Source organism: Dietzia sp. NPDC055340 (assembly GCF_053645335.1).
Genome location: NZ_JBSHML010000023.1, coordinates 1 through 57671 on the forward strand (window position 1 = coordinate 1; position 57671 = coordinate 57671).

Below are 57671 nucleotides of genomic sequence, written 5' to 3' on the forward strand. Positions count from 1 at the left end.
GTCCACCCGGGTGGACTGCCGGCTCTCGTCACGCGTGGATCGCCGATCGCGCGGGGCCGTGGTGGTCACCGGCCCCGGCGATCACTGACCGTTGGCGGCCTTGAACTCGCGGCGGCGCCGGTGCAGGATCGGCTCGGTGTAGCCCGAGGGCTGCGTTGTGCCCTCGAGGACGAGCTCACGGGCGGCCTGCCAGGCGATGGACTCCTCGACGTTCGGAGCCATGTTCCGGTACGCGTCGTCGCCGGCATTCTGGCCGTCGACGATCTCGGCCATGCGGCGCAGGGAGTCCTCGACGAACTCGGCGGAGACGATCCCGTGGCGGATCCAGTTGGCCAGCAACTGCGAGGAGATGCGCAGCGTGGCGCGGTCCTCCATGAGATTGACATCGTGGATGTCCGGAACCTTGGAGACGCCGATGCCCTGCTCGACCCAGCGCACCACGTAGCCGAGGATCGTCTGGCAGGAGTTGTCGACCTCCTCCTTCTTCTCCGCGTCGGTCCAGTCCGTGCTGGGCGCCAGCGGCACCGTGAGGATCTCGTCCACCGAGGCGCGCGGGCCGCCGGCCAGGAGCTCCTCCTGGCGCGTCATCACGTTCACGCGGTGGTAGTGCGTGGCGTGCAGGGTCGCACCCGTCGGCGACGGGACCCAGGCGGTGTTGGCCCCGGCCTCGGGCTGGCCGATCTTCTCGGCGAGCATCTCGGCCATGAGGTCGGTCTTGGCCCACATCCCCTTACCGATCTGGGCGCGACCGCGGAGACCGCACGCCAGGCCGGTGTCGACGTTGAAATCCTCGTAGGCGCTCATCCACAGCGCGGACTTCATCTCCGCCTTGCGGATCATCGGGCCGGCCTCCATGGAGGTGTGGATCTCGTCGCCGGTGCGGTCGAGAAAGCCGGTGTTGATGAACACGACGCGCTCGGTGGCCTCGGCGATGCACGCCGCGAGGTTGACCGAGGTGCGGCGCTCCTCGTCCATGATGCCGACCTTGAGCGTGTTGGCCGGAAGGCCCAGGAGCTTCTCGACACGGCCGAACAGCTCGCTGGTGAACGCGACCTCGGCAGGGCCGTGCTGCTTGGGCTTGACGATGTAGATCGAGCCGGAACGGCTGTTGCCACGCTCGTTGCCCTCGGCGATGCCGTGGATACCGGCGAGAGCGGTGACGAGCGCGTCGAGGATGCCCTCGGGGAGCTCGTTGCCCTCGGTGTCCAGGACAGCCGGGTTGGTCATGAGGTGTCCGACGTTGCGGACGAAGAGCAGGGAACGGCCGTGCAGGCGCACCTCGCCGGTGCCGTCCGGCGAGGTGAACACCCGGTCGTCGTTGAGGACACGGGTGAAGGTCTTGCCGCCCTTGGAGATCTCCTCGGACAGATCGCCCTTCATCAGCCCCAGCCAGTTGCGGTACCCGAGGGTCTTGTCCTCGGCGTCCACCGCGGCGACCGAATCCTCGAAGTCCATGATGGTGGTGACCGCGGATTCCAGGGCGACGTCCTTCACGCCGGCGGCATCGGTCGAGCCGATCGGGGAATCCGCATCGATCTCGATGTCGATGTGGAGACCGTTGTTGCGCAGGAGAACCGACGACGGCGACCCGGCATCGCCGAGATAGCCCACGAGCTGAGCGGCGTCCCGGAGTCCGGTGGTCGAGCCGTCGGCGACCGTGACCTGCAGAGCGCCGTCGACGACCGCGTAGCCGGTGGAGCCGACATGGCTGCCGGTCTCGAGCGGGGCCGCGTCGTCGAGGAACTCGCGGGCCCACTCGATGACCTTGTCGCCGCGCACCTTGTTGTAGGAGCTGCCCTGCTCCGCGCCATCGGACTCCGGAATGGCGTCGGTGCCGTAGAGGGCATCATAGAGCGAACCCCACCGCGCGTTGCCGGCGTTGATCGCGAAGCGCGCGTTGGTGATCGGCACCACGAGCTGCGGGCCGGCGATCGTCGCGATCTCCTCGTCGACGCCTGCGGTCTTCACCGAGACGGACTCGGGCGCGGGGACGAGGTACCCGATCTCCCGGAGGAACGTCTTATACGCGGCGGGATCGATCGGGGCCGGGTTCTCCTGATGCCACGCGTCGATCTTCGACTGCAGTTCGTCGCGCACCCCCAGAAGTTCCCGGTTACGAGGCGCGAGGTCGGTGAAGATCGCCGCCGCGCCGGCCCAGAACTCGTCGGGGTCGACCCCGGTACCCGGGATCGCCTGCGAATTGACGAAGTCGTACAGGACCTTGTCGACCTGGATACCGCCGACGGTGATGCGATCGGACATCGATGCTCTCCTCCTGTTAGGGGATCGTTCTCGGCTCAGACTCTAGTTGGCGCCTCTGACGGCTTCATCTGGCATTTCCACAGTGTGGAACGCCGGGCCCCCTGGGTAGGATTCGGCCCATGGCGCAGAACAGGTCGGTGGCTCCGGCGGAGATCACGTTCATCAAGGGGCACGGCACCATGAACGATTTCGTTCTCCTGCCGGACGACCGCGCCGAGCTCGAGCTCGACTCCGATCTCGTGCGTGCCCTGTGCGACCGCCGCGCGGGTATCGGAGCGGATGGGATCCTGCGGATCGCCACGGCAGGGGCGCTTGTGGAACAGGCGGTCCTGTCCGAGCTGCCGGACGGTGTGCTCGAGGCGGACTGGTTCATGGACTACCGCAACGCCGATGGCTCCATCGCCGAGATGTGTGGAAACGGGGTCCGGGTGTTCGCCCACGCGCTGGTCGCGACCGGCCGCGCGGAGACGGGAGAGGTCCGGGTCGGCACCCGTTCCGGACCCCGACCGGCCCGGATCCTCGAACACCGCGGAGATCGCGCGGTAGTCCGTGTCGATATGGGGCAGCCGGAGCTTCTCGGTCTGTCGTCAGTGCAGGTCGGGGATCGGACGTTCGCCGGGATCGCGGTGGACATGGGCAATCCCCACCTCGCCTGTGTCGTGCCCGGGCTCGATGGTGAGAAGCTTGCGGCGCTTCCCCTCCACCGCCAACCGGGGTTCGACACGGACTTCTTTCCGGAGGGGGTCAACGTGGAGATCTCGACTCCCCTGCGGGAGGGCCGTGTCTCGATGCGGGTCCATGAACGTGGGGCGGGCGAGACGATGTCCTGTGGGACCGGAATCGTCGCCACGGCGGTGGCCGCGCTCGCGGATGCCGGCCGGACCGCCGGCGAGGTCGTCGTCACGGTGCCGGGCGGGGAGGTCGCCGTCGGCCTGACCGAGAGCGGATCCACGCTCACCGGCCCGTCGGTACTCGTCGCGGAGGGCACATTCCGGAGGTCGTAGCGCATGTTCTCCGTCTATCCCGGGGTCGGCGCCCGGCGGCATGACCGGGCTTGGTATGAGATGATGGCCGGGAATGACTAACGAATCCGGGGCGGCGGACCGCCCACTACGTAATCTCGACCCCTCCATCGGCGAACTGCAGCTCGAGGAACGCTCCTCGCTGCGCCGGGTCGCGGGTCTGTCCACAGAGCTCCAGGACGTCAACGATGCCGAGTACCGGCAACTCCGACTGGAGCGGGTCGTGCTCGTCGGGGTGTGGACCGAGGGCTCGTCCGCCCAGGCCGACGCGGCGATGGCCGAGCTCGCCCAACTCGCGGAGACCGCCGGGTCCGAGGTGTGCGACGCGCTGATCCAGCGCCGGGACAAGCCCGATGCGTCGACGTACATCGGGTCCGGCAAGGTGAGCGTGCTCAAGGATGTGATCGCCGCCACCGGCGCGGATACGGTAATCTGTGACGGTGAGCTGACCCCGGGCCAGCTGATCTCGCTGGAGAAAGCCGTGAACGTCAAGGTCATCGACCGGACCGCACTGATCCTGGATATCTTCGCCCAGCACGCCACGAGCCGCGAAGGCAAGGCGCAGGTCTCGCTGGCCCAGATGGAGTACATGCTTCCCAGGCTGCGGGGTTGGGGCGAGTCGCTCTCCCGGCAGGCAGGCGGCCGCGCCGGCAGCAACGGTGGGGTGGGCCTGCGCGGTCCCGGCGAGACCAAGATCGAAACCGACCGCCGCCGGATCCGTGAGCGGATGGCGAAGCTGCGACGCGAGATCAAGGGTATGAAGCAGGCTCGCGACACCAAGCGTCACCGCCGTCGTGCCACCCCGGTGCCGTCGATCGCGATCGCCGGGTACACGAACGCCGGTAAATCGAGTCTCCTGAACCGGATCACCGGAGCCGGGGTGCTCGTTCAGAACGCGCTGTTCGCCACCCTGGACCCCACGACCCGGCGTGCAGATCTCCCGGACGGGCGAACGGTCGTGTTCACCGACACCGTGGGCTTCGTCCGACACCTTCCCACGCAACTCGTTGAGGCATTCCGATCGACTCTGGAAGAGGTCGTCGATTCGGAACTGCTCCTGCACGTGGTCGATGGCTCGGATCCGATGCCGCTGCACCAGATCGAAGCGGTGCGCAGGGTGATCAACGACGTCGTCGAGGAGCAGGGCGCCGAGCGGCCCCGTGAGTTGGTCGTGATCAACAAGATCGATGCGGCAGACCCGTTGGTGCTGACCGAGCTGCATCACGCGGTTCCGGACGGCGTGTTCGTGTCCGCCGCGACGGGGGAGGGGATGGACGAGCTCCTCGAGGCGATCATGGACATCATTGCCTCCGGTGACACTGAGGTCACGCTACTCGTGCCCTACCGGCGGGGTGAGGTGATCTCCCGGGTGCACGCGGAGGGCGCGGTTCTCGCTGAGGCGCACACGCAGGAGGGCACGAGGATCACGGTGCGGCTGCCCCAGTCGGTGGCCGGCGAGGTGTCCGAGTTCCTGGCCGACGGCACACACGGCGGCGCCGCCTGAGCCCGGGTTCCGGGAGCAGGCGGCGCGGGCCGGACTGGGGACTTCTCGTGAACGTCACATCTTGCGGAAGACCGTGACAACCTTGCCGAGCACCGTCGCATGCTCGCCGGGAATGGGGCTGAACGCGGGATTATGGGGAAGTAGCCAGACGCCCGTCTCGTCCTTACGGAAGGTCTTGACCGTGGCCTCCCCGTCGATCATCGCGGCCACGATCTCGCCGTTGTCGGCCACGTTCTGCTGACGGACCACCACATAGTCGCCGTCACAGATCGCGGCGTCGATCATCGACTCGCCGACCACCTTGAGCATGAACAACTCCCCCGACCCCACCAGGTCCGCAGGTAGCGGGAACACTTCGTCGACCGCCTGTTCAGCCAGAATCGGCCCCCCGGCGGCGATGCGCCCCAGCACGGGAACATAGACCGCTTCCGTTGCCCCGGACGGGCGCCCCTGAGGCGGGGTGGGTGCGCGCCGACCCCGCGACTTCTGGCCCGGGACGCCATGCACGTCGACCGCCCGCGGCTTGTGGGGATCCCGGGTCAGAAAGCCCTTCTTCTCGAGGGTCCGGAGCTGATGCGCGACGGAGGAGGTGGACTGCAGTCCCACCGCATCGCCGATCTCCCGGATGCTGGGCGGATATCCACGGTCTTTCACCGTGTCGTGGATATGTAGCAGCACGCTCTTCTGACGAGGCGTGAGCGCCTCGAAGTCCGGTTTCGGCATCGCGATGTCCCTTCGGCGAATGGATGTTCGACGTCTCTCTTTGTCTACACCCTAGACGGGCCGGGAACGAAGCGCCACACACCTGTTCGAAGAAATTCGCGCTCGGGTGGTGACTCTGTCGGAGTCGCGTGATACAACTCTAGGCAGTGTTCGAGTTCGAACAGGTGTTTCGGGCAACACACACAAGCGTGCGATTCCGTGTCGCACAGTCTGTCGAGTAGGGAGTGGCCATGTCCGTTCAGGAGCTTCAGTCGCACGCGCACCTCACGCGGAGCTGGACCGAGGTCTGCGCAGGGGAACACGGCGTCGTCCCGGTCCGGGACTCGGGGGGCCGGGGCGGGCGGCCGGCGTCGGCTCTGCCGTCCGGCGCCTCACGCACCCGGCCGGTGGTCCGTTCGAAGGGCCGACGTGCCGGTGGGGCTGTGAGCACGGATCGCGCGCGGCCGGTATCGGCACGCAAGTCAGTGCAGCGCCGGGGTGTGGCATTCGACCGATCGCCGGCGAGCGGTCGTTCGACTTCTGCTGCCCCGGTCGTGCCCGGTCGTCGGATCGTGGTCCGATCGGCGGGGTCTGTGCGCGCGTGCAACGTGCAGGCGCCGGCGACGGCGCCAGTGGGAGTGGTGGATGACGTGCCGACGTGGGCGCTGGTCGTCTGTGGAGTCCTTTTCGGGATCGCGATGCTCCTGGCGCTGGCCTTCCTCGGCGGGCCCGCCTACGCGTGATCGGGTGGTCGGCCTCTTAGACTGGAGTAGAGACGGCACATGGTCCGTCTCCGTCCCGGTGAGCAGTTCACCTGAGGGCGTGAGATCCGGTCAATGAAGGGCGGAACGGGAATGTACTGCCCGACGTGCCACAACGAGGACTCCCGGGTGATCGATTCCCGGTCCGTCGACGAGGGGCAGGCGATCAGACGCCGTCGCGAGTGTTCGGAATGCGGGCACAGGTTCACCACTCTCGAGACGCCTCTGCTGACGGTCCTCAAACGCAATGGAGTGACCGAGTCCTTCAGCCGCGACAAAGTGGTCAGAGGCGTGCGCCGTGCATGCCAGGGGAGGTCTGTGGAGGAAGCCGCACTCCGCAGGCTCGCGCAGCAGGTCGAGGACGCGGTCCGCGCACGAGGCGCCTCCGAGGTCCCTGCGCACGAGATCGGACTCGCCATCCTGGGGCCGCTGCAGGACTTGGACGAAGTCGCGTATCTGAGGTTCGCCTCCGTATACAAGCAGTTCAGTTCGGCGGACGATTTCGAACGAGAGATCATCGCTCTCAAAGAGCGCCGCGACACTCGGTAGCCGGCCGGCTCAACGCGAGGACTTCTGGGACAGTGCGGTACGGACAGCCTTGTCGATCCGCTCCGGCGATACCGACTGGGCCGTACCGAGCGACTGCGCGAACAGCCCGACCCGGTATTCCGCCAGCATCCACCGCAGGTCACGGATCGCTCTGGCGCCGCCCGGCCGCGCGCGAAGCACAGCACATGCCTCCTCGACCGTGGATTCCGAGCGGGCAACCCGTGCCGACAGTTCGGCGTGGCGCCCCGGCGCCTTCTCCGCCAGATCCAGGCGCATCGACACGGCTCGGACATGGCGCTCCAGATGCGGCAGCACGGACGCGGGATGCCGGGCCAGGAACCCTTTTCCGGTCAGGTACTCCAGGGAGGGACGAACAGTGTCAGCGAGCGTGGGCGGGGACTCCGCCAGGCGTGCCGAGACCTGCTGAGCCCGGACCAACGCTGTCACGACGGTCGAGATGGAGGTGGCGACAGCCCCCGGCACCTCGGCCCGCGCGGTGGCACGTAGTTCCAGGAAATCAGCGGCCTCGAGTACCGGCGCGCCCTGTCGGCTCGCGAGCAGTCTGGCGCACACGGCGAGAGAGGCATCCGAGACCAGAGCATCGATGCCGCCGTACGGATACTGGCTGAGGGCGAGACGTTGCTCGACCGGGCGCCCCCGGAGGATCGACGACGGTGCGACGAGATCAGCGGTCATCAAGGACAGGACGGCCTTGGTCTGGGTCGCCCGGCGCTCTTCCTCGGTGGTGCACGCGACCCGGTGGATGCCGTCTGTCGCGATCCGCAGGGCGGGATAGACGGTCACCTCGACGCCGTCCACCGACCCCGTCACCGAGCGAGGCAGATCACCGATCGTGTCGGCAGTCCATTCGCGGTGCGGCCCGTCGTCGGGGATCAGCCGTCGATTGAGGGTGGAACGGACTTTGTCGGTGAGTCTGGAACGCAGTGCTCTGAGGTCGGTCCCCGCGTCGACCACCGTGTCGCCGTCGACGACCTCGAACCTGACACGCAGATGATCAGGTAACTGCTCCGGTCGGAACTCTCTCGGATCCACGGTGGTCCCGATCCGGGTCGACAGCGCCTCCGCCAACGCGACGGGCAGAGGGGCCGAGCGAGGTTTCACATCGGCGAGCAGCAGACCGGCGTACTCGGCCGGTGGCGAACACATCCGCCGTAGGTACTTGGGCAGCGTCCGCAGCATCTCGGTGTAGAGCTCCTCGCGCAACCCCGGGACGAGCCACTCGAACCCCGCTGCGGTCACGGAACTGAGCTGCGGGAGCGGGATACGGATGGTGATCCCGTCCGCGGCGCCACCGGGTTCGAACTCGTAGTGCAGTTCGAAGCGACGTTCACCCTGTTGCCAGAACGGCGGAAAGGCGGCGGCATCCGGCGCCTTCTCCGCGGTGCGGATGTCCTCGTCGGTCAGGCGCAGCGCAGCGGGATCGCGGTGGCCCTTCTTCTTCCACCATGATTCGAGGTGCCGACCGGAGGTGATGTCCGCGGGAAGGCGCTCGAGGTAGAACCCGGCCAGCGCCTCGTCGTCGATCACGAGGTCACGCCGACGGCTACGGGTTTCCAGCTCGCGGGCCTGCTCGACAGCCCGTGCGTTGTCGATGATCGCCGGGACCCGCGTCGTCCATCTGCCCTCGACGATCCCGTGGCGCACGAACATCTCCCGCGCCAACGGTGCATCGACCCGCGAGAGCAGGATCCGCCGCGCCTCTACTACCGTTAAGCCGAGCAGGAGTACCTTCTCGTATGCCATGGCGGCGCCCTGGGCGTCGGACCAGTGGGGTTCGGAGTACTGCGAGCGCACCAGGTGCTCTCCCAACTGCTCGATCCATGCCGGATCGATTCGCGCCACATCTCGCGCCCAGAGCCGAGAGGTCTCGACCAGTCCGGATGCCATCACCCAGCGGGGCGGCTTCCTGGCCAGGTCCGAGCCCGGGAACACCTGGAACCGGATCCCGCGGGTGCCGCGGAACTCGCGTGTGTCCTCGTCGCGCACTCCCACATTGGTGAGTAGTCCCGCCAGGATCGCCTTGTGGAGATCGTCCTCGACGGCGTGCTCGGACGGCGGGTGCCAGCCCTGTTCTCGGCACATGCTCCGCAGTTGGGCGGTGAGGTCCTGCCACTCACGGATGCGCAGCCAGTGTAGGTACTCGGCCTTGCACATCCTGCGGAACGCACTGCCGGACAGCTCGCGCCGCTGCTCGGTGATGTAGCGCCACAGATTGAGGTAGCCGAGGAAGTCCGAGCTCTTGTCCGCGAACCGGCGGTGCAACTGATCCGCCTTGTCCCGTTCCTCGGCCGGTCTCTCGCGCACGTCCTGTACCGTGAGCGCCGCCACCACGACGAGGATGTCGCCGAGAGACCCGTTCCGGTGGCCTTCCACGACCATCCTGGCCAGGCGCGGATCGAGCGGGAGGACCGCCATCTCGCGGCCGACCTTCGTCAGATGAGGCCGCTCGTCGTCGTCGATGCGTAGGGCGCCCAGTTCGGTGAGCAGCGTCATCCCGTCCCGGACGGACCTGCGGTCCGGTGGCTCCACGAACGGGAAGTCATCCACCGGCCCCAGGTCGAGGTCGGCCATGGACAGGATCACCGACGCCAGGTTGGTCCGGAGGATCTCCGGGTCGGTGAACTCGGGCCGGGATTCGAAGTCGTCTTCCGAGTACATGCGGATGCAGATCCCGTCCGCGACACGGCCACAGCGACCGGCGCGCTGGGCGGCGGAGGCCTGCGATACCGGCTCGATGGGCAGCCGCTGGACTTTGGTGCGGGTGGAGTAGCGGGAGATCCTGGCCAGGCCTGTGTCCACGACGTAGCGGATGCCCGGCACGGTGACGGATGTCTCGGCGATGTTGGTCGAGAGCACCACCCGGCGCGTCGAATGGGCGCGGAAGGCCTTCTGCTGCTCGGCCGCGGTGAGTCGGGCGAACAGCGGGAAGATCTCGGTGTTCTTGAACCGACGTCCGCGCAGCACCTCCTCGGCGTCGCGGATCTCGCGCTCGCCGGAGAGGAACACCAGGACGTCGCCGTCGTCCTCCCGGAGCAGTTCGGAGACCGCGTCAGCCAGCCCGTCCAGTGGGTCGAGATCGATCACCCTGTCGCCCTGCTCCACCTGTAGAGGGCGGTAGCGGATCTCGACGGGGTAGGTACGGCCGGAGACCTCGATGACCGGCGCGGGCCGCCCCCCGGCGTCGGCGAAATGGCGGGCGAACCGCTCGGGGTCGATCGTCGCGGAGGTGATGATGAGCTTGAGGTCGGGGCGCTTCGGCAGGATCTGCTTGAGGTTGCCGAGCAGGAAGTCGATGTTGAGGCTGCGCTCGTGCGCCTCGTCGATGATGATCGTGTCGTAGGCGCGCAACAGCCGGTCGCGGCGGATCTCGGCGAGCAGCACGCCGTCGGTCATCAGCTTGACCGCGGTTTCCGGGCTCGTGCGGTCGTCGAAGCGCACAGCGGAGCCGACGAGACCGCCGATCTGCACACCCAGCTCCTCGGCGATGCGCTCGGCGACCGACCGGGCGGCGAGCCGGCGCGGCTGTGTGTGACCGATCATCCCGCGGACACCGCGGCCCAGTTCGAGGCAGATTTTGGGGATCTGCGTGGTCTTACCCGAGCCGGTCTCGCCGGCGATCACCACCACCTGGTTGCCGCGGATGGCCTCTGCGATCTCGTCCTTGCGCGTGCTGACCGGCAGCTGCCCGGGGTACTCGGGGATCGGGATCGAGTCAGCCCGACGCCGGAGCCACTCGGCTGCCTTGTCGACGCGCTCGGAGAGCTCGTCCAGTTGGTCTGCGCGGGCCCGCCGGATCCGGGGCCGGAGCCGGTGGGCGTCGAGGGTGCCGACCTCGTCGAGGCGGACGAGCAGCTCGTGGCGGGCCCGGCGGAGCTCAGGGGAGGGCGCGGAAGACGAGGACATGGTGCCCGCAAGGATATAGCCCCTCGCGCGGTGGTCAGTCGGCGCCGCTCTCCCGGCGGGATTGAACCCGTGCGTAGCGTTCGTGGAGCCGTTCGCGGATCTCGTCCGGCTCGTAGGCGCGACGCCGCCGTTCGGAGCGTGCCGCGAGGATTCCGGTTGCGGCGACTCCGGCCATGCCCGCCGCGCCGACCACCTTGAGCCACTGCCGTCCACGAGGAGCCATGCGACAACTGTAGGCGGAGAATGGCAACCGCCTGGCAGGATCTCATCATGACCGTCGACACCGTGCCCCTGGCGGCCGCCACCGAACGGACGAGGACCGGGGACCTGTGGGTGTTCCGTGGCCGCTCGACCGCCGACAGGCTCATCCAGACACTGACCAACGCGCCTGTGAACCACGTCGGGATCGCGGTGGTGCTGGAGGACATGCCGCCCCTGATGTGGCACGCGGAGATGGGCCGGGCGCTGCCCGATGTGTGGACGGGGCGTCGCCAGCGGGGTGTTCAGCTGCACGACCTCGAGGCCGCGGTTCGCCAGTGGGCCGGCCCGTACGGTCAGCGGGCGTGGTTCCGGCAGATCAGTCCGGAGGTCGGCCCCGGGCAGGAGGACGCGTTGCTCGAGTCGATCGCCCGGCTGAACGGCGTGTCTTTTCCGTCGACAGGACGCCTTGCCGCGCGATGGGCACGGGGCAGGTGGGCAGCCGGGAGGAGCGGGGACGTCGGCGCCGAGGAGGGGGTTGGCGGCCGCGCCGAACAAGGCGGGAGGAAACCCGGAGAGAGGGACGACGCCGACGCAGGCAGTCCCGACGGTCGCCGGGGCTGTTCTCCGCTGCCGGAGTTTCGGCGTTCGCGGACACAGGCGGCTGCCTCCGACGTGCCCGCGGAAGCAGACGGGGCCGGGGCACGCGGGCCCGCTTTCGCGCGGGGGCCGGCCCGACGTCTCGAGGCGGCGTACTGTGCCGAGGTCGTCGGAGCCACGCTGGAGGAGATGGGGATCCTGCTGCCGGCGGGGGACACCAGCTGGTACGACCCCGGCCGCTTCTGGAGCGGTGACAGCCTCCCGCTCGCCCCGGGCTGGGGATACGGTCGTGAGATCGCGGTGACCGTCAGCCCCGGAGCACCACGTCGCTGAGCTCGGGCTCGACCTCCTCGGGTGCCACCACGAGCAGCTCGTCACCGGGTTCGAACGGTACGTCCGGGGCGGGGACGATCACACGCCCGCCGCGCAGGATCGCGACCAGCGCGGCATCGCGGGGGAACCGCACGCGGTTGACCGGCCGGCCGGCCAGCGGCGTCTGCTCGGGGAGCGTGACGCTGATGAGATTCGCCCCACCGCGGCGCAACGTCATCAGACGGACGACGTCGCCGACGGAGACCGCCTCCTCGACCATCGACACGATGAGCCGCGGGGTGGACACGGCGACGTCCACACCCCAGCGTTCGTCGAAGAGCCACTCGTTACGGGGGTTGTTGACCCGGGCGACGACCCGGGAAACGGCGAACTCGGTAGTGGCGAGCAGGCTCACCACCAGGTTGGCCTTGTCGTCCCCGGTCGCCGCGACCACCACATCCGCGTCCTCGACTCCCAGACGGGACAGAAAACTGAGCTCGCAGGCGTCCCCGGTGTGGAGATCAGCACCGTCGACCGGATCGGCCTCGAACACCGAGGCGTCCTTGTCGACGAGGATCACGTGGTGGCCGCTGGCGAGCAGTTCCCGCGCGATCGATCGGCCCACGACGCCGGCGCCGGCCACGACCACCGTCATGATCGCGGGACGGGCGGGCGGGATCGGCGACTCGTCGAGCAGTCCGGTCCCGTCCGCGTAGTCGGGGATCTGGTTCTCAGACATCGGCGGGACCTCGTCTCAGCACTTCGTCGAGTTCGGCGACCGTGGCGGAGGGGACCGCGAGGTGCACGATGTCCTGGGCCTGGACGAGGGTGTCCGCGTTCGGTAGACGGCCTTCGCCGAAGCGGGTGAGGGTCACGGCCCGTCCACCCGCCGCGCGGGCGAGCGCGTCGAGCGGCGCCCCGACCCACTCCTTCGGCGCATCGATCGCCACGAGTGACACCGAGTCGGTCTGGTCCCGCCAGAGCACCGGGCTGGATCCCGCGGTGATGAACCGCACCAGCCGGCCGGTCGCCCACGGGACGGTGGCGACGGTGGGTATACCGAGGCGCTCGTAGACCTCGGCGCGCCCGGCGTCATAGATCCGAGCGATGACCCGGTCGAGCCCGAACGTCTCGCGTGCCACGCGCGCCGCGATGATGTTGGAGTTGTCGCCCGATGACACCGCGGCGAAGGCATGAGCGTCGCGGATACCCGCGCCCTCCAACACGTCCCTGTCGAAGCCCGTGCCGGTCACGGTTCGACCGGTGAAGCCCTCGGACAGGCGGCCGAAAGCCCGCGGCTCGTGGTCGATCACCACCACGTCGTGCCCGGCGGCGTCCAACTCGGTCGCGAGCGCCGCGCCGACGCGCCCGCACCCCATGATGACGACCTTCATGGCGGTCTCACTCCTCACGGCGCACACCGCGTGCGTCCATCCGGTTACGCTACTTGCCCGCCTGCGGTGCTGTCCGAGATGGCGTGCGGGTCATACGATGTGTCGGTGTCCAGGATCTCCAAGGTCTCCGTGGGAGCCAAGCGGCTGCTCGTGGGTCGTCCGTTCCGCAGTGACACGATCGGGGCCACCCGCCTGCGTAAACGGATAGCCCTGCCGGTGTTCGCCTCCGACGCGCTGTCGTCCGTGGCATACGCGCCGCAGGAGATCTTCCTCGTGCTCTCGATGGGCGGGATGTCCGCGCTCGCGTTCACCCCGTGGGTCGGGCTGGCGGTCGCGATCGTCATGGTCGTCGTCATCGCCTGTTACCGGCAGAACGTCCGGGCGTATCCCTCGGGTGGTGGCGACTACGAGGTCGCGACGGTCAATCTCGGGCCCAACGCCGGCCTCGGCGTGGGGGCCGCGCTGTTGATCGACTATGTGCTGACGGTGGCGGTGTCGATCGCCGCGGCCGCCGAGAACATCGGCTCGGCGATACCGTTCGTCCACGATCATGAGGTGCTCTTCGCGGTCCTGGCGATCACGGGACTGGCGGCCGTGAACCTGCGGGGGGTTCGCGAATCGGGCGCGATGTTCGCCATCCCGGTGTACACGTTCATGGCGGCGATGACCGGTCTGGTGGCGTGGGGCCTGTTCCAGGTCGAAGTGCTCGGGCGGGATCTGAACGCCGAGTCCGCGGGTTTCACGCTCGTCACGCCGGACGGCCTGTCGATCACCGGGCTGGCACTGGTGTTCATCGTGGCGAAGTCGTTCGCGTCCGGATGTGCGGCCCTGACCGGGGTCGAGGCCATCCACAACGGCGTACCAGCGTTCCGCAAGCCGCGCGCCCGCAACGCCGCCGCGACCCTGGGCATGCTCGGGGTGCTCGCGGTCTCGTTCCTGCTGGGTCTGATCGAACTCGCCCGCCGCCTCGACGTGAAGATCGCCGAGAATCCCGGCGCCCAACTGCTCGGCGCACCTGAGGGCTACCGGCAGAAGACGATGATCGCGCAGCTCTCCGAGCCCGTTTTCGCCGGCGTTCCGCTGGTCTTCTACGTGATCATGGGCGCCACCGGGCTCATCCTCGTGCTCGCCGCGAACACGGCCTTCAACGGTTTCCCGATGCTGGCTTCGGTGCTTGCGCGGGACAAGTACCTGCCCCGCCAGCTCGCGACCCGTGGCGACCGGCTCGCGTTCTCCAACGGCATCGTGCTGCTCGCCGTGGCCGCCGCGGCACTGGTGATCGTCTTCGACGCGCAGGTCACGGAGCTGATCCAGCTCTACATCGTCGGGGTCTTCGTCGCGTTCACACTGGGCCAGTGGGGGATGATCCGGCACTGGAACCGGCGTCTCGGCCACGAGGAGGACGCTGCGGTGCGCAGGGGGGTCAGGCGCGCTCGGATCGTGAACGCGACCGGGATGGTGTTGACGGCGAGCGTCCTGGTGATCGTCATGGCCACCAAGTTCCTGTCCGGGGCCTATATCGCCGTGCTGGGGATGGTGGGTCTGTTCGTGGTGATGAAACTCATCCGCCGACACTACGACTCCGTTGCGCGGGAGCTGGACGACTCGTCGTGGGAGGTCGTACTGCCCAGCCGGACCCACTGTCTGGTCCTGGTGTCCAAGCTGCACCTGCCGACGCTACGGGCACTGGCCTACGCCCGGGCGACCCGGCCGGACACCATCGAGGCGCTCACGGTCAACATCGACACCGCCGATACGCGAGCGTTGGTGCGCGAGTGGGAGGACCGGGGGATCCAGGTGCCGCTCAAGGTCGTCGAGTCCCCGTACCGCGAGATCAACCGGCCCGTGGTGGACTATGTGACGAGACTACGGGAGCAGCGACCGCGGGACGTGGTGATCGTCTTCATCCCCGAGTACGTCGTCGGGCACTGGTGGGAGCAGTTCCTCCACAACCAGAGCGCGCTGCGGCTCAAATCCCGCCTGCTCTACGAGCGCGGTGTCATGGTGACCAGCGTGCCGTGGCAGTTGTCCTCGTCAGACGGCCGCGCGGAGCAGGCCCGAGACGAGCCGATCGTCGGACGCTGGCGTGAACCGGAGGCGCAATGACTGTCAGGGAATCGATCGACTGGACCGGCCAGGTTCTCCGGGTGCGGGTGGAGGGGCCGGCGCACGGCGGGGAGTTCGTCGCGCGACACTCCGGTCGCGTGATCTTCTGTCGGGGTGCGCTCACCGCCGAGCTGGTGGAGGTCGTCGTCGACGACGACCCGGGTAAGGGCTTCTGCCGGGGGACCGTTCGCGAGGTGCTGGAACCGTCCCCGGACAGGGTGCGGCCTGTGTGTGAGGCGGCTGCGGCCGGCGCGGGGTGCTGTGACTGGAGTTATATCGACGGCCCCGCAGCCCGAGACCTGGCGGGTCGGGTCCTCGCGGAGCAGGCGGCCCGGATCGGCCGTATCGGGATCCCGCACTCGCCGGTTCCTGTCGATCTCCCCGCCGGCGACCCCGCCACGACGGGGTGGCGCACGACCGCACGGTGGGTGACGGACGCCGATGGGCGCCCCGGAGTGCGCCGCGCCCGCTCCCGGGACGTGATCACGAAGCCCTGCAGCCAGTCGGATCCACGTCTGCTCGACGCGGTGCTCTCGGCGGGTATCGGCCCGGATCGCGAGATACTGGGTGTCCTGGACGACGAGGGTTCGATCCATGTGGCCCATCGAGCTGTAACGGAGGACCGGCCCCGCGGACGGGGGCGCAACGCGGCCCGTTCCGCGGCGACGAGAGCACGGGCCCGCCAGGCGCGTGGCCGGGGCTGGGAGCACGTGGTCGGTGGGCCGACGATGGTCCGGCGTGTAGGGGAACGTCGGTGGCACCTGCCGGTGGACGCGTTCTGGCAGGCCCACCGGTCCGCGGCCACCCACTACAGCGACGTCGTCCGTGCGGCCGTGGCAGGCGCGCCCGGGGTGACGGGGGCCCCGGTGGTGTGGGACCTGTACGGCGGCGCCGGAGTTTTCGCGGCGGCCACCCTGGATGCCGCGCCGGGCGCCCGGATCACGGTCGTCGAATCCGCGCCGGATGCGCTCGGCGCGGCGGAGGCGGCGCTCGGTGCCGACGGAGGGATCCGCACCGTGCGTTCGCGGGTCGAGACCTTCCTCGAGCCGGGCGACGAGACCGATCCGTTCGGACGGCCTGACGTCGTGATCCTCGACCCGCCGCGGGGCGGCGCCGGCATCCCGGTGATGGAGAAGGTGGCCCGGACCGCGAGGTCGCGGGTCGTCCACGTCGGCTGCGACCCGGCCAGTCTCGCGCGTGATGTGGGGGTTCTCGTCTCCGCCCGGTGGTCGCTGCGCGAGTTCCGTGGGGTGGCGGCGTTCCCGGGGACCCACCACGTCGAGGGGATCGCGGTGCTGGACGCGCCCGGCCGGAACTGATCGTCGTAGGTGATGAGGGCCTCAGACTGCCGCCCACGGGAGGGCTCCCGCGTCAGCAGCCCGTAGACTGGCCGTTCGACCCAGCGGGGTGAAGGTCAGGAAAGGGGCGGTCGACAGCAATGAGCGTGCTCGATGAGGTGGACGGCCCGTCCGATCTGCGGGGCCTGGGTTCCGACCAGCTGAGCCGTCTGTGCGGCGAGATCCGAGAGTTCCTCATCCGCAAGGTCGCGGCGACGGGCGGGCATCTCGGCCCGAACCTCGGCGTCGTCGAACTCACCGTCGCGTTGCACCGCGTGTTCGATTCACCGCGGGACCCGATCGTGTTCGACACCGGCCACCAGTCCTACGTCCACAAGATGCTCACCGGCCGCAAGGACCGGTTCGACGGACTGCGCACGCGGGACGGTCTCTCGGGCTACCCGTGCCGCGCCGAGAGCCCACACGACATCGTGGAGTCCTCGCACGCCACCGCGTCGTTGTCGTACGCGGACGGCCTCGCCAAGGCTTTCGCCCTGCGCGGCCACTCGGACCGGACGGTCGTCGCCGTGATCGGCGACGGCGCGATGACCGGCGGGATGGCCTGGGAGGCGCTGAACAACATCGCCGCCGCGAAGGACCGTCCCCTGGTGATCGTGGTGAACGACAACGGCCGCTCGTACTCGCCGACCATCGGCGGGATCGCCGATCGGCTGGGCGCCCTGCGACTGCAGCCCGCCTATGAGAAGGCGATGGACCGCACCAAGACGGCGTTGACCTCTCGGAAGGGTCTCCTGGGCAAGGCCGTTTACTCCGTGCTCCACGGCATCAAGGCCGGCCTCAAGGACGCGGTCTCACCCCAGGAGTTGTTCGCCGACCTCGGGATCAAGTACATCGGCCCGGTCGACGGCCACAATCTGGCCGCCACCGAGGCCGCGCTCCGACTGGCGAAGGACTTCGGCGGCCCGGTGATCGTGCACGCGGTGACCCGCAAGGGCATGGGCTACGTGCACGCCGAGAACAACGAAGCCGACCAGATGCACGCCACCGGGGTCATCGACCCCGAGACCGGCAAGCCGCTGTCCACCTCGTCCTCCGTCGATTGGACCTCGGTGTTCTCCGACGAGCTCTGTGCCATCGGCGCGGAACGGGAGGACGTCGTGGCCATCACGGCCGCCATGGCGGGGCCCACCGGGCTGACCGCCTTCGGCGACCGCTTCCCGGACCGGATGTACGACGTCGGAATCGCGGAGCAGCATGCGGTGGCGTCCGCCGCCGGCCTGGCGCTCGGCGGGCTGCACCCCGTCGTCGCCGTCTACTCGACCTTCCTCAACCGGGCCTTCGACCAGTTGCTCATGGATGTCGCCCTGCTCGGACAGCCGGTGACCCTGGTCCTCGACCGTTCGGGCGTGACGGGGCCGGACGGCGCGAGCCACAACGGGATGTGGGACCTGTCCCTGACCGGGATCGTGCCGGGCATCAGGGTGGCCGCGCCGCGCGACGACGTGACGCTGCGCCAGGAACTGCGTGAGGCGGTGGACGTCACCGATGGGCCGACGGTCGTGCGCTTCCCGAAGGGCTCGGTCGGGGAGTCCATCCCGGCGCTGGAGACCTCGGAGGACGGCGTGGACCGTGTCCACGGTCCGGGCTCGTCGGATGTGTTGATCGTGGCTGTGGGCTCGATGGTCGCCCCGGCCATCGCTGCGGCGCGCGAGCTCGAGTCGGACGGTCTGGGCGTGGACGTGGTCGACCCGCGCTGGGTCTACCCGGTCTCCGACTCGCTCGTCGGGTCCACCCGGGGCCGCCGCCTGGTCGTCACGGTCGAGGACAACGGTCTCCACGGTGGGGTCGGGTCCGCGGTCTGTGCGCGGCTGGACTCAGCCGGCGTCCGGGGCGACCGGATGTCGCTGGGGCTGTCGCAGGAGTTCCTGGACCACGCGTCGCGGGGAGAGATCCTGACCGACGCCGGGCTCACCGGTGAGGGGATCGCGGCCTCGATCCGGGCGCGACTCGCCGACTGACCGAGGGCGAGCCGCTCCACGTCGTGTGAGCTCGCGGCGCCGAGCGGGTCAGCTCGTCGCCCGGAACTCCCGAACAGCCTCGAGCAGGGGCGCGGAGGTGAGTACGCGCTGCCAGTCCCGGGTCTCCTCGCCCCGGAGGACCTCGTCCAGTAGCTCGCCGTCGTCCCCGGGACGAGTGGTGGCGGCCCGCCACACCCACAGTCGCAGCGTGGCGGGCTTCAACAGCAGGCCGGCCTCCAGTCCGAGCTCGTCGCCGAGTTCACCGATCCGGGCGCGGGCCAGCTCGAGCAGAGTGGCGGCCTCCGGTTCGTTACGCTTCCAGGACGCGTGGGGCGGGTGCTCGCCGCGGGGTCCCTGACGGGTCGGGAGGTCCGCACGACCGAGCCCCTCGGCCCATTCGAGGGCCTCCAGCCAGTCACCGGCCATCCTCCGACGGTGTGGCCCGTCGAAACCGTCGATCGCGAGCAGAGCTGATCTGCTGGCCGGGCCGATGCGCGCGGCCTCGACGATCGCGGCGTCGGGTAGGAGTCGCTTGGGGGCGATGTCCCGGTCCTCGGCGATGCGGTCCCGAGCCATCCACAGCTCCCGCGCCCGCGCGAGCTGGCGCACATCCCGGAGCGAGGTGAGCCGCGACAGGCGACGCCACGGCTCGGGTGCGGCGGGTGCAGGTTCGGATTCGACGAGATAGCGGCACTCCGCCTCGTACCAGTCGCGCCGACCGAGATCATCGAGACGTGGCAGGACTGCGTCCGCCAGTTCGTGGAGGAAGAGCACGTCGTAGGCCGCGTAGTCGAGCCAGGACGCGGGAAGTGGTCGACGGGACCAGTCGGCGGCCGAATGTGCCTTGGCCAGACCGATGCCGAGATGTTCGGAGATCATCGCGCCGAGGTTGACCCGCTCGGTTCCGAGGAAACGCCCGGCGAGCTCGGTGTCGGCCAACGACGAGGGGATGATCCCGAGCTCGCGCAGAGAGGGCAGATCCTGGCTCGCCGCGTGCAGCAACAGCGGGCGGTCGGACAGGAGATCGGCGAGCGGACCGACGGTGCGGCCCGGGGTCTCGGGGTCGACGAGGAGTGCGGGCCCGTCGGCGGGTCGGAGTTGGAGCAGGAACGCGCGTTCGGGGTATCTGATCCCGGAGGCCCGTTCGACGTCCACCGCCACCGGGCCGGACGACGCACTCAGCGCCCCCGCGACCACATCGAGTCCCGCGTCGTCGTCGACGAACTCGTACTCGGCCGGCGGCGGCGCCGCTCCCGGCGGGGTCTCACCCCTGCGGCGGACACTCACGCGCGACGATGCAGCGACGTCACGCCGACGGGAGGCAGACCGGCTGCGAGGGCCAGAGTCTTGCAGAAGGCGGACGCATGGCCGGTGAGGTCTGCTTCGAGCGCCGTCCACGAGGCCCGGAGTTCCAGCTGGTGTGCCTGGGGAGGGCCCGCGATATCGCCGTAGCGGACCGACGCGGTGCTGGTGACGGTACCGCCCAGCGCCGTATACGGTCCCGCCTCCTCGTCGAGCGCCTCGGTCAGCCAGCTCCATGCGACCTGCGGCAGGAGCGGGTCCCCGGCGAGCGCGGCCTCCATGTCGGCCTGGATGTAGGCCACCAGCCGGAGGGTGCCGTTCCAGGCGTCGTCGCCGGACGGGTCGTGGAGGAGGATCAGACGGCCGAACGCGTCACCGTCGGAGAACTCCGGGACGTCGTCTCCCGAGGGCGGGATGATCTCGACGCCCAGTGCGTGGCTGTACGGCGCCAGCCGCTGAGGGGGGCGGATCGGCCCGACCGAGATCTCGGGGCGCACCTCGAGCCGCGACAGGGACTCGACCGCCTCCTGGAAGACCTCCGGCTCGCCGTCATTGACCGATGTACTCACAGGGCGTCACGCTAGTCACCGCCCGGCGGCGTGCTCCGGAGGCGCGCCGTCAGCCATCGGGGTGGGCTGGCCGCCCTCCTCGGCCCATTCATGGGACCATGGAGGGCGTGTTGAACTCCGATATGCCCTCGACCTCTCCCTCTGGCGACGCCCCGACCAGCGCCGCGACCATCGGCCGCCGCCCGGGGGCCGGCCCCTATCTCGACGAGGTGACCGGCAAGGGCGGCCCCCACACGCCGGTGTGGTTCATGCGCCAGGCGGGGCGATCGCTGCCCGAGTACAAGCAGGTGCGCGGCACCTCGAGCATGCTCGAGGCGTGCTTCGATCCGGCGATGACGTGTGAGATCACGCTCCAGCCGGTGCGTCGTCACGGCGTGGACGCCGCGATCTTCTTCTCCGACATCGTGATTCCGCTCGCGGCGGCCGGTGTGGACATCGACATCGTCCCGGGCGTGGGCCCGGTGGTGGCGGAGCCGATCCGCGACGAGGCGGGCATCGCGGCGTTCCCCGAACTGACCCCGGACCGGCTGGAGAAGATCGAGGAGGCGGTCCGCCTCATCATCGGCGAGTTGGACCCGGGTGTCGCGCTCATCGGGTTCGCCGGCGCCCCGTTCACGCTTGCGTCCTACCTGATCGAAGGGGGGCCGAGCCGTAACCACGAGCACACCAAGTCGCTCATGTACTCGCGTCCGGACCTCTGGAACGATCTCATGTCCAGGATCGCCGACCTCACGACGGTCTTCCTGCGTGCCCAGGTGGGCGCCGGCGTGGACGCGGTCCAGCTGTTCGACTCCTGGGCCGGTGCGCTCACGCAGCGCGACTACCGTTCACTGGTGCTGCCGCACTCCACCCGGATCTTCGCCGATGACGTGGTCTCGAGCGTCCCGCGCACCCACTTCGGCGTGGGCACCGGCGAACTGCTCGGCGCTATGGGCGAGGCGGGCCCGGAGGTCGTGGGCGTGGACTGGCGGATCCCGCTCGATGACGCCGCCACCCGCGTGCCGGGCAAGGTCCTCCAGGGAAACCTCGACCCGGCGATGCTGTTCGCCGATCGCTCCGCCCTCGACGCCGAGGTCACGCGCATCGTGGCCGAGGGACGACGTGCGCGGGAGGCCGGCGCACGCGGCCACGTGTTCAACCTCGGACACGGGGTCCTACCGAGCACGGACCCGACGGCGGTGACCCACGTCGTGGAGCTCGTCCACGAGCTGACCGCCGAGTAATGGCGGCCCCACGCGTCGCCGTGGTGGGTGGCGGCCTCAGTGGGCTGACGGCCGCCTATCAACTGTCCCGGGACCTCCCGGGCGCCCGGGTCACGGTGTTCGAGGCGTCGCCGGTGCCCGGTGGCTGCCTGGATACGGCCGACTTCCCGTCCGGCCCCATGGAGCTCGGTGCCGAGGCGTTCATCGGCAGGCGCCCGGAGGCCTCGGAGCTCGTCGCCGAACTCGGTCTGACACACGAACTGCGGCATCCCGGGACCCTCGGTCCCGCCATCCTCACCGGCGGCCGTCTCGTCCCGATGCCGGCCGGCACGCTGATGGGTCTGCCCTCCGATGCGTCGACACTGTCCGGGGTGCTCCGGCCGGCGGACGTGGAGCGGGCGGCGCGGGAGCCGGAGCTGCCTCTCGACTGGGCCCCCGGCGGGGACGTCGCCCTGGGCAGGTTGGTCGCCGACCGCTTCGGTTCCGCGGTGGTGGCCCGTCTGGTCGACCCGATGCTGGGTGGCGTGTACGCCGCGCCCAGCGTGGGGTTGGGGCTGCGCCAGGTGGTGCCCGGCCTGGCCGACGCGCTGGACCGCGGGGCGCCCAACCTCACCGCGGCGGCCAGGGATCTCACCGCGCACCGCACCCCCGGCCCGGTGTTCGCCACCCTGTCCGGTGGCTACCGCGTCCTCGTGGACGCGCTCGTCCGTGCGTCCCGGGCGCGGGTGGTGACCGGGGCGCGGTGCACCGCGATCCGACGGGACAGCGGGGGATACGCGCTGGTCGGCTCCGACGATCGTGGTCCGTGGACGCATGAGGCCGACCTCGTCGTCGTCGCGGTCCCGGTCCCGCTCGCCGCACCGCTCCTCACCGCGGCCGGGGGAGTCGACGACGCGGTGCGGGCGCTGTCGGGGATCCGCACCGCCTCCTCGGCGGTGGTGGCGCTCGAGGTCGACCGCTCCCTCGACCTGCCCGAACGATCCGGGGTGCTCGTCGCCACCGACGAACCAGTGCCGTTCAAGGCGATGACGTTCTCGAGCCGTAAGTGGCCACACCTGGACGACCGGCGCGGCCATCTGGTGCGGGTGTCCTTCGGCAGGCTCGACGACGACGAGATACTCGCAACGGACGACCTCACACTGGTCCGGATGGCGGTCTCCGCGCTGGCCGGGGTGTGCGGATCGACCCCCACCGTCCTGCACTCGCGGGTGCGCCGCTGGGACAACGCCCTCGCCGAGATCGGCCCGGGTCACGATGCGCTGATCGCCGGCATCCGCGGCCGTCTCGTCGAGGACCTCCCCGGGGTCGAGCTCGTCGGCGGTGCGACCGAGGGGGTCGGGGTGCCCTCCTGCGTGGGGTCGGCCCGGGTCGCGGCCCGCCGGTTGGCCGGGAAGTGGCAGGATTGAGCCATGGCACGCCTTGACTACTCCAAGCTTAACTCGACTCTTCGCTACCTGATGTTCTCGGTCTTCACCGTGACGCCGGGGCAGCTCGGGGAGGACCGGGCCGCGGTGGCCGCGGATCTCGAGAAGTTCCTCGCCGGGTACGAGGACACCGACGTCGTGGTCCGCGGGATGTACGACGTCTCCGGCCTGCGCGCCGAGGCCGACTTCATGATCTGGACCCACGCCGAGCACATCGAGGACCTCCAGGGGTTCTACAACGAGTTCCGCCGCACCACCCTGCTGGGTAAGGCCAGCACCGCGTTCTGGTCCAACACGGCCCTGCACCGCCCGGCGGAGTTCAACAAGAGCCATATCCCGGCGTTCCTCGCGGAGGAGGAGCCCGGTGCGTTCATCTCGGTGTACCCGTTCGTCCGCTCCTACGAGTGGTACCTGCTGCCGGACGAGGAGCGGCGCCAGATCCTCGCCGCCCACGGCCGCGCCGCCCGGGAGTTCCCGGATGTGCGCGCCAATACCGTCCCCGCGTTCACGCTGGGTGACTACGAATGGCTGCTGGCGTTCGAGGCACCCGCGCTCGACAGGATCGTCGACCTCATGCGCGAGATGCGCGCCACCGAGGCCCGGCGCCACGTGCGCGAGGAGATCCCGTTCTTCACCGGGCCGCGCGTGACCGCCGAGAAGCTCGCCACCACGATGCCCTGACTCCTGCAGGGGAGACGAGCAGAGCCCGCCGGGGATCGACCCCGGCGGGCTCTGCTCGTCTCCGGTCGCGCGGGCGCGGATCAGTTCTGTGTCGGCTCGAGCGTCAGGCTGAGGGAATTGATGCAGTAGCGCAGGTCGGTCGGGGTGGGGTAGCCCTCGCCCTCGAAGACGTGCCCGAGATGGCCGTGGCAGTTCGCGCACAGCACCTCGATCCGGCGCATCCCCATGGAGTCGTCGACGCGCTCGATCACCGAGTCGCCGGCGAGCGGGGTGAAGAACGACGGCCAACCGCAGCTGGACTCGAACTTGCCCTCGCTACGGAACAGTTCGGCGCCGCAGCCGCGGCAGCGGTAGACGCCCTCGGTCTTGGTGTCGTTGTACTCGCCGGTGAAGGGCCGCTCGGTGCCCGCCCGGCGCAGGACCTGATACTCGTCGGGGGTCAGCCGGCGGCGCCACTCGGCGTCGTCGAGGGTGAAGTTCGGCTGCGGGGCGTTGGTATCGGTGGACTCGCTCATGACCGCAGGCTACGCCGACGTGGCGGCGGGTGCGATCCGCTCGTGCCGGCCCGGGGCCGCGCGGCGCCACAGGAGCACGACCAGGATCGTGGCGAGGATGAGGAGCCAGCCCAGCGTCGGGTGCGCGAACTCCATGACCCGGCCGTAGTAGGGCCAGCGCACGGACTCCCAGTTGTCCGGGAAGAAGAACGCGTACGCCGCCAGCCAGGCGGGCCAGGTCCGCACCAGGGACCCCTTGAGGACCACGGTGAGCATGAGCGGGATCAGCATCATGGAGTAGTACATCTGGCCGAGCGTGGACACGAGGAATACCCCGGCCAGGACGACTCCCGAGGTGGTGGCCAGCCACAGCACCTCGTTGTTGTGCCGGTAGTCCAGCAGCAGCCACACCGCGAGCAGGGTCGCCGCGACGACCAGGATCCGGGCGACCAGGATCAGCGGCTCGGGAATGCCGTAGTAGACGCCGAGACCGGCGATCGAGCTGTTGTAGTAATCACGCACCTGCCCCATGTACGGCATGGTGGTGTCGAGGTACCGGGAGGCGTCGACCGTCAGCGCCCATCCCGCCGCCATCGCGGCCGCGGGGATGGCCAGCGCGCCCACGAACGGCTGCCACTGCTTACGGATCAACGGCAGTACCAGCAGCGGGGCGAGCATCGGCTTGACGGCCAGCGACAGCCCCATCGCGACACCTGCCCACCAGAGACGCCGCGTGTGCAACAGGTACAGGAACGCGGCCTGGCAGAGGAAGATCACGCCGTTGATGTTCGTGAACACCAGCGTGTTGGTCACCGCTTCGGTGCTGAACGCCGCGAGGAGGATCGCGGGGGCGGCGAACGACTTCACGTCGAGGTCGAACATCCTCATGAGCAGCCACAATGCGGCGATGATTGCCGCGGTGTTGATGAGGATGAACAGCCACCTGGAGATCGTGTAGTTGTCGATTACCCCGAATGGCGACAGGAGCAACGTCCCACTCGGGGCGTACAGGTAGTGCGGCTGCACGGTGAGCAGGTTCTCGGAGTAGACGGGCTCGCCCGCAAGGAAGCGCCGGGTGGCGGCGTACACCGTGGCGAAATCGTTGGTGATCGCGCCGTTGACGGCCCTGATCAGGACACGGTGGATCACCGTCATGACCGCCAGTGGCCAGAGGACATTGGCGAGGATGCGGGGCACGGTCGTCGAGCTTCGGGTGGGCAGCGGCACGCTGAGGAGGCTACCGCCCGGGCCCCTGCCCCCGGGTGAGGCACTCCGGTTCGTCAGGACGGACAGGCGGTGGATTTCTCGGCTGCCGCCGGGTCGTCGAGGAAGGTCGTCACCGCCTCTCGCGCACAGCCGGAGTGCAGCATCACCGCTGAACCGGGAGCCCCCCAGCTGACGGTGCGGACCTCGGTGGCGCCGGCAGCGGTGAGTCGGCCCGCGGTCGGTTCGAGGTAGGCGGCGCCGGCGACGGGATCGGCGATACCCGCCAGCAGGAGAATCGGAACCGTGGGCGGGACCTGTAGCGGCATCGGGGCCGGGACGGGCCAGGTGGAGCACGCGGAGAGCTGGGCGGCGAGGATCTCTCCGAACGGCGGGGTGTCGGCCCATTCCGCCTCGAGTTCGTCGACCCGGCTGACGGGAACTCGTTGCGACAGGTCGGAACAGCCGGCGACGTAGGGGAGGGAGGACCGACTCAGCGTCTCGGCCCGCCCCCGCACGCTCTCGGGAGTTTCTCCGGGCCCGGCGGCGATGAGGTCGCCGAGGATGATGTCACCGCCGGAGGGCTCGGGCGCGGAGGCGCCGGACAGATCGCCCAGCGCGGAGCGGACAACGTCCGAGAGCAGCGCTGCAGGGATGTCAGCGAGGGGTTCCTGCGCCCTGTCGAGCGCGGCGGAGACCGCCTCGACCTTCTGGTCGGCGTCGCCGGGCCCGCATTCGGGCCGGGTGCACGAGGATGCCCACAGCCGGAGGGCGGCATCCGATCCGGCGAGGGCGGCCCGGGCGGTGCCCTCCTGATCGCCGTCGTCCGGCGCCGGGGAGTCCAGCGCGAGGACCGACAACCTGTCGGGGTGGGTGGAGGAGTAGGCCAGCGCGGTCTGCGCGCCTGCCCCGATGCCGAGGATCGCCAGACCCGGCACGTCCCAGTGCTGGCGGAGTACCTCGAGGTCCTGCGCCGCGCCCACGGCGCCGTAGTCGAGTTCGCGCCCCTGGAGTTCGTCCGTGCACGACTGGGAGGCGTCGGCCAGCTCGCCGCGGAGCTCGGGCGAGCCGGGGTCGGCCCCGGCATCGGCGAGGCCGTCGAGGGTCCGTCGCGCCGCGAATGTCAGACACGCGCCTGCGGCGTCGGTGCGGCCCCGGTGGTCGACGACGACGAGCGGCCGACTGTCGACCAACTCGGTACCGGAGGAGACCAGGCGGGGAGCCAGCTCCGATGCGGGGGTCTCGGGGCCGGCGACGACGACGAGAGGTGCCGCGTCGTCCGGCGTGGCAGTCGACGACAGACGGATCGAGGGTGATTGCCCGGCGAGTCCGCACCGGGCGGTCACTGTGTCCGGGATCCCGCTGATTCCGCGATCGCCGCAGTTCACCCACTCGGGTTCGGACTCCGGGGCGAGCCACTCCGGCCGTTCCGGTGGGCCGCTGTCGTCGGTTCCCGTCCCGCCGTTCGAGCGGGGGTCGTCGCCGGTGGCCAGCCGTGGGCCGGTGGCCGGCAGCGGTGCGCACGACGTCGCGGCCAGGAAGAGAACCGTCAGTCCGGCGGTGACCAGTCGACCCGCTCGTGTGTGCCTCATCCGTTCGCCTCGTTCGTCCGATCAACGCTGTCGGTGCGCCCGACATCCGTCGGGGCGTGATCGACGACCCACCGGGTGTAGAGACCGCCCCGGGGGCATGTGAACGCGGTCACCACCCGCATCGGCACGCGCCGGGGCTCGTCCGCGTTCACCAGCCCCGGACCCCGGCCGCCCACGACGACCTCCGGTGCCAGCGAGAGCACGAGTTCATCGACCAGGCCCTGTGTCAGGAACTCCCCGAGCAGGCGAGGGCCACCTTCGAACGCGACCTCGCCCGCTCCGAGGTCACGAAGGAGTGTGCGCAGTGCCTCTGCATAGGGCCCGTCGGGCATGACGTGGACCGTCACACCCGCCTCGCGGGCGGCGTCGACCCGATCCCGTGGGGTGGTGGCGGCGGCCGCGATCTCCAGTCCGCCGCCGGCCGAGCAACACTGCGCGATCAACTCGCCGGGAATCGAACGGGTGACGACGAGGACCGGCGGGGCCGGACGTGACCTACGGCCCGCCCAGGCACTCGCGATCCGGGCGGGGCCGTAGCCCTCTGCGAGGGCGGTTCCGGAGCCGACCAGCACGACGTCGGCGCGTGCGCGCATCGCGTCGTAGACCAGGCGGTCGGTGGGCGTCCCCAGCGGCCCGCTTCGTCCGTCGACGGCGGTGGTTCCGTCCACCGAGGAGATCATCACCGCGCGAATCCGGACATCCGGGCCGCCTGGCTCGGGATGCAACGCGTGCCACAGGACATCCAGGGCCGCGGGGTCGTCGTCGAACACGGCGGGTCGCGTGCTGTGCACCTCGGATGTCCTCCATTCTGACGTGGGGTTCCCCCACGATAGGCTCTGCTCATGGTCTCCCGCCTCGTAGACGTCACCCCGGTGGTTCCCGCCGATCAGCTAGTGGCCCAGATGGTGCCGCCGACGATGTTCGACGACGTGAGTTTCGATTCGTACATTCCCGACCCGGCCCAGCCTTCGCAGGCCGCGGCGGTCAAGGCGTGTCGCGAGTTCGCCGAGACCGTCACCGCGCGTCGGGCGCCCAAGAAGGGGTTCTTCGGCCGTCGTCCGAAGGTCGTGCAGGGGACGGGCATCTACCTGGACGGTGGGTTCGGCGTGGGCAAGACCCACCTGCTGACCTCGATCTACCACGACTGTCCCGCACCCAAGGCGTTCGGGACGTTCGTGGAGCTGACGCACGTGGTCGGCGCGCTCGGTTTCAACCGGGCGGTCGAGGAACTGTCCGGACATTCCGTCCTGTGCATCGACGAGTTCGAGCTGGACGATCCCGGTGACACGATGCTGGTCTCGCGTCTTCTGGCGGAATTGACCGCTGCCGGCGTGAGCGTCGCCGCCACGTCCAACACCCTTCCCGAACAGCTGGGGGAGGGCCGGTTCGCGGCCAAGGACTTCATGCGGGAGATCCGCAAGATGTCCGGCATCTTCGATTCGATCCGCGTCGACGGCCCGGACTACCGGCACCGCAACCTGCCGCCGGCCCCCGAGCCGATGTCCGACGAGGCACTCGCCGCCGATGCCGCGGCGGCACCGGGAGCGACCCTGGACGATTTCGACGCGCTGTGCCGGCACCTCGCGACCCTGCACCCGTCCAAGTACAACCGGCTCGTGGACGGGGTCAACCGCGTGTGTCTGAGTGGGGTCAAGCCGCTCCCGGACCAGTCCATCGCGCTACGACTGGTGGTTCTCGCGGACCGTCTCTACGACGCCGGTATCCCCGTACGCAACTCCGGGATGAAGCTCGATGCGATCTTCACTGACGAGATGGTGGCCGGCGGTTACCGGAAGAAGTACCTACGGGCCACCTCTCGACTGCTCGCGCTCTCCCGTTTCGACACTGTCGGCGGCTGAACGGGGCCGTCCTGCACGGGCTTTTCGGACACCACTTCCTACAGGGGCTTCTCCAACACCACGTCGTTGTTCTCAGTGCCGCCGACGGTGAAGACGCGTGTCCCGCGCTCGGCGAAGCCGTTCCTGACGTAGAACGCCCGGGCCCGGGCGTTGTCGACGTTCGTCGCTAGCCAGAGACTCGATGCACCGGCCTGCCGCGCTGTGGCGACCGCGGCGTCGAGCAGGACCCCGGCCACGCCCAGGCCGTGCAACGCCGGGTCGACGTAGAACTTGCTCACCCCGACCGTGGACAGGCCCGTGAGCACCGACGCGCACTCCGGATCCATCCCCGTACCGTCGACGAGCAACGCATACGCCCTTACCTCGCCGAACTTGTCTAGACCGACCAGCACCGTATGCCCCGGGGCCCGGAGGTATTCGGCGAAGGCCGCCTCGCTGAGGTTCTCGGCGACGAAGGCGTCGATGGCGGCCGCGGCCAACCCGGGCGGGCACGCCAGGGGGAACGTCCGTGCAGCGAGGTCGGCGAGGGCGGGCACGTCATCGGGGCACGCGCGGCGAACGGAGACTGTCACGGCCACAATCCTAGGGGCCGGGTGCATTTCCCGGTTCTGCGACAGCCCTCTCCGGTTGATTCGATGTGATGGAATGATCACAGTGGTCGACACGACAGCCTTCGGCCAACCGGTCACCACCGAATCGGCCGGGGCGTGATCGTCCGAAGAATGGCCGGTCGTATCGATCCGGCGGGAACGCCGAGAGGGAGCGAGATACATGAGAACCGGACCTGCCGGTCGTGTGTCCCCACTTCGTTCATGGGGCACGGTGATCGTCGCGATGGCGTCGTCGATCGCGGTCGTCTCCGGGATCCTGTGGGGATATTCCCCGCCCCCGGCGCACAAGCCCACCGCAACCGTCGAGTCGCTCCGGGATCAGCCGCCGTGCCTGAACATCGGGATGGCCACCAACGCGGACTGGGATGTGTTCTCGTCGGAGGACTACGACCTCGCCACCGAGACAACGCGGGATCTGGGCATGGGACGGTTGCGGATCAACGCGAACTGGTCGGAGGTTGAGAGCAATCCGGGGCGCTACGACTGGACGGCGCTGGATATGCGGATGAGGCATGCCCTCGACGCGGGTTTGACGCCGCTCCTTCTCGTCCATTCGGTTCCCGACTGGCAGCAGGTCCCCGGGCCCGGCCAGATCACCGACGCCCATCGCCAGTTCGCGGCGAACTACGCGCGGTTCGCAGGGGCCGTGGCGGATCGCTACGGCGATGACGTGGACGGCTACGAGATCTGGAACGAGCCGAACCTGCCCAGGTTCTGGCCCGATCCGGACGTCAGCCACTATGTCGAGTTGATCAAGGCCGCGTACCCGGCGATTCACGCGGCCGACCCCACCGCCACCGTGATCTCCGCGGGGTTGGCTCCGGCCGACGACCTGCGTGGCCGGATCGAACCCGTGAGGTTCCTCACGGCGTTCTACGACCTGGGCGGGAACCAGTACGCGGATGCCATCGGAATGCACCCCTACTCGCACCCTGAGATGCCCTCGCATGATGCGTCCTGGAACACTTTCGGGAAGCTGGACGCCATCGTCGAACTCATGCGCCGCAATGGTGACGGGGACAAGAAGATCTGGCTCACCGAGTACGGGGCCCCCACCCGACCCGAGGCGGCGGACAGGACCGTCCCGGTCGAGAAGCAGGCCGCGATGATCGCAGAATCGTATGAGCTCGCGACCGCGCACCCTGCGATCGGCCCGATCTTCATCTACACGCTGATCGACAATGCCGAGTCGTCAAACGATCCCGAGTCGCATTTCGGTATCTACCACTGGGATCAAACACCTAAGCCTGCGGCGGCAGCGATCCAGGAGGCGATCAGGGACTGCGTAGACACCGGCGGCGGCTCGGTGGCGAACCCCATGCCGGAGCTCGGCGACCAGCCGGCTCTGGGCTCCGTTTCTTAGAGCACGACCGTCGGTCGCCGGCAGGCCCTCCGACCCCAGTCGAGCCGGGGCCCGTGCCGGATGGCGCCTCAGCGAATCACGACCGGCGCCGACGTGACCTCGGCGACGCGCGCGGCGATCTCCTCGTTCTCTTCGCGGGACGTCTTCCCGGCGGGTCGGATGGTGATCCGCCGTCCGGATGCGGTGACCTCTGCGCCGGTATACCGCGGATCGCGCGTGACGGCCCGGCGCACGGCGTCCAGTTCGACATGGGCGCCGTTCACCACGACGCGATCCTCAGTAGTTCCGCGGTATTCGAGTCCGTCGCGGCCGAGTGAGACCAGCAGGTCGGACTCCCGGGCGCCCCGGGGAGTCAGGAACACGACGCGGCCGGGTCGCCCGAAGACGGATGGCCGACCGAGATCAGACCGGACCTCGATTCCCGTGACGTCGGTGAGGCCGACGCTCGAGGCGAGATCGGCGACGGTGCAGTTCGTGCCCCACTCCAGTGGTTGGGGAGAGTCGGGCCCCGCGGTGTCGGCGAGCTCGGCGTGGAGGCTCTGTTCGGCCGCGGTGAGGCAGACCAGGTCGGAGACGGGGGCGTCCGGCCGTGCGGCCACCTGCTCCAGCCAGTCGGCGAACCGCTGCGCGTGCAGAACGCGATCCGAGGCGGGATAGATCGAGGGATTGAACAGCATCTCGGTCCGGATCCCGTCCCCGGGCGCCGGCGTGATGGTGAACGAGAGATCATCGCAGGGGCCGTGACTGACCACTTCCAACCCGGTTTCGAGTGCTCCCGCCATCGACGGGATCTCAAAGGGAATGACGTTGACCATCGGCCCGTAGACCCGCCCGGTACGCCATGCGACCGGCAGTTCGGCGCGAAGGGCATCGGGCGCCTGTCGCTGGTGGTTCTTCGTGGTGCGAACCGTATTCCGGAACACGGTGACGAGGTCGGGGATCGTGGCCGCGTGATCGACGCGCAGGTGCAGCGGTAGAGCGCCCATCGACTGGGACGGGGTCATCTTCTCCTCCGGCGTGAATCGGCCGGTGACGGGGAGACCCACGACGACCGCCGGGCTCTCGAGGATCACCGACGTGTACGCGATCGCGGCTGCCGCCGCGACGTGTGCCCAGTTCACCCCGTCGAGGGCCTCGGCGACCCGAGTGGTGAAGCGCGGGACGCGGAAATCGATCATCTCGTAGAGCGGGGCCGGCGGTGCGACACGATCGGCGAAGCTGATGACCTCCGGCGCTCCGTCCAGGTGGGCCTTCCAGAACTCGAGATCGGCGGGATCGGGCTCGGGAGTCGCGGCGATCAGGTCGGTGATGCTTCCCAGGGGGGAGTCAGGGACGGCCTGACCTGCTGCGAGCGCGCCCAGGACCTGACCGACCCTGGCACGCAGGAGAGTCGCCCCGTACCCGTCGATGAACATGTGGTGGCAGATCCCGAACCATGCGAAGGAGGTGGGCCCGAGTGTGAGGACGTAGGACCTGAACGGGAGTTCGGGTCCGCTGATCGGAAGCGCACGCCGCACCTCGCGGAACGCGAGATCTCGGGCCGCCTGCTGCGGATCCGGCTCCGCGGAGAGATCCACCCGATGAACGGGAACCTCGGACGCGGTGTCGAGTTGCTGGTACCACTGGCCGTTCTCATCGGTTCCGGCGACGAGGAGGATCGAATGCGTATCCCTGACCCCGATCTCCACGGCGTCGACCACCATCTGCTCTGAGAGCTCCTCGCCGGCGAACCAGACGATCTGGGCGACCGAGTATGCCGAATTCTCAGGATCCTGGAGGTGCCCGTCGCGCATCCCGGTCTGTGAGGGAATCAGCGGCAGGCGGGGGGAGAGCGTGTCGGTCATGAGCACCTATGCTGGTCAGGGTCCGGGCATCACCTGTTGCCGGGACGTTCGCCGCGCATGTTACCGCCAGACCGGGTGCTCCAGGCTGTGCTCGATGCCATAACGTGGAAGAGTATTCATCTGACGCCATCGGGGGATATAATCCCGCGGTGCTTTGTGATGTCCGGCCGGTGCCGGTCCCGGCGCCACCGCATCGACTGGAGGGACCCATCCATGGAGACGGCTAGCCCGGACGTGCGAGCTTCGTCCGTAGGGACCGGGAGAAACTACCGACCACCGGTGTTCGACCTGGGCCTGCTCCTGTCGTCGATGGGGAGATCGCTTCCGGTAGCGCTCGTGATCGGCATCGCGGTCGGTCTACTGGCAGGCGTGGTCGCCTCCACGTTCCGCGATGAGTACACGGCGACGACCACCGTGAACGTCGCCACGCCGGGTCGCGCCGAGCGGGACGCTGCGACCATGGAGGCACTGGCCGCGGGGATGTCCGAGTACGTCACCGACGAGCGGGCGAGGTTCTTCATCGAAGAGGGCGTCGGCGAGGCCGTGACGCTGTACGGGCTGCGTCCGTCGGTCGCGGCCACCACCTCGAAGATCCCCGGTCTGCTGGAGATCAGTACGCGGTCGCATTCCGGACCGCTGGCGGCCGCCAAGATGGGGAATCTCGCGGTCGAGGCCATGAACCTGCGGGCCGACGAGGCTCGTGAAGAGGTCCTGGAGCCCGTAGCAGAGGCTGCCCAGCAGGAGATCGACCGGCTCAACGAGCAGATAGAGGCCCGCCGTCGAATCGATCGCACGGCGGATACCTCGGATCTCCTCGCTCTCATCTACGAGGCACGGGCCGGCGCAGAGCAGCTCCGGACCGCCTACCCCACCGCCACGATCGTCGCCCAGACCGGCAGCACTGGACCGAGCTGGCCGGCTCCGGTCTCGACGGGATTCGTCGTGGGCATCACCGCGACGGTGATCGCCGTTCTGGTCCTCGGACTGCTACGTCTGCGCAGGGGTCGGCGTACTGACGCGATCTGGGCGAGGGCCGCGGGTCACCGTCACCTCGCGGCCGTCGACGTCGACTCCGCGACCTCCGATGAGCTCCCGCCTCTGACCGAGGCCGCGGTCTCCGCGGTGCTTTCCGCGGGCGGCACCGTCGTGGTGCTGGGACGGACGGAACCGATCGAGGTGCCGAGTGGAGACGGTATCGATGCGGGGCGACTGATGATCGCGCCATACGACGATCCGTGGTGGCGGGAGGTGCCCGCCGCGGACGTCGACCTGGGTGTGGTCGTGGTGGATGACCGCTCCACCGATGGTCGGACCGCAGAGGCCGGATTGGCCACGTTCTCGGAGGTCGGGGTCCCCGCGCGCGTGGCGGTCCGAACACCGGGGAAGAGTTGAGCGCGACGGGTGCGCAGGGTTCTTCGCGCACACCCCGGGTCGCGTTGGTCCATGAGCGGCTCACGGATATCGCCGGGAGCGAGCATGTGGTCGAGCAGATGGCCCGGACCTGGCCGGACGCGAGGATCCACGTCCCGTTCGCCCGGCCCGAGGGGGTCCCGGCAGGCCTCGGGGAACGGGTCAGCACCGGCCCGCTCCAGCGCGCCTACGACCTGGTCGGTGGCGTCTCCTACGCGCCGCTGCTCCCGATGGTGCCGTGGGCCCTCCGGAGGGCGGACATCACTCCCGCCGACACCGACGCCATGGTGATCAGCCACCACGCCTTCGCGATCGCTGCCGCAGCACTCGATGTCCCGTCGGTCGCATACGTCCACAGCCCGGCCCGGTGGGCCTGGGACCCCGCCTTTCGCCGAGGAGAGACGGACGCCGTCGCGGGCAGGACCGCACTCGGACTGCTCGCCGCACGGGCGAAGGCCAACGAGGCACGGTGGTCGCCTGCGCCGCAGGAGGTCGTCGCCAATTCCTCAGCGGTCAGGGACAGGATCCGCGACTGGTGGGGAAGGGACGCCCTCGTCGTCCATCCTCCTGTGGACACGACCTACTTCACCCCGGGAGACGCCCCCCGGGGTGACTACTTCATCTCCGTGGGCAGGCTCGTGCCCTATAAGCGGGTCGACAGGGCGGTGGCCGCGGCAGTGCGGGCCGGGGTCCGGCTGCTCGTGGTGGGCGACGGCCGGGACATGGAGCGGTGCGTGTCGCGGTCCGGGCCCGGCGTCGAGTTCCTGGGTCGTCTCCCTCGCGACGAGATGCGGGATCTCGTGCGCGGGGCACGCGCCCTGATCATGCCCGGTGAGGAGGATTTCGGCATCGTGCCGGTCGAGGCCATCGCCGCCGGCACCCCGGTTCTGGCGCTGGGTCGGGGTGGCGCGTTGGACACCGTCGTTCCGGGCGTCAGCGGTGAGCTCGTGAATGGGTCCGACGACAACGACGACGTCGTGGTCGCTGCGCTCGCCGAAGCGATGCGCGACTGGGACGACTCGCGCTATTCGCGGTCGGAACTGGCTCGGTTCGCGGAAGCCTTCTCCGAGGCGACCTTCCGGGAGCGGATCGCCGCGGTGGTCGACTCCGTGTTGTGAGTCGTCAGCACCGCCGGCCGGCCGGGTCGTAGACGGCCGGTGATCCGATCGCGTACCGCCGTGGTGGTGCTGGCCGCGATCGCCGGGAACAGCCAGAAGTAGGCATCCATCGGAAAGATCTCGAGATAGGTCGAGAACAGTGCGGCCACGCACGCGGCGAGGGTCGCGGCGACAACCCCTCCGATGAGGCCGCGCTCCAAGGGGTCCTCGGTGACCGGCATCATCCGCAGCAACGGGATCACCATGAGCAGAACGATGGCGGTATAGCAGACGAAGCCCACCGGGCCCAGTTCCAGCAGGATCTTGATGACGTTGCTGTCGGGTTGATACAGCGGGGCGACCGGGTCCCAGCCCGCCGCGACCTTCGCGGCCGAGGAGCCGGTTGTCCCGAGTCCCTGACCGAGCGGTTGGGTGACGATGAGCGGGAGATTGGTCGTCCAGTGGCCGCCGCGGTCTTCGAGACTGCTGCTGGAGATGAAGGCCGAGAGCGCACCGGTACCGAAGACCGCGGTGAACACTGCGAGTACGAGACCTCCGACGACTGCGCCGACCAAAAGCCAGCCCAGGAACCGGCGGTAGAGAAGTAGGCCGATGAGGACGAGGCCCACGACGACCCCGATGTAGCTCGCCCGCACCACGGACAGGACCATCCCGAGACCGAGGACGGGGAAGGCGAGCATAAACAGTCGTGATCGGAGACGGTGGGGTTCGGCGAGTGCCGCCGAGGTGCCGATGATGATCACCAGCATGAGGAAGAGCCCGAACGGGAACGGCTGGTTGAAGGTGCCGAAACTCCGTAACAGCGGGCCGGCGCTGCGGATGTGTTCGTTCCACTCGTAGCCCATGTCTGCCAGCGCGTGCGGACCGATGAGTTGCTGCCAGATCCCGTACACCGCGGAGATGGTCCCGGTGACGATCAGCACAGTGACGAACGTGTCCTTGTCACGCCGGTCGAACGGGAAGATCACCGCGATCACCGCGAGAAGAACGTAGAAGAAGGCGATCTTGAGCGGGAAGAACGCCTGCGCACCGTGCACGACCAGCGCGGAGACGATCCCGACCGGTGCGAGGACCACGAACGGGATCAGCCACGGGGCGACCACCGTCCGGCCGTGGGGGGCCCGTGGCGCGAAGGGGCATGCCACCAGAACGGCGAGGACCGCCGCCTCCTTCCAGAACGAGACTGTCACGGGATAAATCAACAGCAGGCCGTGGAGAGGCATCAGGGCCGCGATGGCCAGGACACCCCACTGCGGACGCCTGAGAGCGAGCGCGAACAGCCCCAGGCAGACCGCCAGAGCGACCGCGAGTCCGACGATCATCGTCCTGCCTCCCGGGCGTGGTCGCGCAGATCACGGACCTTCGGCCACGTGAGGTGGGGGCGTAGCAGGGTGGTGAGCCACGCCTTGGTGCGGAGCCCTTCATGCATCGCCATCCGTGGTTGGGCGAACGGATCGGTGCGGGGGTGGCTGCGCCCGTTGGTGAACGAGTACCCGACGCGGTAGCCGGCTCGTGCCGCGAGGGCACGCACGTCGGCGTTCTGGTGCCCGAACGGATAACACAGCTCCCGCACCTCCGATCCCGCCCACTCTGACAGGATGTTCCGGGAGCGGGTGAGCTCATCGAGGGCGACCCGCGGCGCGACGTCCGGCAGCGACACGTGATTGGCCGTGTGCCCGCACAGCGTCGCCCCGGCCTCCAGCGCTTCGCCGATCTCGGCGCGGGACATCGTTCGTGCCGCTTCGGACCACCACCGCGGCCGCACTCCCGGATGATCGGTGACGGGAAGCAGCGTCCAGGGGATGCCCCGGTCACCGAGGTGGGGCATCGCATACCTGTGGACGCCGACGAGCGCGTCATCGAATACGACCGCCGCGAGACCGGAGGCGTCCCCGGCGAGGAGGTGGTCGGTGAACTCGGACAAGGTCACCGGGCGTAGACCCAGGCCCGCGACGATGTCGAGCTGGTGCAGGAAGGTCGATTCGGTGACGGCGTACTGATAGACGTCGGCGGAGTCCGGCAGGATGTCGTGGTAGGCGAGGACCACGCCCGAACGCCCGGCGTGGAGGAATGACGTCGCGGCACGGATCGCGGCAGCTGCGGGCGGGCGAGGCATCATCGGTCCTTTCGTCCGATACCGAACGCCGCGGCGGTCCGGCTCAGTAACGGGATGTTCTCCAGTGAGCCGCTGTACTCGGCGAGCGCGGCGAACAGCAGCAGTGCCGCGACGATGACCGGCGGCCACGGCAGTCCGGCGTATCCGGTCAGGACGACGGCGGGCACGATGAGCGCTGCCGCCAACAGGAGCTGCCTGACGAGCGGCCCCCAGGCCACCACACCTTCGATCCGGAGGCTTCTCTGGACGACGATGAGGCAGACGACGAACATCAACGTCTCGGTGACGAGAGTGGCCGCGGCCGCCCCGTCATACGAGAAGTGGGGGATTGCGAGATAGTTTAAACCGACGTTGAGCAGGACACCCGCACCCGCGACCCAGGGGAAGACGGTCAGCTTGCGTGCGGCCACCAGGGCGACGATCCCTGTGTTGGTCACGCCGCTGATCGCGCTGGACAGGACCAGTAACCGGGCGGCGTCGGACGCCGGGACGAAGGTTTCGCCGTAGAGGAGGCCGATGAAGAACTCGGCGGTCGGCCAGAAGCCGATCACTGCGAGGGCCCCGAGCCCGCCGGCGACGACCATCGCCTGCCGGGTCCGGCAGCGGAACGTCTCGGTGTCGTGCGGCCATGCCTTGATCAGGACGGTGGTGAAGGGTACCGAGATGGTCACCGTCACGATGATGACGAGGTCCGAGAACTTGTAGCCGATGGCGTACATCCCGACCGCGTCGTAGGTGTCCAACCGCTGGAGGATCAGGATGTCGACCTTGGTCAGCAGCATGATCAACGCGAAACCGATGGAGATCGGGACCGCCTCCCGCAGCATCTCCCGCCAGTACCTCGTGCCGGCGCTGAACACCGGCCGCGGACCGAGCTTTCCGCGGAGCACCCCGGCTCCGCGCACCACGAGCACGACCACCTCCTTGACCACGGAGGGGACGACGAACCAGGCGAGACCGGGGGCGGTCGCGGCGACGACGAGGACGAGGGCGAACTGGACGATCTGGGCGACGACGTCCCAGAGGGCCAGCGGGACCAATCGCAGACGGGCCTGGTACAGGACGAGGAGGGCGTTGGACGGGGTTGCGAGGACCACGCCGGTGGCGGCGAACGCGACCACCGCGACGAAGGCGACCGACAGGCCCGTCGCCCAGGCGTAGAGGACCGCGACCGCGAACCCGAGGAGCCCGAGCAGGATCCTCAGGAGAATGAACGACCCCGCGACCTGCTGGGCTTCGTCATGGTCGTCAGCTGTCAGCCGGGCGAGCACCACGCGGCCGACGCCGAGATCGGTGACCAGAGCCATGATCCCCAGCAGGCCGAAGATGAACGAGTACTTGCCCCAGTCCTCCGGCGAGAGCGTGCGCGCGATGACGACGGTGCCGGCCCAGCCGAAGACGGCCGTGATGATGCGGCTGATGACCATGGCACTCGAGTTGGTGATCAACGAGCGGTTCTGGGACGGCGTCGACGCGGTCGCGGCCATGGCGCCGTCCGGAACCGTGGTGCCCACGCCCTCGTCGCTCACCTGGGCGCGATCCTGGCGGCGAGGCTGCGAAGTAGCGAGACGGCACGGTCCGCCGCTGCCATCCGAGCGCGGGCGGTCCGGTTTCCGGCGGGGATCGCGACGAGCGTGCCGACGGGGTACTCCCGCGTCTGCCAGTCCTTCTTGTACCCGCTACGACCGATCAACAGGTCCACCTCGGTGACTCCCACGTCGTCGTGGTGGTCACAGATCGATTCGATGAGCAGGTGCCCGGGGCGGGCCCGGCCGTGCGCGGGATCGAACCTGGTGAACCACAGTTCGGCGGTGCTGCCGGTACGCAGCGTGGCGAAGTGGGAACCCCAGTCCCCCCCGAAGGTCCCGCCCCAGAGCAGTAGATGGCCGTTCTCGGCCTCCTGCCGGAGGAACTCTCTGGTGAATGCGTCGTGGGGCGGCGCGCACAGGTTGAGCCGGTCGTCGCCGCGATCCGATTGCGCCGACGCCGCGGTGGCCACGATGTCGGGCCACCGTGCGTCGAACTCCTCGCGGGTGCGCACGGTCTCGATCCTGAGTTCCTTGCCTTCCCTGGCGAGCTTGCGGCGGGTGGAGGCGGCACGAGAGAGCGTGGACCTGCCCCGCAGATCGGTGGCACGAACGCCCTCGGGAAGGTCGATCACGGGGCAGTGATCGTCGGGGGTGAACGACGCCCTCCAGGAACCTTGCGCCAGGATCGCGGCCAACAGGGGAGAGGACGCGGGGAGATGAGTCAGTTCGAGCACGCCGCCGGCCGTACCGAGCCCGACCACCAGGTCCCTCATCGCCTCGTCGTCGACCGCCAGGGCTTCACCGACGGTGCCGAGGCCGTGCCCCAGCAGCCGGAACACCCGCACCCCGAGGCGTCGGCGTTGGTGCAGGGGAGCAAGGGCGACCAACCGACCGTCGCGATGGACCGTCGCCACCCGGAGCGGACCACGGCCGAGGTGGCGGTGCCAGGACAGCCCGTAGGAGGGACGGGAGGCGAAGCGGGTTCCGACGTCCTCGGCGAGGGCGTGCCATTCGAGCCGGAGCCGGTCGTCGACGACGGAGGTGAGGGTGAAACTCATCGGTTCGGCTCCTCGGCTCGCGCATTCACCGCGTGGCGGAGCGCGTCGACGATCGCGTCGGCGGAATGGACGATGCTGTAGTGCGTTCGGACTCGAGCGTGGCCCGACTCGCCCATCCGACGTCGCAGGACGGGGTCGGAGACCAGCGTGTCGAGTGCCCGCGTCACCGCATCCCGGTCCGCTCCGTCGACCAGAAGGCCCGTCTCACCGTCCGTAACCATCTCCGGGATCGCCCCACCGGGATTGGCGATGACCGGCAGTCCGGCGGCCGACGCCTCCAGAACCACGTTGGGCGCCTGATCGATGGTGGACGGGAAGCACATGATGTCCGAGCCGGCCAGGAGCTCCCAGAGCCGGTCGTCCCCCGGGGTGAGATCGCGGACCACCCGGAGACCGGGTTCCTCGGGGACAGGGTCGAGGGTGACCAACAGGAGGTCGGCGCGGTCGCGGAACGATGAGCGCCACACATCGAGGAGGAGTGAGCCGCCCTTTCGATCCATCGACGTCCCCACGAAGACGATCGTCGGTTGACGGTCGGGGCTCCGGTGCGGGACCGGGGTGGTCAGGTACGGAGACCAGATCCCCATCCTCAGGAGGGAGACGGACGCGGGGGAGAGCCCGTACCCCGGGGAGGTCAGAGAGTCGGCCACGAGCTCGGAGTTGGCGAGGACGTGCCGGGCGGCGTGCAGAACCGGCCGCTCCCAGGGCAGTATGGCCCGGCTGGAGCCGGCGGTGAATCGGGTCGGCGTGCGGTACGGGATGCTGTAGGCGTTGAGCAGGCCGGTGCTGTCCGTCGTGATGACGGTCGGCACGGACCGGACGATCCGGGCGCCGCCGAGCATGCAGTTCTGTGTGTAGAGATGCACCGCATCGATGTCCCCGCGCCGGAGTCGGTCGCGCACGCGACGGTTGACCGCCCACGAGTGAACCAGTTGGCCCCGGAGGGGCTGCAGGTCCAGGTCCTGCGCGGCGAGCCCGGGGACCGGTGCCCGCAGGATGCGTCCGACGAGGCCGGGGCCCATGGCGTCGAGAAACTCCGCGTCGACATCCGAGCGCTCGGCGAGGGCACGGCGCAGCGCGTGATGGACGGTCGCGTGTCCGCCGATGTTCTCGTTGACGAACAACGCGCGCAGCGGGCGCTGTGGTGTGTCGGTCACCGAGAGTCCGAGGCGCGAGCGCAGCACGTCGGCTTCCCGCCGGATCAGGCGGGCCGCGGAGCGGCGGGTGTCCGGACGGTACAGGTTGTGATCGCCTTGCGGCGTGCGTATGCGTTCGATACGCCCGGTGTAGCCGCGTCGACGTAGCCGCTTCAGCCCGTCGTCACCACGCTGGAAGGTGAAGTGTTCATCGTCCTCGGGGGTGAGCGCGACGACGGTACGGACACCCGCGTCGTCGAGGTCGGTCAGAAGGGGACCCGGCACCTGGGTGACACCTCGTCGTCCGAGCTGCTCCCACGCCCGATACGGGAGCAACCTGCGCGCCAGCGGTTTGAGTCGCGTACGGCCGGACTCGGTGGCCGGGGGGACCTGGTTCTCGAGGTCGTACCCGTGCGCGAGGAGGAACTCCTTCGTGACGGGCTCGCGCACCCGGGACCACTGGATCATCCCGAACAGAAGCGCCGCGCCGGCCCGCGTGCGGATCGCGGATTCGGCTGACATCCACGCCCCCGAACACAGTCCGACGAGAAGCAGATTCCGCGCCGGCAGGGGCAACGCGCGGAGCACGGCGGCGGCATCGTCCCGCGAGGCGTGGGAATAGAGCACCGCGAGCCCGCCGGGCTCGATCGCGCCGGCCTCCCCGCCACCGGTCTTGTCGAATCTGTAGCAGGCCAGCCCGTTTCCGGCGTTTTCGCGGGCGGCCTCGACCCAGGCTCGTGTCGGACCCCACGCCGGCTCGTTCGCGGTGGTCTGGAAGACGATCCCGCCCCGCACGGGCTCCCCGACGACCCGGGTGGTGGTCAGGGGGAGCTCCTTCGCGGTGACCGTCGAGAGTTCCTCCTCGACGACGGTTCCGTCCGCTCTGCGCGCGACGATCGCCGTGAGGCGCGGCGTCGGATCGAACACGGCCCCCTCGCTGGTCGTGCCGATGACCGCTTCACGGTCGACGACGGCGAGGACGGCGGCCGACAGCCGCTCGATGTCGGGCTCGGGGACGTGGTGGATGAACGCGAGCGGAGCGGTGAAGAGCTCGCTCTGGGTCAGCTCCACGGTGGCGGTGGCGTCGTCGGCAATCGCGTCGACCTGGGGGTCGGCGATCACCTCGGGTCGGGCCGCGAGGATCGCCACACGAGTCACTGGGGCCCACTTCGCTCTCCGGATGCGTGCGGCCGTTTCCGGGGAGAAGTGCCCACCGAGGGTGGAGACACCCGGGTCAGCGGGATCCTGGCCCACGGTGAGCCGATACTTGGCTGTCTGTTCGCGGAGGAACCGCCGACCCGACTGCGGCGGATCCCAGACCACCAGGGACGTGTTCGGCAGGTCCGCGTCGGCGAGCGCGGAGGCGGCGATGAGTGCGCCGGCTCGAATCCCGATCACGACGACGTGTCCGACACCGCTGTCCTGCATCCACCGGACCGCCGTCACGACCCCGGACTCCCATTCCTCCCACGCCGTCCCCGAGAGCTGATCGCCCGTCGACGAGCCCGTTCCGGGATGGTCGTAGCGCAACGTCGGCACTCCCGCGCACGCGAGCTTCTCGGCCAGGGCCCGGGCGCCCCGGTAGGTGGTCACCTGCTCGATGCCGAGGGAAGGAACGACGACGACACCGGTGCCGGAGTGGCGTCCGACGGGGTGATTGACGACCCCGAACAGGGAGGCGTCAGGTGGGCCGAACCAGGTCGCGAACGACGCCGAGGAGTTGCTCACGGGAACAGGGACTCCCTGACCTCCGCGGGCCACTGCTGCGGATCGAGCCCATGGACCCCGAGCAATGCCAGCGTGATGCGCTCGAGTCCGAACCCGACACACGAGCTGTGTGCAACCGAGCCGTCGGCGAGGGTCAGACCGAAGTTCCGACCGAAGTGGTCCTCGGCGAGATTGCACGACGCAATGGCATCGGCCGGGTGGTCCTCGCCGTAGACGTGGACGACGATCTCCGTCTTGAGATCGTTGGCGAGTTGCTCGTTGGCGAGAAGTCTGCCCGCACGGCCGAAGAACGGGTCGTTGGCCGCGACGGCCTCCACCTCGAGCCCGAGACCGGCGAGCAGCCGGACGGCCCTGTCGACCCACGCGGTGCGGAATTCAGCGGCCTCCACCGGCGTCCCGACGCGGACGTACTCGTGCATGCGGAAGGACTGCATACGCATGGGGTCCGCTGACGGTTCATGCCGGAAGCAGTAGCCGTTGACCTCGGCCGCGATTCCGCCCTCGGGGAGCGGGTTCGGCAGCGTCCCGTACAGAGGATGGCAGGCGGATGACACCATCACCGTGTCGCCTGGAGACAGATGATGATCCCACGGGCGTTCGGCCGCACGGTCCGCGAGAAGCGCGCGGTGATCAGCACTCGTGCCGGTGAACGTATTGACCACACCCGTCAGATCCGGGAACGACTCGATGTAGTCGGTCTTCTCGTAGAGGTCTCGCGGGAACACCGGCGGAAACCTGTACAGCTGGTAGCCGCTGCCGCCCGGCGTCAGTTCCCCGGCGTCAGCACCCTCACGGATGATCAGGCCGTCGACTGCGTCCAGCACGCGCTCGAACCCGGCTCCCCGGGCGTAGAGGCCGGGTATTCCGGCGGGGATGAGGAGCCCGGCGTCGATGAGTCGCCCTCGGAACTCGTCGTGCAGTGTCGAGATCGGGGTCATGATCCTCCAGCCACCTCTCGTCTCGGGGAGCGGCCGCTCGCGGTCCGGCCAATGCCTGATGCCAGAGTGAGAGAGTACCCACCCGTGTGCCGTGGTGGATGCTACCCAACCGGTTCCATTGGACTCGCAGTCAATTTTTATCTCGTGTCGAATTGGTCACATGATCGAGGAGGTAAAGCACAGCGCGCTGGAGCCGCGAAGCGGGGTGCACCCGGGTCGCGGTCTATCCCGGATATGCCCCTGACCACCGGTTAGCCTCGAAGTTGTGCGGACCTGGTCGGGGCGACGGTGCACCGTACGCACCCCATCGAAATCGACTATCCGCCGGCGTCTACCCGCCGGTGTGAGGATTCTTACCCTGCTGCTGGTGTAACGCTGAAGCGGATAGCTGATATCCCTAAGGGAGAGCTTAGGTGGAGGGGGCGGTTGTGGGCAGTAGCAACGATGTCGAGGTCAGGGTTCGTGAGACGGTGGCGGCCGCTCTCGTCGGCAAGGTTGAGGTCGACATACTGGAGACCGAGGATGATCTCTTCGATGCGGGGATGACGTCCCATCAGACCGTTCAGGTCATGCTCGCCCTCGAGGACGAGTTCGACGTCGAGTTCCCCGACGAGGTGTTGAACCGGACCACCTTCACCAGCATCCGCTCGATGATCGAAGCTCTGGGGAAGATCCTGTGAGCGTCCCCGCCCCGCCCCGGCCCGCGGTCGCGGGCGCGGCCACGACGCTGCCCGCCCCGGCGGCCGGCCGTCGAGAGCGACGTTCTTTCTGGGGGCGCGCCACGCGCTTCCTTCTCGTGGTGCCGCGCTACAGGTTCGACGTGTGGCACCGGCTCGCGGACTCGATCGCGATCTATCTCATCGCCTGGCTTTTTCTCCCGGAGCGACCGTGGCTCACCGCTACCGCACTCGTCATCGCTATAGCGTTCTCGCCGTCGCTGTATCGTCACCGCCTCAACATCTCCGTTCTCGATGACCTGCCGAGGGTGGTCGTGGTGGGCACCGTCCTCTCGGTCTTCGGTGCCGTCGTCGCCAACGCGGGCATGAATCTCTTCAGCCTCATCAAGTTCACCGCGGTGGTCGTATCGACACTCGTGCTCACCCGCATGGTGGTCGCCCCGCTGCTGCGGTGGAGCCGTCAACGACATCGGGCGTTTCGAAACCGCACCCTGATCGTCGGAACCGGGGATACGAGTCTGGATCTCGCCCGGACCCTCGTGGAACGGTCCGAGTTCGGTCTGTCCCCGGTTGCCCTCGTGGACGCCGAGCGGGGCCTCGCCGCCGAGGTCGCGGCCATGGACCTCGGGGTGCCGCTCGAGAGCCCGACCGGAGGTCTGGTCGAACTCATCCGGCGCCACCGCGTGCGCACCGTGATCATCGGATTCGGCGCCTATGACGATCGCCAGCTGCTGCGGATGCTCACCGAATGCGACCACGAGGACGCCGAGGTGTTCATCATCCCCCGGCTCTTCGACTACATGAACGTCGAGGGACGCATGGACCGGATCAACGCGCTGCCGTTGATCCGGGTGAAGCGTTCAGCTCACCGATCGGTCGCCTGGAAGCTGAAGCGCCCCCAGGACCTCCTTCTCAGTGGCCTGGCGTTGGTCCTGCTCTCTCCGCTCTTCCTTCTCATCGCCCTCGCGGTCAAGCTCGACGACAGGAACGCCCCGGTGTTGTTCCGGCAGACCCGGATCGGCGAACGCGGGCGACAGTTCGAGCTCCTCAAATTCCGCTCGATGCGCCCCGCGGACGAGAACGAATCCCAGACGAAGTGGTCGATCGCCGGCGATCCGCGAATCTCCCCTGTCGGGGCGTTCCTCCGTAAGTCGTCATTGGACGAGATCCCGCAGATCTACAACGTATTCCGTGGGGACATGGCGCTCGTCGGACCGCGCCCGGAGCGTCCGCACTTCGTCGAGCAGTTCAGCGGTGAGTACCGCGGCTACGCCTCGCGCCATCGTGTCCCGGCCGGTTTGACGGGATGGGCCGCGATCAACGGTCTACGGGGCGACACGAGCATCGCGGACCGCGTGATGTTCGACAATTTCTATATCGAGAACTGGTCTCCGTGGATGGATATCCGGTCGATACTCCTCACCATGTGGGTCGTGGTCAAGGGCACAGGTAAGTGACCGACACCGGCGTCGTGGTCTGGGGTGCGCTCGCGTTGCGCCCCGGCGGAAGCGGGGTGCAGACCTATGAGCGGGAACTCATCCGGGCGACCGCAGACCTCGGATCGGGGCGCGGCCTCGCCGCCGTCGTCCAGGAGGACGCGATCTCCGAACTGCCGGATGACGTGCGTGCGATCACGCGTCCTGTCTGTAGTGGTGCGCGACGTGCGGTCCACGGACTCCGCCCCGCGCCGGGAGCCGCGCTCTTCCACTCTCTGGATGTCGACCTCCCGGTCGCACAGCGGGGCCCGACGGTCAGCACTGTTCATGACATGTCGGTTTTCGACACCCCGTGGGCCTTCGGCGCGGTCCGGGCACGCGGCGAGCGCATCCTGCTGCGGCGATCTCTCCGCCGCGCAGATGCAGTGATCGCGGTGTCTGAGTTCACCGCCGAACGTGTCGCCGCGCTGACCGGACGTGTGGCCACGGTGACGCCACTCGCGCCGGCCGACTGGGCGCGGATCCCGGGCCAGGCCGAAGTCGAGGCGGTCCGCGTCAAATACGACCTTCCCCGGACGTTCGTCCTCCAATTGGGAACCCTCGAGCCACGCAAGAACCCTCACGTCGTGGCTGACGCGGCTCGAGACCTGGGGGTGCCGGTGGTTCTCGGGGGCGCGGGTACAGACGGCCCGGGCCGACCGGTGGGCAGCATCGGCCTGGGCTACGTCGATCAGGTCGATGTACCGGCGCTGTATCGCGCGGCCGACGTGGTCGCCTACGCGTCGAGATACGAGGGTTTCGGGCTTCCACCGCTGGAGGCCATGGCGTGCGGGGGCGTCGTGGCGGCCAGCGCGGTCGGTGGGATTCCCGAGTCGGTCGGGAGCGGTGCCGTCGTGATCGCCCGCGACACCGCCGAGCACTGGACCCGGGCGATCCGGGACCTCCTCTCCGATACCGATCGTCGTGCAGAACTCAGGGCCGCGGCGGCCACGGTCGTGGCGTCCCGGACCTGGAGTGCCGTCGCGTCAGACACCCTCGCCGTCTACGACTCCCTCGGCTGATGATCATCACCGGAACGGTTCGGGAGTATCCGGGCGATGTCGCCGCGCGGGTACGGCTGTCACAGAGGAACACGGCACGCACGCCCGGTCCGGCCGCACCAGGAACAGGAGATCGTCGATGAGCGCCGGCACCGCAGTACTCGTCAATGCGACCGGTGTGCGCTCCGGCGCCGAGAACGTCCTCGTGGCCGTGGCCGGTGAGCTCGCCGACTCGGGCCACGAGGTGGTGCTTCTCAGTCCGCCGGGCCCGGTCGTCGACGGGATGCCCCCCGGCACGCGGCACCTCCGGATCCCCACGCTCGGCCTGGAGGGAAAGGGCGGGGTCGCGAGGCTGGTGGCGGTGGCCCGTCTCATCGTTCGCTGGGTTCGGGCCGGTCTCATCCTGCGAACGGTCACCGGTGACCGCGGTGACCGCGGTGACGGCGAGGGCGGTGTCGTCGTCGTCAATTCTCTTTTAGCCCTGCCCGCTCTCCCGTTCGCGTTCCCGCGGGCCCGGGCCTCCGGCACGACGTCATGGCTCGTCCATGACACCGTCGTGAGCCGGAGGCAACGTGTGGCGGTCAGACTCGGCGCCCGGCGAGTCCACCGCGCGGTGGCCGTCTCCGAGGTGACAGCGGCATCGATACGACCGCTCGTGCCGCGGGTGATAGTCCGACCGAACGGCGTCGTCATCCCCCGCGGGAAGGTTGTGGGCGCGTCCGACAGGGAGCCGGTGGTGGGGATCCTCGCCGCGTTGACCTCCTGGAAGGGCCAGGATGTGCTGCTCGATGCTGTCGCACGATGCCAGGGAATGACCGTGGAGATCGCCGGCGGAGCGCTGTTCGGCGAAGATGAGTACGAGCGTGCCCTCCGGGACCGTGCCGATCAGGAGGATCTACGGGGCCGGGTCCGGTTCCTCGGGCACGTCGACCGCAGGCAGGTGCTCGACCGGTGGGCCATCGCGGTCTCGGCGTCAGTTCTTCCCGAGGCGGGCCCGCTCGGGGTTCTCGAGTGTATGGCCGCGGGGCTGCCGGTGGTCGCCACCGATCACGGGGGAGCGGCGGAGTACCTCCGTGAGGGCATCGGGGTCCTCGTCGCCCCCGGGGATCCCGAAGGTCTCGCGAATGCGCTGTCGGAGTTGATCGCCGACCCGGCACGGAGGGAGTTGATGGCCGAGCGCGGTCGCGCGCGGGCGGCGCAGGAGCATGACATCGAGATGACCCTGCCGGCGATGGCCGGGGCGCTTACGGGGCGCTGACGCCCGCGACGACGGGGCGCTGACGCCAGAATCCGCCCGTTGTCGAGAAATGACGAACGCCCCGGGCTGAGCCGGGGCGTTCTGTGCGGTGCGCGATACTGGGATTGAACCAGTGACCTCTTCCGTGTCAGGGAAGCGCTCTCCCGCTGAGCTAATCGCGCGGGTATCTCCTGCCGGATCACTCCGACGTGGAGGTGGAGACGGGAATCGAACCCGTGTTGACGGCTTTGCAGGCCGCTGCCTCACCACTCGGCCACTCCACCGCAAAAGGTATCGAGCCTGGTGAGGACAACCTGACTCCTCGATCCCTCCGAGCGGATGACGGGATTCGAACCCGCGACCCTCACCTTGGCAAGGTGATGCGCTACCAGCTGCGCCACATCCGCACTGCGTTCCGGTTCGCTGTAGGCGCTCCGGGCTGCGAGAAAGAACATTAGCCGACCCCGGATGAAGAACACAAATCGGGGGCCGGATATGGGGTGTGAACTGCAAAAACAGCAGATGTGCGCTGTTTTGTGGTCATGAACGCGTGGGTCTCCCGAAGGCCGGGGTGCGTGCGACGCTCGGTGCACTTCCACTACAGGCGTGGCGAGCGGCAGGCACCAGCCGTGGGCCCGTCGGAGGGCACGTACCGGGCGCCACGGGCCGGGCACCGGATGGGCTGCCGAACCCGGACAGTCGCGGCATCACGGGGTCGAATTGGGGTCCGGGATCACGCTTGCTACAGTGTTCGAGTGCCACGGCGGGAACGCCTCGACACAGTGCGGTCCTATAGCTCAGCGGAAGAGCGCTCCGTTCACACCGGAGAGGTCACTGGTTCGAACCCAGTTAGGACCACCACCCAAGTCACCGAACCCCTCCCGGTCAGCCCGGGAGGGGTTCGTCGGTTTCGCGGACTCGCTTTCGCCCGCCGCCTCCGTCAGGTCAGGACTCGTTGCCTGCCAGTGCCTGTTCGAGCGCCCGGGAGAACACCTCGACGGGCTGGGCCCCACTCACCGCGAGCCGACCGTCGAGGACGAAGAACGGCACGCCCCGCACGCCGATCTCGCGGGCGGTCTCGATGTCCTTCCGGACCTGATCGGCGTAGTCCTCTCCGCTGAGCAGGGCGTCGAGTTCGTCCGAGGGGAGCCCGGCCTCGATCCCGATACGTCGGAGGACATCCGGATCCGAAACCGCCAGTCCCGCGGTGAAGTGGGCGCGGCGCACTGCTTCGTCGACAACGTCCGAGCGGCCGTGCCGGCTGGCGAGCGCGGAGAGTCGATGGGCGTCGAACGTCGAACAGATCTGTGCAGACCGCCAGTCGAACTCCAAGCCGAGATCGCGAAAGCGTTCGGCCATCTGCTCCTGCCCGGTCTCCGCGTCGGCCAGTGGCGTCCCGTACTTGCGGGAGAGCATCTGCGCACTGCTCTCGCCCCGCTGGCCCGCCGTGAGTGTCGGCGACGCGGGGTCGAGTTCGTACGCACGCCACACCACCTCGACCGGAACGTCCGGGTGGCCGCCCCGGAACGACTCCAGCGCCTGCTCCAGGTGGCGTTTCCCGATCCAGCAGAAGGGGCAGATGACGTCGGACCAGATATCGATGCGCATGTCGGGTGCAACACCTCATGATGATCCGGGATTCCGTGACAGCCCGGGTAGCATGGACCGGCCCCGGTGCGTCCGCGTTCCGGGATGTCAGCCCGGGTGGCTCAAGCCGCCCGACGTCCACTGCCGAGGAGATCGCCCCCCGTGTCCGAGAACCGCATGCCGGAAGCCGATGTCGACGTGACGGGTGCGGCGACCGTGACCACCGTCATCCCGGCGGGGGAGCCGGCCGGGAAGATCCTCGCCGAGCGTGAGCTGCAGTCCAGGAGCGGCCCCGAGACAATCGTTGTGGTCCGGGATTCTGAGGGCGCGCTTCGCGACCTGTCCTGGGCGCCGGAGGCGGACACCGAGGTCGAACTGGTCCGCGCCGATTCCGAGGACGGCCGTTCGGTGATCCGCCACTCCTGTGCCCACGTGCTCGCGCAGGCCGTTCAGGACAAGTTCCCCGAGGCCAAGCTCGGCATCGGTCCGCCGATCGCGAACGGCTTCTATTACGACTTCGACGTGACCGAGCCGTTCACCCCCGAGGACCTCAAGGACCTCGAGAAGCGGATGAAGAAGATCATCAAGGCCGGCCAGCGCTTCTCCCGTCGTGAGTACGCCTCGCTCGACGAGGCCCGCGCGGAGTTGGCCGGGGAGCCGTACAAGCTCGAGCTCGTCGAGGACAAGGGTCGCGCGGATGCCGGCGATTCCGAGGGAGCCGAGGCCCTGGCGGATTCCGAGATCATGGAGGTCGGCGCCGGCGCGCTGACCGCCTACGACAACCTGAACCCGCGCACCGGTGAGGTCATCTGGTCGGACCTGTGCCGCGGCCCGCACACGCCCACCACCAAGTTCATCCCGGCGTTCACGCTCACCCGCTCATCGGCGGCCTACTGGCGCGGGGACCAGAGCAAGGCAGGCCTCCAGCGCATCTACGGCACCGCGTGGGAGAGCACCGAGGCGATGGACGCCTACCTCGACCGCCTCGCCGAGGCCGAGAAGCGCGACCACCGGCGGTTGGGCACGGAGTTGGATCTGTTCAGCTTCCCCGACGAGATCGGTTCGGGCTTCCCGGTGTTCCACCCGCGCGGCGGAATCATCCGCAACGAGATGGAGCAGCACTCCCTCAAGCGGCACCTCGCTGCGGGTTATTCGCTCGTCAACACCCCGCACATGACCAAGGGCGACCTGTTCCGCAAGTCCCAGCACCTGAGCTGGTACGCCGAGGGCATGTTCCCGCCCATGATCGTGGACGCGGAGTACGACGCGGACGGCAACGAGACCAAGCCGGGGCAGGACTACTACGTCAAGCCCATGAACTGCCCGATGCACAATCTCGTCTTCGACTCGCGGGGCCGTTCGTACCGCGAGCTGCCGCTGCGGATGTTCGAGTTCGGCACGGTGTACCGCTACGAGAAGTCCGGGGTGATCCACGGCCTGACCCGCGCCCGCGGATTCACGCAGGACGACGCCCACATCTACTGCACCGAGGAGCAGATGGAAGGCGAGATCGCCTCGGTGCTCTCGTTCATCATCTCCCTGCTGCGCGACTACGGGTTGGACGACTTCTATCTCGAGCTGTCCACCAAGGACCCCGAGAAGTACGTCGGCGGCGATGAGCTCTGGGAGCGGGCCACCGAGACCCTCGAGCGCGTGGCCACGAACTCCGGCCTCGAGCTCGTGCCGGATCCGGGCGGGGCGGCGTTCTACGGCCCCAAGATCTCGGTGCAGGCCCGCGACGCGATCGGCCGCACCTGGCAGATGTCGACGGTGCAGCTGGACTTCAACCTGCCGGAGCTGTTCGACCTGACCTACAACGCCGCCGACGGCACCAAGAAGCGCCCGGTGATGATCCACCGTGCGCTCTTCGGATCGATCGAGCGGTTCTTCGCGGTGCTGCTCGAGCACTACGCCGGACTGTTCCCGGCGTGGCTCGCGCCCGTGCAGGTGGTGGGCATCCCCGTCGCGGATGCGCACGAGAAGCACCTCGAGGACATCATCGACGAGCTGCGTGGCCGGGGAATCAGGGCCGAGCTGGACACCTCCGACGAGCGGATGCAGAAGAAGATCCGCAACCACACGACCGGCAAGGTGCCGTTCATGTTGCTGGCCGGCGACCGTGATGTCGAGGCCGGCGCAGTGAGTTTCCGGTTCCCGGATGGCACGCAGCTCAACGGAGTCTCGCGCAACGCCGCGATGGACAAGATCCAGCACTGGGTCTCGTCGCAGCGTAACGACGCCCCGACCGCGGAGCGGTTGTGACGGGCGGCGGTCCGGTATCCACCGGGACCTACCGCCAGTACGGCGTGGGCGAGGACCGTCTCCAGTTGCTGTGGACGCCCTACCGGATGTCCTACATCGCCGAGACCCGGCCGGAGCCCGCCGAGGGGATGACCGGGGAGCCGTTCCTGGATATTCCGCAAATGAGCGACGAGGACGGGTTGGTGGTCGCCCGGGGCGAGCACGTGTACGTCGTCCTGAACCTGTACCCGTACAACCCGGGGCACTCGATGGTGGTGCCGTACCGCAAGGTGGCTGACCTGGAGGATCTCGACGACGACGAGGCCCGCGAGCTCATGTCGTTCACCCAGCATCTGCTCCGCGTCATCAAGGCCGTGTCGAATCCGGACTCGTTCAACGTGGGGCTGAATCTCGGCAGCGCCGCCGGGGGCTCGCTCTCCGAACACCTGCATCAACATGTCGTGCCACGATGGATCGGCGACGCCAACTTCATCACCGTGACCGGTGGTACGAAGGTGTTGCCGCAGTTGCTCAAGCAGACCCGTCAGCTGCTCGCTGACGCGTGGACCACGACGCCTTCCGGGCCCGGCCACACCTGAGAAGCGGGGAGAAGAATGCTCAGCGAGTACGGACGGTCCGGGGTGACGAAGGTGGCGCACCCCGTCGCCGCCTTCCTGGTACGCATCGGCGTTACGGCCAACGGGATCACGCTCACGGGCCTGGTCCTGACCTGCGCTGCGGCGGTGGGGTTCTTCGGCACCGGCCATCTGTTCGCGGGCGCGATCGTGATCGGCCTATGCACCCTGTTCGATCTGGTCGACGGGGCCGTCGCGCGGGCCGGCGACGGCGGCTCGCCGTACGGCGCGCTCGTCGACGCGGTGTCCGACCGGGTGGCGGACGGCGTGATCCTCGGTGCCCTCGTGTGGTGGGTCGTCGACACCGAGCCGACCAACCGGTTCGCCCTGGTCATGCTGCTGGCCTGCATGGTCCTGTCCCAGGTGGTCTCGTACTCCAAGGCCCGGGCGGATGCGGGCGACCTGCGCACCCCGGGCGGGCTGATGGAACGGGCGGACCGGCTGGTGATCGTCCTCGTCGGCGCAGGGCTCGAGGGACTCGGCGTCCCGTGGGCCCTCGAGGTGGCGGTCACGGTGGTCGCGCTGGGCAGCCTCATCACGGTCATCCAGCGTGTCCTGGGTGGCCGTGCCGACTACCTGTCCCGGGTGGCGGACAAGGGCGCGGCCTCGGTCGGTGACCGATGAGCCGGGTGGGCCAGACGCTCTCCGATTACGGTTATGCCGCCGGCTGGGCGGTCGTCCGGGCTCTGCCGGAGGGGCTCTCCCGAGGGCTGTTCCGCGCGGGCGCGGATCTCGCGGCTCGCCGGCAGCGCCCCGATTCGCAGTTGCGCAAGAACCTCGCCCGCGTCCTCGGCGTACCCCCCGCCGACGTCCCGGACGAGCTGATCCGGGACTCGATGCGGTCCTACGCTCGTTATTGGCGTGAGGCGTTCCGACTGCCGTCCATGGACCGTGAGGCGGTGGCGCAGGAGATGGACCGAACCATCTCCGGTGTGGAGCACATCGACGACGCCCTCGCTCTCGGGCGAGGGGTCGTGGTGGCACTTCCGCACGCGGCGAACTGGGATCTCGGTGGTACGTGGCTGGCTCGCCGCTACGGCGGATTCGCCACAGTCGCTGAGAGGCTCAAGCCGGAGTCGCTCTACCAGCGATTCCTGGAGTATCGGGAGGGTTTGGGCTTCACCATCTATCCGCATTCCGGGGGGCCAGTTCCGCCTCTCGAGGCGCTGAAGGCGTACCTCGCCGAGGGCGGGATCGTGTGTCTTCCCGGCGAACGGGATCTACGGCACACCGGCGTACCCGTGACGTTCTTCGGCGAGGAGACCCGGATGCCCGCGGGAGCTGCCAAACTCGCTGTGGAGACCGGAGCCCCGCTGCTAGTGGCCCACTTCTGGTACGAGGACGAGGACACGATGCGCGTGCGGATCACCCCGCCGATCGACGTGTCCGGGGGAGTCGAGGCGGGCGTGCAGGCCATGGCGGACACGTTCGCCGAGGGAATCGCGCTCCACCCCGCGGACTGGCACATGCTCCAGCCGCTGTGGCTCGACGACCTGTCGGCCGAGCGTCGAGAAAAGCTCGAGGGCTGATCCGACCGTGCGCATCGGCATGATCTGCCCGTATTCGTTCGACGCGCCCGGTGGCGTCCAGGCCCACGTGGTGGACCTGTCCCAGGAGCTTCGCCGCCGCGGGCACGACGTCCGGATCCTCGCACCGGGTCGGCCGGAGAACGCCCCTGCCCCCGGGATGACACTCACAGGGCCCGGGGTGGCGATCCCGTACAACGGCTCGGTGGCACGCCTGAGCTTCGGCCCGGCGTCGTGGCGGGCGACCCGCAACTGGCTGCGCGAGGCACCGCTGGACGTGCTGCACATCCACGAACCCAACGCGCCCGGGGTCGGGATGTTCGCCCTGGCCATGGCCTCGGGCCCCATCACCGCCACGTTCCACACCTCCACCACCAGTTCGATGATCCTCGAGGCCTCCGACGCGGTGCTCGCGCCGCTGCTGGAGAAGGTCCGCGGACGGATCGCGGTCTCGGCACTGGCCCGGCGCTGGCAGATCGAGGCGCTCGGCTCGGACGCGGTCGAGATCCCCAACGGTGTCGATGTGGGCGCCTTCGCCGGGGTCGACGCGTCGGCGGAGTACGCAAACGTGCCCACCATCGCATTCCTCGGCCGCTACGACGAGCCCAGAAAGGGCATGGACGTCCTGGTCGCCGCGCTGCCGAATGTTCTCGACTCGGTTCCAGACCTGCGTCTGCGCGTCATGGGGGACGGGGACGAGAAGGCGTTACGGGAACGCCTTCCCCGAGGTATGTCCGTGGACTTCCTCGGTCGCGTGGACGACGCCCGTAAGGCCGCGGTCCTGGCCGCCGCCGACGTCTACTGCGCACCCAACCTCGGTGGGGAGAGCTTCGGGATCGTTCTCGTCGAGGCCATGGCGGCCGGTACCGCGGTCGTGGCATCCGACCTCGACGCGTTTCGCCGGGTCCTGCGGGACGGCGGATGCGGTGAGCTCGCGACCGTCGGCGACCCGGAAGCCCTCGGGGAGGCCCTGACGCGCGTGCTGGTCGACGACGACCGCCGCGCGGACCTGCGTGCGCAGGGCAGCGTCGCTGTGCGGGACTACGACTGGCCTGTCGTCGCGGACAGGGTGATCCGGGTGTACGAGACGATCCGCGGGCCGGGGGAGACGATCCGTGTCCGTTGAGCTCGTGGTGCTTCTCGTCGTCGTCGCCGTCCTCGTCCTCGCCGCATTGCTCGGCGCCTACCTGACCGCGCACCGCCTGGACCGTCTCCATATCCGCACCGACCTCGCGCGGGCGTCTCTCATCGGGGTCCTCGAACGCCGTCACACCGTCGGTGCGGCTGTCGCGCGGGACCTCGCGGCCCGGGACCCGGCCGGCGCGGAGCGGTTGACCCGAGCACTGGCGGACGCGCGCTCGCACCTCCCGGGCGAGGTGGTCGGCGTCGATCCCGCCCCGGCTCCCGACCGCCGACGCCCGGCACGTGACGACGACCTCGTCGGCTCCTCGCCAGATGCCGAGCTGGCGGAGAACAGACTCGGCGTGATCCTCGCGGGGCTCGAGACGGCCGCGCTGCCCGACGACCTGGAAGCCGAGCTCGACGACGTCACAGACCGCGTCGCGATGGCGCGGCGCTTCTACAACGACGCGGTCCGGGACACACGGAGCCTGCGCGAGCAGACCCTCGTCCGGTTGCTCCGGCTCGCCGGTCACGCGCCGATGCCCGACTATGTGGAACTGGTCGATGCACCGGCACCAGTGGGGTGAGGCGAGGCGGCCGGGTCAACGAGCGGGAGCCGGCCAGGGCGGCGGTTGGAGAGTCCGGGTGAGGGCAACCTACACTGGACGTCTATCACACGTCGTCTGAGCCAGGAAGGCCTATTCGTGAGCGAGTCGAGCGAGAACACCACCGGAACCGCACGCGTCAAGCGGGGCATGGCCGAGATGCTCAAGGGCGGCGTCATCATGGACGTCGTCACCGCCGAGCAGGCCAAGATCGCCGAGGACGCCGGCGCGGTGGCCGTCATGGCCCTCGAGCGTGTTCCCGCCGACATCCGCGCCCAGGGTGGCGTGGCGCGGATGAGCGACCCCGACCTGATCGACGGCATCATCGAGGCCGTCTCCATCCCGGTCATGGCCAAGGCCCGCATCGGCCACTTCGTCGAGGCGCAGGTCCTGCAGGCGCTCGGCGTGGACTTCGTCGACGAGTCCGAGGTACTGACCCCGGCCGACTACACCAACCACATCGACAAGTTCGACTTCGAGGTGCCGTTCGTCTGTGGCGCCACCAACCTCGGCGAGGCACTGCGTCGCATCACCGAGGGCGCGGCCATGATCCGCTCCAAGGGCGAGGCCGGTACCGGTGACGTCTCCAACGCCACCACCCACATGCGCACCATCCGCGGTGAGATCCGCCGGCTGCAGTCGCTGCCCGCCGACGAGCTGTACGTGGCCGCCAAGGAGCTCCAGGCGCCGTACGAGCTCGTCAAGGAGGTCGCCGAGACCGGCAAGCTGCCCGTGGTGCTGTTCACCGCCGGCGGTATCGCCACCCCGGCCGATGCCGCGATGATGATGCAGCTCGGCGCCGAGGGTGTGTTCGTGGGCTCCGGCATCTTCAAATCCGGCAACCCCTCCGAGCGGGCGAAGGCCATCGTCAAGGCCACCACCTCCTTCGATGATCCGAAGGTGCTCGCCGACATCTCGCGTGGTCTCGGTGAGGCCATGGTCGGCATCAACGTCGACGAGATCCCCGAGCCGCACCGGCTCGCCGAGCGCGGCTGGTGATCAGCTCCGGCTGAGTGTGCGCGCAGAACCACCCCGGTGGCTCCGAATCCCGGAGCCACCGGGGTGATCTCGTCTCCGGGACACACGTGACCGCGGTGCGTACCCGCAGCGCTAGGATCTGTCCATGCATGCAGCCCCCCTGTGGACCCTGCCCCGGGTCCGGTCCCGTCGCCCGGCGGCGGGCTCGCGATCGACCGTCCGCCCGAACCGCGCCGGCTCCCCGGGAAGCGCGGGTGAGCGGTCGTGAACAAGATCGAGGACATCCTCGACATCGAGCGCATCGACCGCGACCTCTACCGGGGCCCGGCGATCACCACGAACCTCCAACGCACCTTCGGCGGGCAGGTGGCAGGACAGACCCTGACCGCGGCGGTCCGCACCGTCGAAGACGACAAGCACGTCCACTCACTCCACGGATACTTCATCCGGCCCGGCATCCCCGACGTTCCCACCGTCTTCCAGGTGGACCGCCTACGGGACGGCCGCAGCTTCGCCACCAGGCGGGTCACCGCGATCCAGGAGGGCGAGCCCATCTTCTCGATGTCGGCGTCGTTCCACCTCGTCGCCCAGGAAGGCATCGAGCACCAGGATTCGATGCCGCGGGTGATCGATCCCGAGGAGATCGCCGTTCCGACGATCGAGGATCTCGACGAGACCCATCGGGTGTTCGTCGAGGAGTGGGCGCAGTGGGACATCCGCATCGTGCCGCGGGACCGCATGGAGACCCTCTCGTCGCTGG

The 57671-nt window shown here is 69.0% G+C and carries 47 protein-coding genes and 4 tRNA genes (1 of these 51 running past the window's edge); 27 read left to right on the top strand and 24 right to left on the bottom strand.

Annotated features, from left to right (window positions below; all coding sequences use genetic code 11):
- Positions 1-81: 81 nt before the first annotated feature.
- Positions 82-2262 carry a malate synthase G gene (locus ACWIFB_RS15200; protein WP_452098991.1) on the bottom strand — a complete coding sequence of 727 codons (2181 nt, stop codon included), beginning with the start codon at positions 2260-2262 and terminating at the stop codon, positions 82-84.
- 119 nt (positions 2263-2381) lie between these two features.
- Here ACWIFB_RS15200 and dapF point away from each other — a divergent pair, with 119 nt between their 5' ends.
- Positions 2382-3266 carry a diaminopimelate epimerase gene (dapF, locus tag ACWIFB_RS15205; RefSeq protein WP_454058702.1) on the top strand — a complete coding sequence of 295 codons (885 nt, stop codon included), beginning with the start codon at positions 2382-2384 and terminating at the stop codon, positions 3264-3266.
- A gap of 73 nt (positions 3267-3339) precedes the next feature.
- Complete coding sequence (hflX, locus tag ACWIFB_RS15210) at positions 3340-4788, top strand: GTPase HflX (protein ID WP_452098989.1); 1449 nt, start codon at positions 3340-3342, stop codon at positions 4786-4788.
- A gap of 54 nt (positions 4789-4842) precedes the next feature.
- Here hflX and lexA read toward each other — a convergent pair whose 3' ends face one another.
- A complete protein-coding gene (lexA, locus tag ACWIFB_RS15215; protein ID WP_452098988.1) occupies positions 4843-5511 on the bottom strand; it encodes a transcriptional repressor LexA in 669 nt (222 codons plus the stop codon).
- Positions 5512-6344: 833 nt separating this feature from the next.
- Here lexA and nrdR point away from each other — a divergent pair.
- On the top strand, positions 6345-6800 hold the full coding sequence (gene nrdR, locus ACWIFB_RS15220; protein WP_295651783.1) for a transcriptional regulator NrdR: 456 nt from the start codon (positions 6345-6347) through the stop codon (positions 6798-6800).
- A 9-nt stretch (positions 6801-6809) separates the two neighbouring features.
- Here nrdR and hrpA read toward each other — a convergent pair whose 3' ends face one another.
- Both hrpA and ACWIFB_RS15230 read right to left on the bottom strand, forming a co-directional pair.
- On the bottom strand, positions 6810-10724 hold the full coding sequence (gene hrpA, locus ACWIFB_RS15225) for an ATP-dependent RNA helicase HrpA (RefSeq protein WP_454058703.1): 3915 nt from the start codon (positions 10722-10724) through the stop codon (positions 6810-6812).
- A 34-nt stretch (positions 10725-10758) separates the two neighbouring features.
- Positions 10759-10947 carry a hypothetical protein gene (locus tag ACWIFB_RS15230; protein WP_452098985.1) on the bottom strand — a complete coding sequence of 63 codons (189 nt, stop codon included), beginning with the start codon at positions 10945-10947 and terminating at the stop codon, positions 10759-10761.
- A 47-nt stretch (positions 10948-10994) separates the two neighbouring features.
- On the opposite strand from ACWIFB_RS15230, the gene ACWIFB_RS15235 reads away from it, so the two are divergent.
- The gene (locus ACWIFB_RS15235) at positions 10995-11855 is read left to right on the top strand and encodes a hypothetical protein (RefSeq protein WP_454058704.1); all 861 of its coding nucleotides are present in this window, start codon (positions 10995-10997) and stop codon (positions 11853-11855) included.
- On the opposite strand, the gene ACWIFB_RS15240 is transcribed toward ACWIFB_RS15235, so the two are convergent.
- Both ACWIFB_RS15240 and ACWIFB_RS15245 read right to left on the bottom strand, forming a co-directional pair.
- A complete protein-coding gene (locus ACWIFB_RS15240; RefSeq protein ID WP_454058731.1) occupies positions 11830-12489 on the bottom strand; it encodes a potassium channel family protein in 660 nt (219 codons plus the stop codon). The genes ACWIFB_RS15235 and ACWIFB_RS15240 overlap by 26 nt on opposite strands.
- A gap of 76 nt (positions 12490-12565) precedes the next feature.
- Positions 12566-13228 carry a potassium channel family protein gene (locus ACWIFB_RS15245; protein WP_454058705.1) on the bottom strand — a complete coding sequence of 221 codons (663 nt, stop codon included), beginning with the start codon at positions 13226-13228 and terminating at the stop codon, positions 12566-12568.
- Positions 13229-13342: 114 nt separating this feature from the next.
- On the opposite strand from ACWIFB_RS15245, the gene ACWIFB_RS15250 reads away from it, so the two are divergent.
- The 3 genes from ACWIFB_RS15250 (at position 13343) to dxs (ending at position 18650) form a co-directional block, all read left to right on the top strand.
- Positions 13343-15334, top strand: a complete 1992-nt coding sequence (locus ACWIFB_RS15250; RefSeq protein WP_454058732.1) for an APC family permease — start codon at positions 13343-13345, stop codon at positions 15332-15334.
- A complete protein-coding gene (locus ACWIFB_RS15255) occupies positions 15331-16653 on the top strand; it encodes a class I SAM-dependent RNA methyltransferase (RefSeq protein ID WP_454058706.1) in 1323 nt (440 codons plus the stop codon). Before ACWIFB_RS15250 ends, ACWIFB_RS15255 begins: the two co-directional genes overlap by 4 nt.
- Before the next feature lie 119 nt (positions 16654-16772).
- Positions 16773-18650, top strand: a complete 1878-nt coding sequence (gene dxs, locus ACWIFB_RS15260) for a 1-deoxy-D-xylulose-5-phosphate synthase (protein ID WP_454058707.1) — start codon at positions 16773-16775, stop codon at positions 18648-18650.
- 48 nt (positions 18651-18698) lie between these two features.
- Here the strand turns inward: dxs and ACWIFB_RS15265 are convergent, their stop codons facing one another.
- Both ACWIFB_RS15265 and ACWIFB_RS15270 read right to left on the bottom strand, forming a co-directional pair.
- Positions 18699-19937, bottom strand: a complete 1239-nt coding sequence (locus ACWIFB_RS15265) for an HRDC domain-containing protein (protein WP_454058708.1) — start codon at positions 19935-19937, stop codon at positions 18699-18701.
- Positions 19934-20521, bottom strand: coding sequence for a DUF3000 domain-containing protein (locus ACWIFB_RS15270; protein WP_452098978.1), 588 nt, complete (start codon positions 20519-20521; stop codon positions 19934-19936). The genes ACWIFB_RS15265 and ACWIFB_RS15270 overlap by 4 nt, the downstream gene beginning before the upstream one ends.
- 122 nt (positions 20522-20643) lie before the next feature.
- Here ACWIFB_RS15270 and hemE point away from each other — a divergent pair, with 122 nt between their 5' ends.
- From hemE to hemQ, 3 genes are read left to right on the top strand one after another with little or no spacing between them, the layout of a single operon-like run.
- The gene (hemE, locus tag ACWIFB_RS15275; RefSeq protein WP_454058733.1) at positions 20644-21744 is read left to right on the top strand and encodes a uroporphyrinogen decarboxylase; all 1101 of its coding nucleotides are present in this window, start codon (positions 20644-20646) and stop codon (positions 21742-21744) included.
- The gene (gene hemG, locus ACWIFB_RS15280; protein ID WP_454058709.1) at positions 21744-23129 is read left to right on the top strand and encodes a protoporphyrinogen oxidase; all 1386 of its coding nucleotides are present in this window, start codon (positions 21744-21746) and stop codon (positions 23127-23129) included. The genes hemE and hemG overlap by 1 nt, the downstream gene beginning before the upstream one ends.
- A 3-nt stretch (positions 23130-23132) precedes the next feature.
- Complete coding sequence (gene hemQ, locus ACWIFB_RS15285; protein WP_230928835.1) at positions 23133-23828, top strand: hydrogen peroxide-dependent heme synthase; 696 nt, start codon at positions 23133-23135, stop codon at positions 23826-23828.
- An 80-nt stretch (positions 23829-23908) separates the two neighbouring features.
- On the opposite strand, the gene msrB is transcribed toward hemQ, so the two are convergent.
- From msrB to ACWIFB_RS15305, 4 genes are read right to left on the bottom strand one after another with little or no spacing between them, the layout of a single operon-like run.
- Entirely contained in the window at positions 23909-24343 is a 435-nt protein-coding gene (msrB, locus tag ACWIFB_RS15290; protein ID WP_452098976.1) for a peptide-methionine (R)-S-oxide reductase MsrB, read from the bottom strand.
- Positions 24344-24352: 9 nt separating this feature from the next.
- The gene (locus tag ACWIFB_RS15295) at positions 24353-25549 is read right to left on the bottom strand and encodes a glycosyltransferase family 87 protein (protein WP_452098975.1); all 1197 of its coding nucleotides are present in this window, start codon (positions 25547-25549) and stop codon (positions 24353-24355) included.
- Between the two features lie 53 nt (positions 25550-25602).
- Positions 25603-27117 (bottom strand): alpha/beta hydrolase, encoded by a 1515-nt coding sequence (locus ACWIFB_RS15300; protein ID WP_454058710.1) that lies wholly within the window; start codon positions 27115-27117, stop codon positions 25603-25605.
- A complete protein-coding gene (locus ACWIFB_RS15305; RefSeq protein WP_454058711.1) occupies positions 27114-27908 on the bottom strand; it encodes a dihydrofolate reductase family protein in 795 nt (264 codons plus the stop codon). The genes ACWIFB_RS15300 and ACWIFB_RS15305 overlap by 4 nt, the downstream gene beginning before the upstream one ends.
- Before the next feature lie 51 nt (positions 27909-27959).
- Here ACWIFB_RS15305 and zapE point away from each other — a divergent pair, with 51 nt between their 5' ends.
- Positions 27960-28976, top strand: a complete 1017-nt coding sequence (gene zapE, locus ACWIFB_RS15310; protein ID WP_454058712.1) for a cell division protein ZapE — start codon at positions 27960-27962, stop codon at positions 28974-28976.
- Between the two features lie 38 nt (positions 28977-29014).
- Here zapE and ACWIFB_RS15315 read toward each other — a convergent pair whose 3' ends face one another.
- On the bottom strand, positions 29015-29548 hold the full coding sequence (locus tag ACWIFB_RS15315; RefSeq protein ID WP_454058713.1) for an N-acetyltransferase family protein: 534 nt from the start codon (positions 29546-29548) through the stop codon (positions 29015-29017).
- A gap of 199 nt (positions 29549-29747) precedes the next feature.
- Here ACWIFB_RS15315 and ACWIFB_RS15320 point away from each other — a divergent pair, with 199 nt between their 5' ends.
- Positions 29748-30950: a cellulase family glycosylhydrolase gene (locus ACWIFB_RS15320; protein ID WP_454058714.1), complete on the top strand. Its 1203-nt coding sequence runs from the start codon at positions 29748-29750 to the stop codon at positions 30948-30950.
- A 68-nt stretch (positions 30951-31018) separates the two neighbouring features.
- Here ACWIFB_RS15320 and ACWIFB_RS15325 read toward each other — a convergent pair whose 3' ends face one another.
- Entirely contained in the window at positions 31019-32794 is a 1776-nt protein-coding gene (locus tag ACWIFB_RS15325) for a condensation domain-containing protein (RefSeq protein ID WP_454058715.1), read from the bottom strand.
- A gap of 279 nt (positions 32795-33073) precedes the next feature.
- On the opposite strand from ACWIFB_RS15325, the gene ACWIFB_RS15330 reads away from it, so the two are divergent.
- Together ACWIFB_RS15330 and ACWIFB_RS15335 are read left to right on the top strand one after the other, a co-directional pair.
- Entirely contained in the window at positions 33074-34186 is a 1113-nt protein-coding gene (locus ACWIFB_RS15330; RefSeq protein WP_454058716.1) for a hypothetical protein, read from the top strand.
- Positions 34183-35322, top strand: a complete 1140-nt coding sequence (locus ACWIFB_RS15335; protein ID WP_454058717.1) for a glycosyltransferase — start codon at positions 34183-34185, stop codon at positions 35320-35322. The genes ACWIFB_RS15330 and ACWIFB_RS15335 overlap by 4 nt, the downstream gene beginning before the upstream one ends.
- Here ACWIFB_RS15335 and ACWIFB_RS15340 read toward each other — a convergent pair.
- From ACWIFB_RS15340 to ACWIFB_RS15365, 6 genes are read right to left on the bottom strand one after another with little or no spacing between them, the layout of a single operon-like run.
- A complete protein-coding gene (locus tag ACWIFB_RS15340; protein ID WP_454058718.1) occupies positions 35229-36644 on the bottom strand; it encodes an O-antigen ligase family protein in 1416 nt (471 codons plus the stop codon). The genes ACWIFB_RS15335 and ACWIFB_RS15340 overlap by 94 nt on opposite strands.
- A complete protein-coding gene (locus tag ACWIFB_RS15345) occupies positions 36641-37438 on the bottom strand; it encodes a polysaccharide deacetylase family protein (protein WP_454058719.1) in 798 nt (265 codons plus the stop codon). Before ACWIFB_RS15345 ends, ACWIFB_RS15340 begins: the two co-directional genes overlap by 4 nt.
- A complete protein-coding gene (locus ACWIFB_RS15350; protein ID WP_454058720.1) occupies positions 37438-38967 on the bottom strand; it encodes a flippase in 1530 nt (509 codons plus the stop codon). The genes ACWIFB_RS15345 and ACWIFB_RS15350 overlap by 1 nt, the downstream gene beginning before the upstream one ends.
- A complete protein-coding gene (locus ACWIFB_RS15355; protein WP_454058721.1) occupies positions 38964-40025 on the bottom strand; it encodes a GNAT family N-acetyltransferase in 1062 nt (353 codons plus the stop codon). Before ACWIFB_RS15355 ends, ACWIFB_RS15350 begins: the two co-directional genes overlap by 4 nt.
- The gene (locus ACWIFB_RS15360) at positions 40022-42889 is read right to left on the bottom strand and encodes a glycosyltransferase (protein WP_454058722.1); all 2868 of its coding nucleotides are present in this window, start codon (positions 42887-42889) and stop codon (positions 40022-40024) included. The genes ACWIFB_RS15355 and ACWIFB_RS15360 overlap by 4 nt, the downstream gene beginning before the upstream one ends.
- Positions 42886-43827 (bottom strand): amino acid--[acyl-carrier-protein] ligase, encoded by a 942-nt coding sequence (locus tag ACWIFB_RS15365; RefSeq protein ID WP_454058723.1) that lies wholly within the window; start codon positions 43825-43827, stop codon positions 42886-42888. Before ACWIFB_RS15365 ends, ACWIFB_RS15360 begins: the two co-directional genes overlap by 4 nt.
- Positions 43828-44255: 428 nt before the next feature.
- On the opposite strand from ACWIFB_RS15365, the gene ACWIFB_RS15370 reads away from it, so the two are divergent.
- From ACWIFB_RS15370 to ACWIFB_RS15385, 4 genes are all read left to right on the top strand, one after another.
- Positions 44256-44507, top strand: a complete 252-nt coding sequence (locus ACWIFB_RS15370; RefSeq protein WP_452098960.1) for an acyl carrier protein — start codon at positions 44256-44258, stop codon at positions 44505-44507.
- Positions 44504-45961, top strand: coding sequence for a sugar transferase (locus ACWIFB_RS15375; protein WP_454058724.1), 1458 nt, complete (start codon positions 44504-44506; stop codon positions 45959-45961). The genes ACWIFB_RS15370 and ACWIFB_RS15375 overlap by 4 nt, the downstream gene beginning before the upstream one ends.
- A complete protein-coding gene (locus ACWIFB_RS15380) occupies positions 45958-47001 on the top strand; it encodes a glycosyltransferase family 4 protein (protein WP_452098958.1) in 1044 nt (347 codons plus the stop codon). Before ACWIFB_RS15375 ends, ACWIFB_RS15380 begins: the two co-directional genes overlap by 4 nt.
- A gap of 118 nt (positions 47002-47119) precedes the next feature.
- Positions 47120-48238: a glycosyltransferase family 4 protein gene (locus tag ACWIFB_RS15385; RefSeq protein WP_454058725.1), complete on the top strand. Its 1119-nt coding sequence runs from the start codon at positions 47120-47122 to the stop codon at positions 48236-48238.
- 89 nt (positions 48239-48327) lie between these two features.
- Here ACWIFB_RS15385 and ACWIFB_RS15390 read toward each other — a convergent pair.
- From ACWIFB_RS15390 to ACWIFB_RS15400, 3 genes are all read right to left on the bottom strand, one after another.
- Positions 48328-48399 (bottom strand) — tRNA-Val (locus ACWIFB_RS15390).
- Positions 48400-48427: 28 nt separating this feature from the next.
- A tRNA-Cys gene (locus ACWIFB_RS15395) sits at positions 48428-48501 on the bottom strand.
- Positions 48502-48551: 50 nt separating this feature from the next.
- Positions 48552-48624: transfer RNA gene (locus ACWIFB_RS15400), tRNA-Gly, on the bottom strand.
- A 379-nt stretch (positions 48625-49003) separates the two neighbouring features.
- Between ACWIFB_RS15400 and ACWIFB_RS15405 the strand changes: the two genes are divergently transcribed.
- Positions 49004-49078, top strand: a tRNA-Val gene (locus ACWIFB_RS15405).
- Positions 49079-49162: 84 nt separating this feature from the next.
- Here the strand turns inward: ACWIFB_RS15405 and ACWIFB_RS15410 are convergent.
- On the bottom strand, positions 49163-49825 hold the full coding sequence (locus tag ACWIFB_RS15410; RefSeq protein ID WP_452098956.1) for a DsbA family oxidoreductase: 663 nt from the start codon (positions 49823-49825) through the stop codon (positions 49163-49165).
- A gap of 156 nt (positions 49826-49981) precedes the next feature.
- Between ACWIFB_RS15410 and thrS the strand changes: the two genes are divergently transcribed.
- The 8 genes from thrS to ACWIFB_RS15450 form a co-directional block, all read left to right on the top strand.
- Positions 49982-52066, top strand: a complete 2085-nt coding sequence (gene thrS, locus ACWIFB_RS15415; RefSeq protein ID WP_454058734.1) for a threonine--tRNA ligase — start codon at positions 49982-49984, stop codon at positions 52064-52066.
- A complete protein-coding gene (locus ACWIFB_RS15420) occupies positions 52063-52644 on the top strand; it encodes an HIT family protein (RefSeq protein ID WP_452098955.1) in 582 nt (193 codons plus the stop codon). Before thrS ends, ACWIFB_RS15420 begins: the two co-directional genes overlap by 4 nt.
- Before the next feature lie 15 nt (positions 52645-52659).
- On the top strand, positions 52660-53304 hold the full coding sequence (gene pgsA / locus ACWIFB_RS15425; protein ID WP_452098954.1) for a phosphatidylinositol phosphate synthase: 645 nt from the start codon (positions 52660-52662) through the stop codon (positions 53302-53304).
- Positions 53301-54209: a phosphatidylinositol mannoside acyltransferase gene (locus tag ACWIFB_RS15430; RefSeq protein ID WP_452098953.1), complete on the top strand. Its 909-nt coding sequence runs from the start codon at positions 53301-53303 to the stop codon at positions 54207-54209. The genes pgsA and ACWIFB_RS15430 overlap by 4 nt, the downstream gene beginning before the upstream one ends.
- A gap of 7 nt (positions 54210-54216) precedes the next feature.
- Entirely contained in the window at positions 54217-55332 is a 1116-nt protein-coding gene (locus tag ACWIFB_RS15435) for a glycosyltransferase family 4 protein (RefSeq protein WP_452098952.1), read from the top strand.
- On the top strand, positions 55322-55915 hold the full coding sequence (locus ACWIFB_RS15440) for an NUDIX hydrolase (protein ID WP_454058726.1): 594 nt from the start codon (positions 55322-55324) through the stop codon (positions 55913-55915). Before ACWIFB_RS15435 ends, ACWIFB_RS15440 begins: the two co-directional genes overlap by 11 nt.
- Positions 55916-56032: 117 nt before the next feature.
- Entirely contained in the window at positions 56033-56932 is a 900-nt protein-coding gene (gene pdxS / locus ACWIFB_RS15445) for a pyridoxal 5'-phosphate synthase lyase subunit PdxS (protein WP_452098950.1), read from the top strand.
- Between the two features lie 243 nt (positions 56933-57175).
- On the top strand, positions 57176-57671 hold the 5' portion of the coding sequence (locus ACWIFB_RS15450; protein WP_452098949.1) for an acyl-CoA thioesterase. Its footprint extends 395 nt past the window's final position; only the first 496 of its 891 coding nucleotides appear in the window; its start codon is at positions 57176-57178; its stop codon lies off the right edge, out of view.

What these genes read in the sequence shown, in the direction of transcription:
- dxs (WP_454058707.1), top strand. Translation starts at nt 16,773, where the DNA reads ATGAGCGTGCTCGATGAGGTGGACGGCCCGTCCGATCTGCGGGGCCTG.
- ACWIFB_RS15325 (WP_454058715.1), bottom strand. Translation starts at nt 32,794, where the DNA reads ATGACCGACACGCTCTCCCCCCGCCTGCCGCTGATTCCCTCACAGACC.
- hrpA (WP_454058703.1), bottom strand. Translation starts at nt 10,724, where the DNA reads ATGTCCTCGTCTTCCGCGCCCTCCCCTGAGCTCCGCCGGGCCCGCCAC.
- ACWIFB_RS15365 (WP_454058723.1), bottom strand. Translation starts at nt 43,827, where the DNA reads ATGACCCCGATCTCGACACTGCACGACGAGTTCCGAGGGCGACTCATC.
- lexA (WP_452098988.1), bottom strand. Translation starts at nt 5,511, where the DNA reads ATGCCGAAACCGGACTTCGAGGCGCTCACGCCTCGTCAGAAGAGCGTG.
- ACWIFB_RS15240 (WP_454058731.1), bottom strand. Translation starts at nt 12,489, where the DNA reads ATGACGGTGGTCGTGGCCGGCGCCGGCGTCGTGGGCCGATCGATCGCG.
- ACWIFB_RS15230 (WP_452098985.1), bottom strand. Translation starts at nt 10,947, where the DNA reads ATGGCTCCTCGTGGACGGCAGTGGCTCAAGGTGGTCGGCGCGGCGGGC.
- hemE (WP_454058733.1), top strand. Translation starts at nt 20,644, where the DNA reads ATGCCCTCGACCTCTCCCTCTGGCGACGCCCCGACCAGCGCCGCGACC.
- ACWIFB_RS15200 (WP_452098991.1), bottom strand. Translation starts at nt 2,262, where the DNA reads ATGTCCGATCGCATCACCGTCGGCGGTATCCAGGTCGACAAGGTCCTG.
- ACWIFB_RS15245 (WP_454058705.1), bottom strand. Translation starts at nt 13,228, where the DNA reads ATGAAGGTCGTCATCATGGGGTGCGGGCGCGTCGGCGCGGCGCTCGCG.
- nrdR (WP_295651783.1), top strand. Translation starts at nt 6,345, where the DNA reads ATGTACTGCCCGACGTGCCACAACGAGGACTCCCGGGTGATCGATTCC.
- ACWIFB_RS15410 (WP_452098956.1), bottom strand. Translation starts at nt 49,825, where the DNA reads ATGCGCATCGATATCTGGTCCGACGTCATCTGCCCCTTCTGCTGGATC.
- ACWIFB_RS15430 (WP_452098953.1), top strand. Translation starts at nt 53,301, where the DNA reads ATGAGCCGGGTGGGCCAGACGCTCTCCGATTACGGTTATGCCGCCGGC.
- ACWIFB_RS15345 (WP_454058719.1), bottom strand. Translation starts at nt 37,438, where the DNA reads ATGCCTCGCCCGCCCGCAGCTGCCGCGATCCGTGCCGCGACGTCATTC.
- pgsA (WP_452098954.1), top strand. Translation starts at nt 52,660, where the DNA reads ATGCTCAGCGAGTACGGACGGTCCGGGGTGACGAAGGTGGCGCACCCC.
- dapF (WP_454058702.1), top strand. Translation starts at nt 2,382, where the DNA reads ATGGCGCAGAACAGGTCGGTGGCTCCGGCGGAGATCACGTTCATCAAG.
- ACWIFB_RS15320 (WP_454058714.1), top strand. Translation starts at nt 29,748, where the DNA reads ATGAGAACCGGACCTGCCGGTCGTGTGTCCCCACTTCGTTCATGGGGC.
- ACWIFB_RS15300 (WP_454058710.1), bottom strand. Translation starts at nt 27,117, where the DNA reads ATGAGGCACACACGAGCGGGTCGACTGGTCACCGCCGGACTGACGGTT.
- msrB (WP_452098976.1), bottom strand. Translation starts at nt 24,343, where the DNA reads ATGAGCGAGTCCACCGATACCAACGCCCCGCAGCCGAACTTCACCCTC.
- ACWIFB_RS15235 (WP_454058704.1), top strand. Translation starts at nt 10,995, where the DNA reads ATGACCGTCGACACCGTGCCCCTGGCGGCCGCCACCGAACGGACGAGG.
- ACWIFB_RS15385 (WP_454058725.1), top strand. Translation starts at nt 47,120, where the DNA reads ATGAGCGCCGGCACCGCAGTACTCGTCAATGCGACCGGTGTGCGCTCC.
- ACWIFB_RS15355 (WP_454058721.1), bottom strand. Translation starts at nt 40,025, where the DNA reads ATGAGTTTCACCCTCACCTCCGTCGTCGACGACCGGCTCCGGCTCGAA.
- ACWIFB_RS15340 (WP_454058718.1), bottom strand. Translation starts at nt 36,644, where the DNA reads ATGATCGTCGGACTCGCGGTCGCTCTGGCGGTCTGCCTGGGGCTGTTC.
- hemQ (WP_230928835.1), top strand. Translation starts at nt 23,133, where the DNA reads ATGGCACGCCTTGACTACTCCAAGCTTAACTCGACTCTTCGCTACCTG.
- ACWIFB_RS15255 (WP_454058706.1), top strand. Translation starts at nt 15,331, where the DNA reads ATGACTGTCAGGGAATCGATCGACTGGACCGGCCAGGTTCTCCGGGTG.
- hflX (WP_452098989.1), top strand. Translation starts at nt 3,340, where the DNA reads ATGACTAACGAATCCGGGGCGGCGGACCGCCCACTACGTAATCTCGAC.
- zapE (WP_454058712.1), top strand. Translation starts at nt 27,960, where the DNA reads ATGGTCTCCCGCCTCGTAGACGTCACCCCGGTGGTTCCCGCCGATCAG.
- thrS (WP_454058734.1), top strand. Translation starts at nt 49,982, where the DNA reads ATGCCGGAAGCCGATGTCGACGTGACGGGTGCGGCGACCGTGACCACC.
- hemG (WP_454058709.1), top strand. Translation starts at nt 21,744, where the DNA reads ATGGCGGCCCCACGCGTCGCCGTGGTGGGTGGCGGCCTCAGTGGGCTG.